The organism is Duganella sp. AC237 (genome assembly GCF_979254035.1).
On the sequence record NZ_CEEDEW010000003.1, the window covers coordinates 2115258 to 2170399 of the forward strand.

Genomic DNA, 55142 nt, shown 5'->3' on the forward strand with positions numbered 1-55142 from the left:
TTCATATCAATGCATTTCCTTCAGGTTGAAGACGGCTGTAAGTTCGCGTTCTACCGTACCATCTTTCTTCTTTGGCAGTGGTGACGACTTGTCAATCGCGTTCTCGATCGCTTGGTCGTAGGCCGGCGAACCGCTGCCTTTGATCTTGCGTTTGTTGATGATTTCACCGGACGGCAACTGGGTGATCAGGTAAGTGGCTGTCAGGCTGTCGTCTTCGCCGCCGTAAGCCAGATTGCTCTTGATCTTGGCGCGGACGGCCGCCGAATAACCGCCGTCGACCTTGCCGCCGGTCGATTGCGCGGCCGTGCCGGTCGAGCCCTTGGCCGCCGAGCCCGTGATGCGGCTCATTTCGGCGGCGAAGGCCTTGTCCTTGGCGGCCTTGTCGGCTTTCTCGGCTTTTTCCTTGGCCAGTTTGTCGGCGACGGCTTTTTTCTTGTCTTTTTCGGCCAGTTCCTTCTTCTCTTTCTCGGCTTGCTCTTTTTCCTCTTTCAGCTTTTCTTCCTTCAGCTTTTGCTCGGCGAGTTTCTTGTCAGCCAGCTTCTTCGCTTCCAGCTTGGCCTGCTTCTCTTCGGCTTCCTGTTTCAGCTTGGCTTCCTTGGCTTCGGCCAGCTTCTTCTCTTCGAGTTTTTTCTTGGCCTTCAGGCGTTCGAGGGCGATATCGGGTTCCTTCGGCGCGGGCGGCGCCTCCACCGGTGGCGGCGGCGGGGCCTTGACGACGGGCGCCGGCTCCGGTTCCGGCTCCGGTTCGGGCGCTGGTTTAGGCTCCGGCGTCGGCTCGGCCGGCGCGGCGTCCTGCACCTTCATGTCCCAGATCTCGGCCTGCACTTCGGTCGGTTCATTGTTCTGCCAGCTCACGCCGACCCACAGGAACAGCAGCAGCACCGCGTGCATCGCCACGGCCAGCACCACGGAGCGCCAGCCTTCGTTATGTCGCGGAACCTTGTACGGACCGCCTGCGGTTGCGGGTTTCATCGTCTGCACTAGTTATTTGGTGGACAAGCCGACCCGGTTAATGCCCATCTTTTTCGCTTCCGAGATCAGCTGGATCACGTCGTCGTACTTGCTTTCCTTGTCGCCGGCGATCAGCACCGGGTATTCCGGATGCGTTTCGTGCAGCGTGCGCAGTTTCTTGACCAGCGCGTCGCGGTTCGGCGCCGTTTCCGGCGCGTCCTCGTCTTTGCCCTTGACGCCGATCGACAGCGCGCCGTTCGGCTTGATGACGATTTGCACGTAGTCGCTTGGCGGCTTGGTCGATTTTTCAGCGTTCGGCAAGTCGACGATGCTCGGGTCGGTGGCCGACGGCATGACCATGAAGATGATCAGCAAAACCAGCATGACGTCGATGTACGGCACCACGTTGATTTCGGACTTGAACTTGCGGCCGCGACCGCCGCGCATGCTGCTGGAGAAAGAGGAAGCCATGGTCTCTCTGCCTTATTAACGCGATTGACGTTGCAGGATATTGGAGAACTCTTCGACGAAACTTTCGAAGCGGATCGCCAGACGATCGATGTCGTGCGAGAAGCGGTTGTAGGCGACAACCGCCGGAATCGCCGCGAACAGGCCGATGGCGGTGGCGATCAGCGCTTCGGCGATGCCGGGCGCGACGGCGGCCAGGGTGGCTTGCTGCACGTTGGCCAGGCCGCGGAAGGCGTTCATGATGCCCCAGACGGTGCCCAGCAGGCCGATGTACGGCGACACCGAGCCGACCGAGGCCAGGAAGGCCAGGTGCGATTCAAGCACGTCCATTTCGCGCTGGAAGGCGGCGCGCATGGCGCGGCGCGCGCCGTCGAGGATGGCGCCGTGGTCGACGGGATCGCGGCTGGCGGCGTAGGCGGCCTTGCTTTTGATGAACTCACCCATCCCGGCTTCGAAGATGCGCGCCAGCGGGCCGCTGTTGGCGCGGTCCTTGCCGGCGTTCTGGTGCAGCGCGTGCAGGTTGCCGCCGGCCCAGAAGGTTTTTTCGAAGTCGATCGTCAGGCGGCGCGCCGAGCGCACCGCGAACAATTTACTGAAGATGTAGGTCCAGCTGGTCAGCGAGATGATGAACAACAACGCCATGATCAGTTGCACGATCAGGTGGGCGTTGGAGATGAGGGACAGGAAAGAGAGGTCTTGGGTGACGTTCATTATTTATCAGTCTGATCAGTCTGTTTTCGTGATGTTGGTGGTGCTGCGCATTTTGTCCGCGACCGCTGGCGGCACCGCGCGCGGGCGCAGCGTCGAATCGACGCAGCCGACCCTGACCCGCGCCGTGTTCAGCAGTTGCTCGCCGCACCATGCCTCCTGGACAAAGGAGATCGAGGCGCGTCCTAATTTTTCGATACTTAATGTTAATTTTATTACGTCGTCAAGCTTAGCAGGCGCATGATACTCCGCGCTGACGCTTTTGACGACGAACATAGCGTCGTGTTCCTGCAATAAAGCGTGCTGGCTCACATTGATCTGCCGCAGCCATTCGGTGCGGGCGCGCTCGAAGAACTTCAGATAGTTCGCGTAATAGACGATACCGCCGGCGTCGGTGTCTTCGTAGTAGACCCGGACGTTCCAGATGAACTCTGCTGGCATGTTGTTAGGATTGCAAGTTGTGTTGAGCAACATTCTACGCGATTTTGTTCTTTTGGTTGAAGTTTGGACGGTTGAATGCACGTCCATCCCGCCACTTGTGCGGGATTTCAACTTGGGGCGCAAAGATTGCACTGGTGACAGTTAAGCGGTTTACAGGCAACTTGCCAAGGATTGTAACAACCGCTTACGAATTGCAGGGACGCATGCTTTCACCCGAACGGCGACGCACCGCCGGGGTCGTACCCCGTACGGGGTACGGCCCCTCCGTCCTCGGGTTTAAGGGTTGCGCTTGATCGCCAGCGGACCGTAACCCTGGCACGTCGGCATCATCTCGATGCGGTTGATGTTGATGTGCGGCGGCAAGGTCGCGATCCAGAACGCGGTGTTGGCGATGTCTTCGGCCGTCAGCGGCACGGTGCCTTCATACACCTTGGCGGCGGCTTCGTCGTTGCCCTTCATGCGCACGTTCGAGAATTCGGTGCCGCCGCACAAGCCCGGCGCCAGATTCGTGGCGCGCACGCCGGTGCCGATCAGGTCCGCCCGCAGGTTCAAGGTGAACTGTTCGACAAACGCCTTGGTGGCGCCATAGACGTTGCCGCCCGGGTAGGGCGTGGCGCCGGCGACGGAACCGAGGTTGATGACGGTGCCGCTGCCGCGCTTGACCATGTCCGGCAGGATCGCGCGGGTCATGGCGACCAGGCCGCTGCAGTTGGTGGCGATCATCGTGTCCCAGTCGTCCAGCGACGATTCGTGGGCCGGGGTGACGCCCAGCGCCAGGCCGGCATTGTTAATCAGTACGTCGATCTGCTTCCATTCGGCAGGCAGGCCGTCCAGCGCCGTTTTGATCGATGCCTTGTCGGTGACGTCCAGCACTACCGGCAGCACGGCGTCGCCCAGTTCGGCCGACAAGGTCTGCAGGCGGTCCTCGCGGCGTCCGCTGATCAGCACTTTGTGACCGTTTTGAACGAAAGTGCGGGCCATGGCGGCGCCGAAGCCGGCGGTGGCGCCAGTGATGAAGACGATCATGTTTTATCCTTGTCGATGAGGTAAGAGGGCGGAAGGCTGGACAAAATTGTAGCCGAAATGGCAGTATCCCTCGAGGCCCGCCGGTAAAACGCACAATCTTGCCAGTTATGCAAGCCGCTTCCTTGCTCAAATCTGGCGCATAAATTACAATCCGGGTTCCATTACGTCTCACGTAACTGGCGAAAAGCTGCGGTCGGCCCCAAAATGGTGCGTCGATCCGTCGGCGAAAGGTGGGCATCCACCGGGAAACGTGAGATTTCATTAGCCGTTCGCCTGGGCAGCCCATCGATGGAAAGCACGAAAGAGGCTGCCTGTCCGCTATCGGCGTCCCTCATTCGATCCAGCCTGCCAAGTACTACAGTTACTCATTCGATTGGAGTTTTTCATGTTCGCAAAAGATCACACCCTCGCCAGCGTTGACCCGGAATTGTTCGGCGCCATCCAAAAAGAAAATACCCGCCAGCACGACCACATCGAGCTGATCGCGTCGGAGAACTACACCTCGCCGGCCGTGATGGAAGCGCAAGGCTCGCAGCTGACCAATAAATATGCCGAAGGCTATCCAGGAAAGCGCTACTACGGTGGCTGCGAATACGTCGACGTCGTCGAGCAACTGGCGATCGATCGCGTCAAGCAACTGTTCGGCGCGGAAGCGGCCAACGTGCAGCCGAACTCCGGCTCGCAGGCGAACCAGGGCGTGTTCTTCGCCGTCCTCAAACCGGGCGACACCATCATGGGCATGTCGCTGGCCGAAGGCGGCCACCTGACCCACGGCATGCCGCTCAACATGTCCGGCAAGTGGTTCAACGTTGTGTCCTACGGCCTGACCCCGGAAGAGGACATCGACTACGCCGCCATGGAAGCGCTGGCGAAGGAACACAAGCCTAAGCTGATCATCGCCGGCGCGTCGGCCTTCTCCAAGAAAATCGATTTCGAGCGTTTCGCCGCCGTCGCCAAGGCCGTTGGCGCCTACTTCATGGTCGACATGGCGCACTACGCCGGCCTGATCGCCGCCGGCCTGTACCCGAACCCGGTGCCGCACGCCGACTTCGTCACCTCGACCACGCACAAATCGCTGCGCGGCCCGCGCGGCGGCATCATCCTGATGAAGGCCGAGCACGAGAAGATCATCAACTCGGCTATCTTCCCTGGCATCCAGGGCGGCCCGCTGATGCACGTGATCGCCGGCAAGGCCGTCGCCTTCAAGGAAGCGCTCACGCCAGAATTCAAGGCCTACCAGCAACAAGTCGTCATCAACGCCGACGTGCTGGCCAAGACCCTGATCAAGCGCGGCCTGCGCATCGTGTCCGGCGGCACCGAGTCGCACGTGATGCTGGTGGACCTGCGTCCGAAGAACCTGACCGGCAAGGAAGCCGAAGCGATCCTGGGCACCGCGCACATCACCACCAACAAAAACGGCATCCCGAACGATCCGCAGAAGCCATTCGTGACTTCCGGCATTCGCCTGGGCAGCCCGGCGATGACCACGCGCGGTTTCAAGGAAGCCGAAGCGGAAGAAGTCGGCAACCTGATCGCCGACGTGCTGGACAATCCGCACGACGCCGCCACCATCGAGCGCGTCAAAGCGGCGGTGAAGGTGCTGGCCGATAAATATCCGGTCTACGCCAAGTAATTTGCTTCAGTAGTAAGGCGGGGCGCCGGCCTGGCTGGCGTCCCGTTAAGTAGTTCAATGTAAGTTTGCCCATGGCTCATATGAAATGTCCGTTCTGCCAGCATGACGATACCCAGGTTCTCGATACGCGTGTATCCGAGGAAGGGGATTCCATCCGCCGGCGCCGGCGTTGCGGCAAATGCGATAAACGATTTACCACGTATGAGCGCATCGAGCTGGTCATGCCGTATGTGGTCAAGAAGAACGGCAGCCGCACCGAGTACTCGGCCGCCAAGTTGCGCGGCAGCCTGACCTTGGCCCTGCGCAAGCGTCCGGTCGCGGCGCCCGCCGTCGACGCGGCCGTGTTGTCGATCGAGGAAAAATTGCTCACCAGCGGCAAGCGCGAAGTCGACACCGGCTACATCGGCGAGCTGGTGATGCAGGAGTTGCAGCGCCTCGACAAGATTGCGTATATCCGCTTCGCATCGGTTTATAAAAACTTCGAAGACCTGGCCGAGTTCCAGGACGCCATCGCCGAAGTCGGACAGGACCGCAAGCCGCGCAAAAGCTAGCATCCTGCTAGCGCACAGTTGATCCACCTCATACCTCGGCCATTGGCCGCTGCTACCGTCTAGCTAGTCCCCGACAGTCGCTGACTGTCCCTGTCGACTTGCGGAGGTGTGCATGCTCACGGCCCGTGCTGTTGCCGGCTTTACCCTGGTCGAAGTCATGATCGCCGTGCTCGTGCTGGCCTTGGGCATCGTCGGCGGCGTTTCGATGCAACTGGCGGCGCTGCGAGCCCGTCACCAGTCGACCTTGCTGGCACAGGCGTCCTGGCTGGCCGTCGGCATGGCCGAACGCATGCGCGCCAATGCCGAACATATGCGGCTGGCCGATGGCGCCAACCTGTATCTCACCCTCGATTACGATGTGCTGGCCGAGCCCGACCCGCCGGCGCCGTCCGCGCTGTGCTATGGCGGCGATTGCGACGGCGTCCAGCTGGCCGCGTTCGATCTGTATGAAATGAAGACGCTGATGCGCGAGAACTTGCCGGCGGGCCGCGCCGTGGTCTGCCGCGACGCCGGCTTGTGGTCGGGCGGCAAGCTGCGCTGGGCGTGCAGCGGTGGGGCCGGCGCGCCTTTGGTGATCAAGGTCGGTTGGCGCGGCAAGAACCCCGACGGCACGCCGCGCAAGGACGAGGCCGGCGAGTACATGCCCGGCGTGGCGTTGACCGTGGGGGCGCCATGATGCGGGCGCGCCAGCAGGGCTGGACCATCATCGAGCTCGTCATTGCCACCGGTCTGGGCCTGGTGCTGACGTTGCTGGCCAGTGGATTGTTGCTGGCGACTAGCGGCAGCTACCGCAATCACAGCGAGAACATGTGGATCAACGACGGCGGGCGCTATGCGCTGGAGATTATGTCGCAGGCGATACGGCAGGGCGCGTATGTCAACTGGGACAGCAAGGAGGCGCCGGCCGAGCTTGCCGCGCACGAGCCGGCCGCCATCGCCGGTCTTGACGCCAGCAGCATCAGCAAGGCCAGCGACGGTATCTCCGGCGTGGCGCCGGACGCGGCCAACGGCAGCGACGTGCTGGCGTTGCGTTTCTCCGGTTATGGGGACGGCGCGAACGGCGACGGCTCCAGCCTTAACTGTGCCGGCTTCGGCGTGGGCGCGCCCTCGGCCGTGAACGAGCGCGGCTGGAGCATCTTTTATGTCGCCGCCGATGCCGGCGGCGAGCCGGAATTGCGCTGCAAATATCGCAGCGCGGCGGGCTGGGGCGCGGACGCCATCGTGCGCGGCGTCGATTCTTTTCAGGTGCTGTACGGCCTCGATAGCGACGAGCCGGCCGATGGCATTCCCAATACCTTCGTCAATGCGACCGCGATCAACGGCATGGACGCGGCGCTGGTGCTGGTCGGCGCCACGCCTGAGGAACTCCAGCGCGATCTGCACCGCAAGACCAACTGGAAGCGCGTCTGCAGCGTGAAGCTCGCGTTGCTTTTGCACGGCGATAACAACACGCGGGCCGATACCGTGGTGCGCCGGTTCGACCTGTTCGGGCCGGCTTATTCCGATGGCCACGGCGACGACCAGGGCGTGCGGATTACGGAGCGATTATTTCCCGAATCGCAGCGATGGCGAGCGCGGCGGGTGTTCGGAATGACGGTCGCGCTGCGCAACAGGAGCGGTTGATATGAGGGCGCGCTTAAGGGGTGGCGCCTCGCTGCGGCAAGAGCGCGGCGTGGCGTTGCTGGTGTGCCTGCTCATGCTGATATTGGTGATGCTGCTGGGCGTGTCGGCGGCGCAGCTGAGTTTGCAGGGCGAGAAGGCCGCGCGCGGCGAGCGCGATCGGGAAGTGGCGTTTCAGGCGGCGGAGGATGCGTTGGCGGATGCGGAACGTGACATCCAGGCGGGCGGCGGCGAGGTCGTCGATCCGGCCTGCGGCGAAGCGCCGGTGTGGCAGCGGGTCGACCTTTCGGGCAAGGTGGATGCCGGCTGCACGGTCGCGTATGGCGCGGCGACCGGGGCGGCGATGCAGACCGGGCAAGGCTTCCTGCCGTTTAAGAAGCCGCGTTACCTGATCGAACGTACCGAGTGCCATCATCCTGGAGAAGATGCGTCCGCCGTCGCCACACCCAGCTATTGCTATCGGGTGACGGCGATCGGTTTCGGGGCGAAACCGGCAACCGAGGTGGTGTTGCAAAGTGTGTTCCGCAAGCCGGAGTGAGGAGGAGGGCGTATGTCTGCAAAGAACGGTCGGCGCTGGTTAATGCGAATGCTGAAAAGGTCGGCGGTGCTGGCCATCACGATCACCTCTTGCGCGGTCGCTGCTCCGCCCGTGCTCGATATCGCCAGCGAGCCGTTGACGGCGGCATGCTGCGTCGCCACGCCGCCGGCCGGTGCTGCCGAATTCGACGGCGCCTCCCTGCTGCTCGTGGCGCCGCCGCCGGCAAGCGCCAGTGCCGGCGACCTGTTTCAGGCGAGTATGAATATGGCCGACTGGAGTGGACACTTTTCCCGTTACGCTTTGTCTCCCGGCGGCGCGGGATTTTCCTCGACGCCAACGGCGATGTGGGACGCCGGCGTGCTGCTGACGGGCGACGGCGCGCGTGCGCCATCGCCAGCCCCGGCCGCGCGTAAAATCTTCACCGCTATCGTGCAGTCTGGCGGCGCGCTGGAGATGGTCCCTTTTGAATGGAGCGCCTTGTCGGCAGAGCAGCGGCAGCAACTGAATCAGGCGCCGCCGCCCGCCACCGGCGCCGATGCCATGGGCGAGCAACGCCTGGCTTTCCTGCGCGGCGATCGCACGCAGGAAGGCATGCTCTTCCGCGCGCGCAGCAGCGTGCTGGGCGATTCCATTAACAGCACGCCGGTGTATGTCGGGCCAGCGTCCGGCGCGGCGTCCGCCACGCGGCCGAACGTCATCTACATCGGCGCCAACGACGGCATGCTGCACGCCTTCAACGCCGCCGACGGCAGCGAACTCTTCGCCTATGTGCCTAACGCGTTGATGGCCAAGTTGAACCACCTGTCCAGTCCCGACTATGTGCACCAAGCCTATGTGGACGGGCCGGCCAGCTTTGGCGAGGCGACGATCAATGGCAGCAGCAAGACCGTCCTGGTCTCCGGGATGGGCGCCGGGGCGCAAGGCGTTTTCGCGCTGGACGTTACCGACCCGCTGCGCTTCGCCGACGGCGGAGGTGTTCTGTGGGAATTTACCGACCGCGACGACGCGCTGATGGGCAATGTCACCACACGGCCGCAAATTGCCAAATTGCGCAGCCGGGATGTGGCGGGCGTGCCGATCTACAAACATTTTGCGGTTGTCGCGAGCGGCTTGAACAACTACGCTGCGGACGGCAACGCCAGCCCGACGGGCAAGGGCGCGTTGTTCCTGCTGGCGCTCGACAAGCCACGTGGCGCGGCATGGCGGCTCAACGTCAACTACTACCGACTCATCACGCCCATTTCCGACGCGGCGCTGGCCAACGGGCTCAACGCGCCGGTGCTGGTGGCCGACCGCATGGGTGCTGTTCGCTATGGCTACGCAGGCGACTTGCAGGGCAACCTGTGGCGTTTCGATTTCGACGGCGGCGCGCCTTGGGCGGGCGCGGTCGGTCCCGGCGCCGGAGGCACACCGCTGTTTGTCGCGCGCGACGACAGCGGCAGGCGTCAGCCTATCATCCAGCAGCCTTTGCTGGCGTATGCCGATGGCGGCGGCTATCTGGTTTTATTCGGGACCGGCAAGTTGATCGAAAAAGCCGACCGTACGTCGGCCAGTTTCGCGCCGCAGTCCTATTACGCGATTCGCGACAGTTTGCATGATCCCGCCGAGGTCGTAACCAGCCGCAGCCAGTTGACGCAGCGCGTACTGAGCGGCAATGCCGGCACGGCGCCGTTCAGCATCAGCGGCGCCAAAATGGCATTCGACAGCATGGGCTGGTATGTCGATTTCTTGCAGGCGCAGACGACGGGAGAACGCAGCATCGATAGCGGCGTGCTGGCCGGTGGCGAGGTCTTTTTCAATACTTTGCTACCGCGCAGCGATCCGTGTGATAAGGCCCGCAGTAGAACTTATGCGCTCAATGTGCTCACTGGCCTGACCAAGGATAGCGTTGCAACGCTGCCGACACCGCCGTCCACGGAGCAGCCGATTGTCGGGCAGGTATCGGACGCATACAGGGCGACGCCGTCGCTGTTGCCCGTCACGTCGAGCAAGACGCCGCGCGACCCGACCGGCAGCACGCGCCTGCTCAAAGAGTTGGCCGTTACCAACCTCACGCCGCAGGGAAACGTGGTCGTTGGCCGCGTCAAGGTGCAACTGCGCGCCGGGCGCCTGAGTTGGCGCGAGGTGGGCAATTGGCGTCAATTGCACGAGGCCTTCAAATGAGCCGCCGCGCACACGCCGGCTTCAGCATGATCGAAATGCTGATCGTCATGGTGATCCTGGCCGTGCTGGCCGCTGCCGCCATGCCCGCCTGGCAGCAGCATGTGATCAGTACCCGCCGCAACGAGGCGCAGGCGATGATGTTGAAGTTGATGTTGCAGCAGGAGCGTTATTTCACGCAGCACGGCACGTACATCGCATTCTCCTCCGGCTCGACAGATTTCGAGGCGCGCCAGTTTCAGTGGTGGAGCGGCAGCCGCGCGCCGGGCAGCGGCTACGAAATCGAAGGCAAGGCCTGCGACGACGAGCCGATCGAGCAATGCGTGCAACTGGTCGCCACCGCTGGCACCGCCGTGGTGGACGCCGACTACCACGACCACGAATGCCGCGAAATGACGCTCAGCAGCATCGGCGAGCGGCTGTCGAAAGGCACGCTCGCCAAGTGCTGGCGCTGAACGGGGCTGCCATGAAGCGTGATAACGCGGGAGTGTCGCTGGTGGAATTGCTGGTCGTGCTGGTGTTGGCAGGCATACTGCTTGGCGCCGCCGCGTCCGCCTACCATGACGTGATGCGGCGGCAGCAACTGCGGGCGGCCGTCAACGATCTGGTCGCGGCCATCGACCTGACCCGCTCGCATGCGATCGCGCGCGGCGGTCAGGTGATGCTGGGGCCGCTGGAGCCGAGCGGCAGGGATTGGGCCAAGGGCTGGGTGGTGTTCGTCGACGACAACGGCAACCGCCGGCCGGACGCCGGTGAACAGCGCCTCTTCCAGCACGGACCGCTGCCGGACGGGATGACGGTCGTCTCCGCATTCTCGTCCGGCGGAACGCCGCTCTACCTGGCCTACAATGGCGCGGGCCGCAGTTGCAATGCCAGTAACAGCTTATCAGCGCGCTGGGGCACGCTGTCGCTGGCGCGGGGCGACGACGCGCGCAACATCAAAATCAACATGCTGGGCAGGCTGCGCGTGTGCGACCCGGTCAAAGACACTGCCAATTGCGACGGGGCGGGCAATTAAACTCCTCAATGACTTACCGACGTCGTCTCGGATGTCGTTCTCTTCATGCTTGTTCAACTTGGATTGCGTCGTCTTCAGGTATCTCTATCTGCGATGTCCATTTCTCGTGATCCTCGGAGACTATGATTTTTGAATGCGAAATCCTATCGATGGCATTGAGCATCTCGACGACGGCTCCCACTTTCCCGTCACCACCCACCTTATCGGCATAAATGCGCCTAATTAGGAAATCCTCAGCTTTCGGAATGCGTCCGTGCTTTTCCCATTTAGCGACCGCTTGCTCTGAACAGCCGAGTAGCTTGCCAAGTGAGCGTTGAGACAACTCCATGGCGTTCCGAATATAACGAAATTCCGCGCTGTTCAGCTTCCCAGGCTTCTTTATAAGTGCATTGCAGATCGTCTTTGTTAAGCCTGGGAGATCGTGGAACGACACCGCCTTCCCGTATGGAGTGTTTTTTTCAACATAGCCATTTTTGAGCCACACATTGCGCAGTCCACCATCGGTAAAGTGGTACATAATATTTTCTCCTAAGTGTACATCGCTGTTACGAGAACCAAGTCTGGATCATCGTCGCTCACTGCAACTATCGCTGCTACGTTGCGTCCGATGCAGAAATATTCCATACGGCACTCTAGCGATCCCCTAGCCGGATTTGGCTCCGGGCGCCTTCTGATTCTTCCGTTCCGTAATGTCGAAAACACACACGCGTGCGTGATTTTGCGAGCCGCCATTTGTTTTTGAGCATGCAACGTGAAGCTAACCTTCGACGAGTCTAGGGACTCAGCTCTGATCAGCGCTTCAAGTTGCTGTTGCGATAGTCTTGTTCTTTTCGTGCTCATCGGAAGCCTATACAAAATATAGGTCATGGGACCGTTAAAAGCAATCGAGTTATCTATAGACAGTTGCCGCCTGCCGGGGGGCGAGCGAGGCGCACAACAATACATCTATACTGGCTAAATTTCGGACGAACACCCTGACTTTTCTCGACAAATTTAAACCTGCCGAGGATCGTTGGAGCTATTTGCTAGATCTCGGCAGTCTGTGGTCATTGAGGCACCAGGATTTCCGTTTGCTTATAATGGCGCAGCCGGCAATTGTCGCGGGCGGCGTCAACGACTAAGGACAATGTGAACATCAGCAACGATCTCGAAGGCATGACCCTGGCCCTGGAATGGGCCGCGAAGGGGCTGTACACGACGTCGCCCAATCCGCACATCGGCTGCGTGATCGTGCGCGACGGGCAAGTCATCGGCGCCGGGGTGACGCAGCAAGCCGGCGGCGACCATGCGGAAATCCAGGCGCTCAAGGATGCGCAGGCGCGCGGCCACGACGTGCGCGGCGCCACCGCCTATGTCACCCTGGAGCCGTGCAATCACTTCGGCCGCACGCCGCCATGCTCCGACGCATTGGTGCGCGCCGGCCTCGGCCGCGTGGTGGCGGCGATGGAAGACCCGAATCCACTGGTCGCGGGGCAGGGGCTTGCCAAGCTGCGCGCCGCCGGCATCGAGACCAGCACCGGCCTGCTGGCCGAGCAAGCGTATGAATTGAACATCGGCTTTTTCTCGCGCATGACGCGCGGCCTGCCGTGGGTGCGCATGAAGAGCGCCGCCAGCCTGGACGGCATGACGGCGCTGCACAACGGCGTGAGCCAGTGGATCACCGGGCCGGAGGCGCGGGCCGACGGCCACGCCTGGCGCGCCCGTGCCTGCGCCATCCTGACCGGTATCGGCACCGTCAAGGCCGACGATCCGCAGTTGACCGTGCGGGCGGTCGAGACGCCGCGCCAGCCGCGCCGCATCGTAATCGACAGCAAGCTCGATATCAACCTTTCCGCCAAGGTACTGGAGGGCGGCGGCACCTGGATCGTGGCGGCGGTCGCCAATCCGGAGAAGGAGGCGGCTTTGCGCGCCGTCGGCGCCGACGTCATCATGCTGCCCAACGCCGCCGGCAAGGTGGACTTGCCGGAACTGATGCGCGAGCTGGGCCGCCGGCAGATCAATGAATTGCACGTCGAGGCCGGTGGCAAGCTCAATGGTTCGCTGATCCGCGAGGGTTGCGTCGACGAGCTGCTGCTGTACCTGGCGCCGAGCCTGATCGGCGACGCGCAGGGCATGTTCGCGCTGCCGGCGCTGACCGACCTGTCGCTGCAGCAGCGCCTAAAATTTCACGAGGTTAAGCAGATCGGCGAAGATTTGCGTATCCTTGCACGATTCACCCATCTTTAAGATTGCACTCACATGTTTACTGGAATCGTCGCCGCTGTCGGCAAAATTGAATCGGTCCAACCTTTGGAAGGCGGCTCGTATGCGGGCGTGCGCCTGGACGTCAACGCCGGCGGCTTGCCGCTGGCCGATGTCGCGCTGGGCGATTCCATCGCCCTCAACGGCGCCTGCATGACCGTGATCGAAAAGACCGACACCAACTTCAGCGTCGACGTCTCGCGCGAAAGCCTCAATTGCACCGTCGGCCTCGATACCCTGACCGAAGTGAACCTGGAAAAGGCCGTGACCCTGAGCGAGCGCCTCGGCGGCCATCTGGTGACCGGTCACGTCGACGGCCTGGGCGTGGTGCGCAAGTTCGAGGCGGTGGGCGAGTCGTGGGAATTGGTTGTCGAAGCCCCGCACCATCTGGCCAAGTTTTTGGCATTCAAGGGTTCGATCGTGGTCAACGGCGTGTCGCTGACCGTCAACCGCGTGACCGACATCGGCACCGGCGCCGATCTGGTGTGCCAGTTCTCGATCAATCTGATTCCCCACACCATCGCTGTAACGACCCTGAAGCACCTGAGCGTCGGCAAGCAGGTCAACCTGGAAATCGACCTGATCGCCCGCTATGTCGAGCGCATGGTCTCGATCGGCGCGGCGACCATGCCTTAAGCGGCAGTCTTACCAGAACTTGGCCAATGGCAGCACGATCCCGCTGAACAGCGACCAGTCAGGCGAGGCCGAGGTGAGTCCCCGGGCGACACCCCAGTCGATGGTCAGGCGCTTGGTCGGGCTGTAGGTGGCGGCCACCAGCAGCTGGGCGGTATTGTCCTGCCCGCTGCGGTGCGTGCCCGACAGTTCCGTGGTCAGGCCCCATTTTTCCGACACGGGCGCGGAGAACGAGGCCGACCAGCCTTTTTGAACCCGTCCGCTGCCGGCCTCGTAGGCCCCCAGCCGTGTCGCGTTCAGATTGGCGTCCATGTGGACGATGCCCATGTCCTGGCTGTAGATGCCGTTGAGGACGACATCGCTGCGGCCGCTGCCGATGCTGTCTTTGGCGGTCGGCAATTTCACGCCCAGCTCCAGGCCGAACGCCGTGTGATCGTCGATGAGGAAGGCGCGCTTGAGCTCCAAGGTCGTATCCCCGACGCCGCGCTGGCGGGGCTCTCCGTCCGTGCGCGCCGAGACATAGGCTTCGCCGCCGACCACCACGCCCCATTGCTCGTTGAACCCCAGCTTGAAGGTGTACGGCAAACTCGCGCGCCGGTCGTCGTCCGTTTTAGTGCTCAGGCCGCCGAGCTCGAATTCCAGCTGGCCGGGCGCGGGCAATTGTGCCGGGCTCGAGACCGAGGGGCGATAGGGCGTGATGGGCGGCCCATCCTGCGCAATCGCCGGCACTGCCAGCGCTCCCATTGCCAGCGCAATCAGCAGTTTTGCGGCCGGCACCGAGGTTTGTCGCGTCATCCAAAGTTCTCCTGGTTGTCGTTTTGATTCCGGCCCCGATTGTACCCGCCGCTTCGCCCTTAAGCATGCCGCGCGCCTTACCAGTCGGTAATGTTTGCAATAAACAAAGAGCGCGGACCGGAAAGTCCGTCTTTTGCCGGATAAAAGCGGCTGTTTACGGTAGGGAAGGCGTAAATCCTTTAAAATAGCGGCCTGTTCTCGCATAGTTCCCAAGGATTAAAAATGTCAATTTCCAGCACCGAAGAAATCGTCGCCGAATTGCGCGCTGGCCGCATGGTGATCCTGGTCGATGAAGAAGACCGGGAAAACGAAGGTGACCTGGTGCTCGCGGCGGATTTCGTCACGCCGGAAGCCATCAATTTCATGGTCAAGCACGCGCGCGGCCTGGTCTGCCTGACCCTGACCGAAGAGCGCTGCGACCAGTTGAACCTGTCGATGATGTCGACCCGCAACGGCACCGCTTTCGGCACCAACTTCACCGTCTCGATCGAGGCGGCGGAGGGCGTGACCACCGGTATCTCGGCCGCCGACCGCGCCAAGACCATCCAGGTGGCCGTGGCCAAGGATACGCAGCCGACCGATATCGTCCAGCCGGGCCACATCTTCCCGCTGAAGGCGCAAAAGGGCGGCGTGCTGATGCGCGCCGGCCATACCGAAGCCGGTTGCGACCTGACCGCGATGGCGGGCCTGACCCCGGCCTCGGTGATCTGCGAGATCATGAAGGACGACGGCACGATGGCGCGTCTGCCGGACCTGATGGAATTTGCCAAGGAACACAACTTGAAGATCGGCACCATCGCCGACCTGATCCACTATCGCAGCCGCAACGAGTCGCTGGTCGAGCAGATCGGCGAGCGCCAGCTGAAGACGGCGCAGGGCGAGTTCCGCATGATCGCCTACCGCGACAAGCCGAGCGGCTCGGCCCACCTGGCGCTGATCCACGGCCAGATCGAAAAGAACAAGGAAACCCTGGTGCGCGTGCACCAGCCGGTCTCCATCCTCGACATCCTCGAGTCGGAGGCGACCACCCACTCGTGGAACCTGTCGTCGTCGCTGGCGGCGGTCCAGGCCGCCGATAGCGGCGTGATCGTGCTGCTCAATTGCGAGGAGACGGCCGAGCAGTTCTTCTCCCAGTTCCAGGCGCTCGACAAGCCCGAGACGAAACCGAAAGGCCGCGCGGCCAGCATGGACCTGCGCAGCTACGGCATCGGCGCGCAAATCTTGAAGGAAGTCGGCGTGTGCAAGATGCAGCTGCTGGCCAGCCCGCGCAAGATGCCGTCGATGACAGGCTTCGATCTGGAAGTGACCGGCTACCTGGCCAAACCACACTAACAACACACATATTAAAGAGGTCCATCATGACGGTAGGAAGCTACGAAACCAATTTGTCCGGCGACGGTTTGCGCGTCGGCATCGTTCAGGCGCGTTTTAACGAGGACGTCTGCCACGGCTTGCTGTCCGCCTGCCTGGCCGAACTGAAACGCCTGGGCGTGGCAGACGAGGACGTGCTGCACGTGGCCGTTCCCGGCGCGCTGGAAGTGCCGCTGGTGCTGCAGAAGATGGCCGAGTCGCAACAGTTCGACGCGCTGATCGCGCTGGGCGCGGTCATCCGCGGCGAAACGTATCACTTCGAGCTGGTCTCGAACGAGTCGGGCGCGGGCATCACCCGTATCGGCCTCGATTATGGTATTCCTATCGCCAACGCGATTCTGACCACCGAGAACGACGAGCAGGCGGAAGCACGCATGGCCGTCAAAGGCGCCGACGCCGCCCGCGTGGCCGTCGAGATGGCCAACCTGACCATCGCGCTCGAAGAGCTGAGCCAGGATCAGGGCGACGACGAGTAATCCCGGCCACGACGCGTGTAAACTACGGAATCACGTAGGGCGGATTAGCGCAGCGTAATCCGCCAAGCTCCGTCGGCGACCCGAACACCGCATTTTTGAAATAGCACCAAGTAATTAAAGTAAGTAATTAGAAACGGGTACAACCATGACAGATAAAATTTTGCACGCCAACCCTAGCAAGAGTCGCACGCCGCGTCACCGCGCACGCGAGTTCGCGTTGCAGGGTTTGTATCAGTGGCTGCTGAACAATGAAGACGCCGCCACCGTGGTGAACAATATCCGTGGCGCGCACGGCTTCGACAAGGCCGACGGCGACCATTTCACCGTGCTGCTGTACGGCGCGATCAAGGATTCGGTGGCGTTGCGCGAGACGTTCGCGCCGCTGGTCGACCGCGGCATCTCCGAACTGTCCCCGATCGAGCACGCGGTGCTGCTGATCGGCGCGTTCGAACTGAAGAACAACCTGGAAATCCCTTACCGCGTCGTCATCAACGAAGCGGTGGAGTTGACCAAGTCGTTCGGCGGTATCGACGGCCACAAATACGTCAACGGCGTGCTGGACAAGCTGGCTGCGCGCCTGCGTCCGGACGAAGTGGCGGCCGACAAGAAGCGTTAAGCCGCTGCCGGTATCGTCAGAAGCCACCCAAGGTATCTTGCGGTGGCTTTTTTTATATCCTTGTTGACCCTGCTCAGCTTGCACCGCAGAATCAATTGATATTCGACTAATTTTGAGGGCGCATTATCGAACTCTATCCTGCTCGAGGCCGACAAGCATGGCGCCGGCGCGGCTGGCTGGCGCTGATCGGCGGCGCCCACGTGCTGGGCTTCTTTGTGTGGCAGACGCCTGAGCGGCCTCTGGCGGCTTTCATGGCGCCCCACGCGGCCATTACTTATATCCTTGCACCGGTCAAACGGCTTCAGCCGGCTGCGCCAACGCCGCCCAAGGTCGCTACGCGGCAACCACCCCAGGCTCTCACTGCCCGTTCGGAGACCGAGGCTCCGGCCGAGCCCACTCCGGTGGCAGTGACACAGCCGCAAGCGATCACCCAGCCCACGCCGCCGCCGGACCCGTTTGCCGAGCAGCCCGCCAAGCCTGTTGACGACCTGCGCCAGCGTTCGCTGAAAAGCGCCGCCCTGGTCGACAAGCAGTTGCGCAAGGAGGCCTGGAATCCGCGCGACAAGCGGATCGCCAACGATACGACCTCGCTGGCGGCCAAGATCGGCGGCGCCTACGTCGGCAACGACAGCGGCACGACGACGGAGGAGGTGGTCACGCCCGACGGCCGCCTGATGACCAAGGTGCGCACTGCGGGCGGCGGCACCTACTGCGCGTACAAGGAAAACAATGCCCTGACCGGCGGCCGCGATCCTTTCCGCGACGGCGTCAAAACCAAAGTCACCAGTTGCCCGTGAGCGTAGCGCAACGAAAAAAGGCCGTTCAGTGCATGCACTGAACGGCCTTTTTTGCGACGCCCTCTATATATATCAGAGGCCGGCGATTTGCGTGTCGTGGTTCGCGCTTGGCGCGGCCGCGATCGGCGCGGTTTGCGGTTGCTGCTGCGGTTGTGGCTTGGCGGCTGCCAGCATCGGCGTGATCGTCGGTACTTTCTTGCCTGCCGAAACCTGCTTCAGGCGGTTGTACTCGGCCATGACTTTCGAGCCGTAGCCGTCGTCATGTTCGAACGCTGCCGCGCCGACGTAGATTTTCAGGCCGGCTTCGACCGAACCGCCACGCTGGACGTAATCCTTGAGGATCAGCGAGCCGACGCGGATGTTGGCGACCGGATTGAGCGCTGCTTGCAGGCCGCCCATTTCCTGGAACTTGTCGTGGTGGATCTTCGACATGACTTGCATCAGGCCTTGCGCGCCGACCGGGCTTTCCGCGAACGGATTGAGGCCGGATTCGATCGCCATCACCGCCAGGATCAGCAGCGGATCGAGTTTGATCTCACGGGCCGTCAGGTAGGCGGTGGAAACGAGCATGTTGGCGGCGTCGCCAGCCACGCGGTAACGCTTCGACAGCCACGAGGTGACCCATTGCTGCTGCTTCTGGGTACCCATCAGGGCTTTTTCGTCGGCGCTCAGCGGTGCGTCCTTGGCGTTGGCCGAGGCGGTTACCGGAGCGGAGGCTTGGGTTTGCATCAGAGCCGACAGCGGCGGCGCCACGACGGCGGCGACGGCTGGGACTTCTGGAGCCGGGTTCAGGCTGTCGCTCAGGGCTTTGGCCAGGTCCGGACGAACAAAAAATACTGCCATCACAACTAAAGCGGTCACACCAAGAATGGTCAGAGTGTGCTGGGCGGTGGTGAAAATGCCCTTTGCCGATACGCGGGCCGTCAAAAACGACGTCGCTGGCTGGCCGGCCAGGTAAGTGCGGGCCGCAGCCGACGCACTAGTGAAGCGATTAATCATAGAGTTCCCCTGAAATGCCGTAAAAGCGGGTCCCTGCCAGCGTTGAACGCAGCTAACGGGGTGCTAATGCCATGCATCAGAAATATCATCGTCCGTCGCCGCTATGGGTGCGCGCGTTGGACGCCGTCATTGCTTGCCTGAGCTGATCTTTCCCTGTGGTATTCGATCAGTCGCAATACAACTTCTTTCGGGGGTAAGGCAGACGCCTTTTGAAAACACTCCTTAAAATGTCATGTGGAGCCCCGACTCCGTGAATGAATGAGCAACATCAACATGTGCTTCCATGTGGTCCTGAGACCTTGTCCTCTTCAAGTAGGGCAAATTGTAGAAGCCGTTTTATATCAAGTCAATACTAACGCAATTGAAAGCTATTACTTTTAAGTCTGACATTTTTGCTTGTGTTCGCTGGAAAACCAATAAAATCAACTACTTGACCTGTATTTTTAAACAGTAGGCTTCACCGTAAGAAAAAATTAAAAAACGATGAAATATTCAGATTTGCGAGATTTTATTTCTCAGTTGCAACGAATGGACGAACTTAGGCCCATTTTATTGCCCGTTTCGCCGCATTTAGAGATGACCGAGGTATCCGACCGCACATTGCGGGCCGGTGGGCCAGCGTTGCTGTTCAAAAATCCGACCGGACACAGCATGCCGGTGCTGACCAATCTGTTCGGCACGCCGCGCCGCGTCGCGCTCGGCATGGGGGCGGAGGAGGTCGGCGAGTTGCGCAAAATCGGCCACGTGCTGGCGCGCCTGAAGGAGCCGGAGCCGCCAAAGGATTTCAAGGACCTGCTGGGCCTGGGTTCGCTGGTCAAGGCGGTCTGGGACATGGCGCCGAAGGAATTGCGCGGCGCGCCGTGCCACGAAATCGTATGGGAGGGCGCCGATGTCGATTTGGCCAAGCTGCCGATTCAACATTGCTGGCCGGGCGATATCGCGCCGCTGATCACCTGGGGCCTGGTGATCACCAAGGGGCCTAATAAGAAGCGCCAGAACCTGGGCATCTACCGCCAGCAAGTGCTGGGACCGAACAAGGTCATCATGCGCTGGCTGGCGCATCGCGGCGGCGCGCTCGATTTCCGCGAGCACGCCATACAGAACAAGGGTAAGCCTTATCCGATCTGCGTCGCGCTGGGCGCCGATCCCGCTACTATATTAGGCGCGGTCACGCCGGTGCCCGACAGCTTGTCGGAATACCAGTTCGCCGGCCTGCTGCGCGGCAGCCGTACCGAGCTGGTCAAGGCCATCGGCAGCGAGCTGCGCGTGCCGGCGTCGGCCGAGATCGTGCTCGAAGGCCATATCTATCCGGACGAGAACCATCCGTCCGGCTACGAGCACGCGCTGGAGGGGCCGTACGGCGACCACACCGGCTACTATAATGAGCAGGATTCCTTCCCGGTGTTTACGATCGACCGCATCACGATGCGCCGCGATCCGATCTACCACTCTACTTATACAGGCAAGCCGCCGGACGAGCCGGCCGTGCTGGGCCTGGCGCTGAACGAGGTGTTCATTCCGCTGCTGCAAAAGCAGTTCACCGAGATCACCGATTTCTATCTGCCGCCGGAAGGTTGCAGCTACCGCATGGCGGTGGTGCAGATTAAGAAACAGTACGCCGGCCACGCCAAGCGGGTGATGTTCGGCGTGTGGAGCTTCCTGCGCCAGTTTATGTATACCAAGTTCATCGTGGTGGTGGACGAGGATGTGAACGTGCGCGACTGGAAGGAAGTGATCTGGGCGATCACCACCCGCGTCGATCCGACCCGCGACACCACCCTGGTCGACAACACGCCGATCGATTACCTCGACTTCGCTTCGCCGGTGAGCGGCCTGGGCAGCAAGATGGGCATCGACGCGACCAACAAGTGGCCGGGGGAAACCACCCGCGAGTGGGGCACGACGATCACCATGACGCCCGAGGTGAAAACGCGTGTCGATCAGATTTGGCAGGAGTTGGGCCTGTAGGGTATAATTGATCCCGGCGGGCCCCTGCGCATTGTGGCACGGCTAACCTGGTCAGGTCGGGAACGAAGCAGCCACGGCTGTTAACCATAAGTGCCGCAGATCAGGCTCGCCTCCTTCGGGAATCCTTCGGGAATATTAAAAAGCTGCCATCAGGCAGCTTTTTTTATGTCTACCGAACTTACGGCCGGCTTAGTCGCCGCGCAGTTCCGCTTCGAACGGACGTTCCGAGGCGACGATCATCGGGTTGGACTTCATCAAGTCCGATTCCGGCTTGAGCGCGATCTCGTGTTTCGCGTTGGTGTTGTAGACCTTGGCGCCCACCTTCAGCTGCGCCGGCTTGTCGAACTTGAACAGCACCGCATCCACGCTCGGCGCGAACAGGCTCATCGCGCCAGCCATCTTCTTGATCGCCTTGTTCATTTGTCCGACGCTGCCCATCACGGTGGCGTACGACCATTGCAGGCCTTCCGGCAGCGGCGTCACCGCCTCGTAGTTGACGGCGGTCTTGTCTTCCTTCGGCAGGCTGGTCATGATCTTGACGTCGTCGCGCATCCATTTCGGATTGGGTGCGCCGATCGCCAGCCGGAAGTCCGGCGTGAGCGCGGGCAGCGGCGTGCGTTCGGCGCCGTCGACGACGGTCAGCACCACGTCCGATGGTTTGTAGGCTTTGTTGACCGGTTGTACCTTGAGGAACAGGTTGACCCGGTCGCGCTCGGCCGGCGGCAGCGCGTAGAACCGGTCCAGGCGCAGACCTTCGACCAGTTTTTTGTACGGTGTCCACTCACGTTCGGCGGCGTGCAGGTTCAGGGACAACATCAGCAGGGAGAGCAGGGCGATTTTTTTCATTTTTCACAGGTTGAAGCAAAAACAAATTGTAGGGCAGAATTGTTGCCGTACCTATTATCGCGCCGAGTTGTTACAATTGCCGCTTTGGCGCGCCCAACGCAGCCCCTTTGCTCCTGCTATCTACGGTAAAATCCAGCATGTCCTATCAAGTCCTCGCCCGTAAATACCGCCCCAAGAACTTCGAAACGCTCGTCGGCCAGGAGCACGTCGTGCGCGCGCTCACGCACGCGCTGCACAGCGGACGGCTGCACCACGCCTACCTGTTCACCGGTACGCGGGGCGTCGGCAAGACCACGTTGTCGCGCATCCTGGCCAAGTCGCTCAATTGCGTCGGCCCTGACGGCAACGGCGGCATCACGCCGACACCGTGCGGCGTGTGCGAGGCGTGCACCGCGATCGACGCGGGCCGCTTTGTCGACTATATAGAGATGGACGCGGCGTCGAACCGGGGCGTGGACGAGATGGCGCAGCTGCTCGAACAGGCGGTATATGCGCCGAGTAATGCGCGCTTCAAGGTCTATATGATCGATGAGGTGCACATGCTGACCAACCACGCCTTCAACTCGATGCTGAAGACGCTGGAGGAGCCGCCCGAGCACGTCAAGTTCATCCTGGCGACGACCGATCCGCAAAAGATTCCCGTGACGGTGCTGTCGCGCTGCCTGCAATTTAATTTGAAGCAGATGCCGCCTGGCCACATCATCGGCCACCTGGAAAATATCCTGGGGCAGGAGGGCATTGCCTTCGAACAGCCGGCCTTGCGCCTGCTGGCCGCCGGCGCCCACGGTTCGATGCGCGACGCGCTGTCGCTGACCGACCAGGCGATCGCCTATGCGGCCGGCGAGGTGACGCTCGACGCCGTGCAGGGCATGCTCGGCGCGCTCGACCAGTCCTATCTGATCCGCCTGCTCGACGCGTTGGCGGCGCAGGACGGCGCCGACTTGCTGGCCGTGGCCGACGAGATGGCCACGCGCAGCCTGTCGTACAACGGCGCGCTGCAGGATCTGGGCACGTTGCTGCACCGGATCGCGCTGGCGCAGACGGTGCCGGCCGCGCTGCCGGAGGATTTGCCCGAATACGCCGACGTCGTGCGTCTGGCCGACGCGTTCGACGCGGAAGAAGTGCAACTGTATTACCAGATTGCCGTGCATGGCCGCAATGAACTGGGCCTGGCGCCGGATGAATATGCCGGTTTCTCGATGACCTTGCTGCGCATGCTGGCCTTTCGGCCCGGCGTAGGCGGGGCCGAAGGACAACCGGCGGGCGCGCCGGCGATGTCGCGTCCGGCAGCTGTGGCGGCCGCCCGCGCCGCCGCCGCGCCGCCTGCGCGCGCGGCTTCGCATGTGCAGGCCAACCACGCCAGCATGACGCCGCCTGCGGTCGTTGCCGGCGCCGCCGCCGCGATGGCGCGTGGCGAGCTGCAGCCGCCTGCGGCCGCCTTCGCTTCCGCGCGTGCGCCCGTCCCAGCGCCAGCACCGACGATGGCTCCCGCAGCTGTCGCGCCGGCAAGTCCACCGGTGAATACGGCGCCGTCGCCGGCAATGGCGCCACCTGCGCCTGTGCCGGCCCCGGCTCCAGTGGCCGCGCCGATGGCGGCACCGGCACCGGCACCGGCACCACAGGCTGCCGCCGCAGCCGCCGCGCCTTCTGGCCCGATCAGTCCGGCCCGTGCGGCGTTGAACGCCGCGCTGGAAGCGGCGCGCGCCGGTTCCAAGCCCGGGTCGCGCGCCTATGGCGGCGGACCCGCCGCATCGGCGCCAGCGCCAGCCGCTGCCGAGCCGGCCCCGACGCCAACGATGGCCGCTCCACCGCCGCCATCGCAGCCGCAGGCGCCGAGCGCTGCCCATACGCCGCCGGGGGCATCCGCAAATTTTAATGCCGCGCAGGCCGCCGCACCGTCGCGTCCTGCGCCATGGGAAGATATGCCGCCAAACGCGGCCTCGGGTGGCGACGCCGCCGTGTTGGAAGCGCCGGTGCGTCAGGCCGTGCAGCCGGTTCAGCAAGCAGCGCCTGCCGCCGCCGCGCCGCAATACGCTGCGCCCGCCGCCCAGCCTGCACAACAGCAAGCCGACGACGAGGACGACCTGCCGCCATGGGTCACCGAATTTTCCGACGACAGCGCGATAGCGCAAGCGGCGCCAGCGCGAGCTGAGCACGCCACGGGCTACGCGCCGCCCGCGCAGAACCAGTCGTATGCACCGTCGCACAGCCCATCGGCCGCCCCGGCCCCGGCCGCCAACGCCATGGGCGATGGCGTGCAGGCGTTCGTCGCGCCGGCCCGCGCCGCGCCGGCGCCCGCCAAGGCGCCGTATGCCTACGTCATCACCCCGGTGCCGGAGCTGGGCTGGGACGGCAACTGGCCGGCCGTCGCCGCCGCGCTGCCATTGCGCGGCGTGGCCCAGCAACTGGCCATGCAGGCCGAGCTGATCGAGTGCGGCATCGACGGCAACGCCGTCGTCTTCAAGGTCCGCGTGCCGATCGAAACCTGGCGCACGCAGGGCAACGTGGAAAAGCTGACCGTGGCGCTGACCGAGCGTTTCGGCCGCGCCGTGCGCGTCGATACCGAACTGGGCGCCGTCTGGTACACCGCCAGCGCCGAGGCGCAGGCGCACCGCGCAGCCTGCCAGCGGGCCGCCGAAGAGACCATCGCCAACGATCCCTTTGTGAACAGCATGATTCGCGAGTTCGACGCCTGGGTGGTGCCGGGCTCCATCGTGCCGCCGGCGGCGGCCCTGGCCGCGTCGCCGAGCTGATCACATCGTCGATCACAACTTTACAATTTCAAACACGGAGAACTCCATCATGATGAAGAACCAACTGGCAGGCTTGATGAAGCAAGCGCAAGCAATGCAGGACAACATGAAGAAGGCGCAGGAAGCGCTGGCCCTGATCGAAGTCGAAGGCCAGTCCGGTGCCGGCCTGGTCAAGGTTGTCATGAGCTGCAAGAATGACGTCAAGCGCGTGTCGATCGATCCGTCGCTGCTGGCCGACGACAAGGACATGCTGGAAGACCTGGTCGCTGCCGCCTTCAACGACGCCGTGCGCAAGGCCGAGGCGACCGCCGCCGAAAAGATGGGCGGCTTGACCTCCGGCATGAATCTGCCGGCCGGTTTCAAGATGCCGTTCTAAGGAAGGCTACGGTCCGGGCATATGTCCAAGTCGCTGGAGTTTCTGACGGAAGCGTTGCGCCGTCTGCCCGGCGTCGGCCCCAAGTCGGCGCAACGGATGGCGTTCCACTTGCTGCAGCATGACCGCGAAGGCGCGGACATGCTGTCGCGCGCGTTGCACCAGGCCGTCAGCGCCGTGCACCACTGCGCGCTGTGCAATACCTTCACCGAGGAAGAGGTGTGCGACATGTGCACCGACGAGCAGCGCGACCGCCGCCTGCTGTGCGTGGTGGAGACGCCGGCCGATCAGCTGATGATCGAGCAGACGCTGACCTACAAGGGCTTGTACTTTGTCCTGATGGGACGGCTCTCGCCGCTCGACGGCATCGGCCCGAAAGATATCCACTTGGAAAAGCTGGTGGCGCGCGCCGCCGACGGGCTGGTCACCGAAGTGGTGCTGGCCACCAATTTCACCAACGAGGGCGAGGCCACCGCGCACTACATCAGCGAGCTGCTGAAGGCGCGCGGGCTGAACGTCAGCCGCCTGGCGCGTGGCGTGCCGGTCGGCGGTGAGCTCGAATACGTCGACGCCGGCACGATCGCCCGCGCGATGCTGGACCGCAGGTCGACATGACCGATCCCAAATCCTCCGGTCCGCTGGCGGGCATCAAGGTGCTGGAGCTGGGCACACTCATCGCCGGGCCGTTCTGCGCGCGCATGCTGGCCGAGTTCGGCGCCGAGGTGATCAAGATCGAATCGCCCGATGGCGGCGACCCGATCCGCAAATGGCGGGTGCTGAAGGATGGCACGTCGCTGTGGTGGTCGGTGCAGTCGCGCAACAAGAAATCGTTGACGCTCAACATGAAGAGCGAGCGTGGCCGCGCCATCGCCCGTCAACTGGCGCTGAAAGCCGATATCATCGTCGAAAACTACCGTCCCGGCGTGCTGGAAAAATGGGACATCGGCTACGAACAATTGAAGGCGCTCAACCCCGCCACGATCATGGTGCGACTGTCCGGCTTCGGACAGACCGGGCCGATGAAGGATTTGCCGGGTTTCGGTGCGATCGGCGAATCGATGGGCGGCTTGCGCTATGTGTCCGGCCACGCGGACCGGCCGCCGGTGCGCGTGGGCGTGTCGATCGGCGACTCGGTCGCGGCCCTGCACGGCGTGATCGGCGCGATGATGGCGTTGCGGCACCGCGACGCCACCGGCGGCAGGCTCGAAGGCGAGGGCCAGATGGTCGATGTGGCGCTGTATGAATCCGTCTTCAATCTGATGGAGTCGCTGGTGCCCGAGTTCGATCACGCGGGCGTGGTGCGCGAGCGTACCGGCGGGGCGTTGCCCGGGATCGTGCCTTCCAATACCTATACGACGAAAGATGGCGAGAACATCGTCATCGCCGGCAATGGCGACGCGATCTTCAAGCGCCTCATGCTGGCCATGGGGCGCTTCGATTTGGCCGGCGATGCGCAGCTGGAGCGCAACGACGGACGCGTGCAGCGCACGCAGGAAATCGACGACGCGATCCAGGCGTGGTGCGATACGCAGGATATCGACAGCGCGCTGACGGTGTTGAAGGCGGCCGATGTGCCGGCCGGTAAAATTTATTCGGTGCGGGACATGATGACCGATCCGCAGTTTTTGGCGCGCGAGATGTTCGAGCAGCATCAATTTGCCGATGGCACGCCGGTCAAGCTGCCGGCGATTTCACCGAAGCTGTCGGCCACGCCCGGCCGCACGCAATGGATAGGGCCGGCGCTGGGGCAGCACAACGGCGAGGTGTTGCGTTCGCTGGGCTATAGCGACGACGAGATCGCCGCGATGAAGAAGGACGGGGTCCTCTAAAAGCGAGGACCCGCGGAGAAACGTCTATAACGGCGTCGCCAGCGCGCACTGGTTGCTCAGCATGAGCGTGATCGATTCCGGCGGCGACGGGTGGCCCAGGTAATAGCCTTGCACCACGTCGCAACCGTATTCCTCCAGCAGCACCAGCTGCGCGTCGGTCTCCACGCCTTCGGCCACCACCGCCATTTTCAGCCCGTGCGCCATCGCGATGATCGCCCGCGTGATCGCCGCGTTCTCCGAATCCTGCGGCAACCCACAGATAAAACTCTTGTCGATCTTGAGCGCCCGCACATCGAAGCGCTTGAGATAGTTCATCGACGAATACCCGGTGCCGAAGTCGTCTATCGACAGGTACACGCCGATGGTGCGTAACTGCTCCAGTGTGACCATGGTCGCGCGGGCGTCGTCCATCAAGGTGCCCTCGGTCAGCTCCAGTTCCAGCAGCTCGGCCGGCAGGCCGGTGTCGTCCAGCGCCGACATGACGATCTGCGTCAAGTTCTCATCCTTGAACTGCTTGGCCGACAGATTGACCGCCACCCGCAGCGGCTGCTTGCCGACCGACTGCCAGGCCATGGCCTGCTGGCACGCGGTGCGCAGCACCCACTCGCCGATCGGAACAATCAGGCCGGTCTCCTCGGCCAGCGGGATGAACTCGGTGGGCGAGATCACGCCGCGCTCCGGATGGCGCCAGCGCACCAGCGCCTCGACGCCGACGATCTGCGCGCTGGCGACGTCGATCTGCGGCTGGTACAGCAAATACAGTTCGTCGTTCTGCAAGGCCTTGCGCAGGCCGACCTCGAGCTTGACGTGGCTCATGATTTGCATCGTCAGCGAGGAGCTGTACAGCTTGGCGTTGTTCTTGCCGCAATTCTTGGCGTGGTACATCGCCGTGTCCGCGTACTTGAGCAGGGAGTTGCAATCCTCGCCGTCCTCCGGATACAGGGAAATGCCGATGCTGGCCGTGACGAAGATTTCGTGCGCGTCGATCAGGAACGGGCGCCGCATCGCTTCCTTGACCCGGTGCGCGACGTTGAGCGCGTTTTCCACCCGCTCCAGGTCGGGGATCAGGATGGTGAATTCGTCGCCGCCGAGCCGCGCCAGGTTGTTGCCGCCCACCTCGGTGCGCGACACCAGGTCGCTCGGGCGCGTGGTCTCCCGCAGGCGTTCGGACACGGCCATCAGCAAATGGTCGCCGACGTCGTGGCCCAGGGTATCGTTGATGCGCTTGAAGGCGTCCAGGTCCATGAACAGCACGGCGAACTTCTTGTTGCCCTTGCGCGAGCGGGTCAGCTCGGCTTCCAGGGTTTCCAGGAAAGCTTGACGGTTCGGAATGCCGGTCAGGCTGTCGCAATAGGCCAGGCGGCGGATCTGTTCCTCGGTGCGCTTGCGCTCGCTGATATCGCGCACCAGGCCCAGCACCTCGTCGGGACCGGTAGCCACCAGCCGCGCCTCGAAATGCCGCACCGGCAGCGGCACCGCGTGCTCGCCGTGACGCACGCGCGGCGCCGGCCCGGGGATCGGCAGTTCGTAGTCGAGCGAGCGGATGTGCTGGGTGTCCAGCACCGTGCGCACCTCCTCGAGCATGTGCTGGGCGATCTCCACCGGCAGCACCTGGTTCAGGTGGCGGCCGACGCAATTGTCGCTGGAGAATACGCTGCTCGCTTCGTGGCCTTGCTCGTAGTCCAGATAGAAGCCGTCCTTGTTCATGCGGAAAAAGGTGTCCGGAATCGCCGCCAGCACGGCGCGGTGGTGGGCGTCGGCGATGCGCAGGCGGGTGATGGCGTCGCTGGCGCGCAGCACGTAGAGCACGCGGTGGCCGAGGATGGGCCAGTTGATCGGTTTGGAGACGAAATCGGTGGCGCCCGCCTCGTAGGCCTTGGTCACCGATTCGAGCTCGTCGCCGCCGGTGACCATGATGATCGGCACCACCGAATGCGTTTCCAGCCGGCGGATTTCGCGGCAGACGGCAAAGCCGTCCATGCCGGGCATTTCGACGTCGAGCAACACCAGGTCCGGCGCCATGCTCTGGTAGCTGGCCAGCGCTTGCACGCCGTCCTCGGCCTCGACGGCGTCGAGGCCGACCTGGGCCAGCATTTCCAGCATCAGCAGGCGCATCACGGGATCGTCGTCGGCGACCAGCACCAGACCGCGCTTGGGGGAGAAGGGCGTTGCCATGTTAAATTTCCTTTTCCAGGATAGCTCCCAATGCCTGCCGTACGGCCTGGAAAGATCGTTCCATATCATCGAGCAGGGCAGCGGCGCCTGCGGTGGTATCGTTGCGGCCCAGCTGTTCCATTTCCCGGCAGCGCTGCGCCAGCGCGTCGGCGCCAACGTTGGCGCTGCTGGATTTGAGGCTGTGCGCCGCCTTGCGTATTTGCACGGTGCTGCCGCTGTCGATGGCGGACTTGATGATGCGCAAATGGTTGGGCGTGTCTTCCAGATACGCCTGCAGCACCCGCTCGAGCAGCGCGTCGCCGTTGCTGGCGCTGAGCGCGCGGATGTTTTCCAGCGCTTGCCGGTTGATCAGCGATTCCTGCACCGGCGGGACCGTGGCCGCGACGGGCGCGGCCGCAGCTGTGGCGCTGGACGTTTCCGACTGCCGGGGCGGGCTTGACGCAAGGTCCGCCAGCGGCGCGTCGGCCGGGCCGTCCTGCGGCACCGGCGCCACCCGTGGCAGCGTGATCCAGCGGCCGATGGTTAGTCCCAGCGCCTGCTGCGTGAACGGCTTGCTCAGGTAGTCGTCCATGCCGGCGGCCAGGCACGATTCGCGGTCGCCCTGCAACGCGTTGGCGGTGATGGCGATGATCGGCAGGCTGCGCGAGCGGCCGCGCTGTTGCTCGTGGCGGCGGATCTCGGTGGTGGCGGCAAAGCCGTCCATCACCGGCATCTGGCAGTCCATCAGAATCAGGTCGAAGTCGCCGGCCTGCACCGAGCGCAACGCTTCCTGGCCGTTGCAGGCGCGGCTGACGTCCAGGCCCAGGCCTTCGAGCATGGCGCTGGCCACTTCGACATTGACCGGATTGTCTTCCGCCAGCAACACCTTGCGTCCCTTGCGCGCGCGCTGGGCCGGCAGCGCCGTGCTCGAGCTGAAGCTTGACAACGGCGGCGCCGCCGGCGAGGCCGCGCCCGTATGCGGCAGGCGGATCGGCCGCTCGTCGCCATTTGTCAACGATTGCAGCGATTGCAACGGCGGCAGGCGCGCCGGTTCGGCGCTGCGCATCTGCGTCTGCGTGACGACGCAGTCGTAGAGGTCGCACTCGCGCGGCGGCTTGATCAGTTGGAAGGCGACCCCGGCCTCGCGCTGCTGGACCCGGTCGGCGGCGTTGCGTTCCGTGCTCAGCAACAACAGCCGGGTCGCGGCCAGGCCGGCGTCGGCGTGGATCGCCGCGGCCAGCGCAAGGCCGCTGGTGCGTGGCAGCTCCATGTCGAGCAGCACGACGTCGAAGGGTTGCCCGGCCGACGCTGCGTGGCGCAGCTGTTGCAACGCCTGCGTGGCCGAGGCGCTGGTGCTGAGCACGCGCCAGGCCGTCAGCCGCCGTTCCAGCTCGGCGCGGCTGGTGGGGTTTTCGTCAACAATCAAAGCGCGTATTCCCAAGTTGGTGTTGGAAGGATCGTCAAAATCGACGCGTGGTTTATCGAAATTTACGGCAAACCAAAAGATCGACCCTTGAGTTAACGCATGATCGACGCCTATCGTGCCTCCCATGAGCTCCACCAGTTGTTTTGAGATCGCCAGTCCGAGGCCGGTGCCGCCGTGTTTGCGCGTGGTCGAGCCGTCCGCTTGCGAGAAGGAATCGAAAATCCGGGAGCGCGCCTCGCTCGACACGCCGATGCCGGTGTCGTGCACCTCGAAGCGCAGGCCGACGGTTTGCGGATCCTCCTGCACCACCGCGACCTTGACGGTGATCTTGCCGCTCTCGGTGAACTTGACGGCATTGCCCAGCAGATTGAAGATCACCTGACGCAAGCGGTTCGGGTCGCCGTGGATGGCCACCGGAATGTCGTTGGCGATGGCCAATTCGAGCCGTATGCCCTTGGCCTGCGCCTGCGGCGAAAAAACATTGTCTATATCGTCGAGCAAATCGCGGAAGTTGAAGTGGATATATTCGACCGTCAGCTTGCCGGCCTCGATCTTGGAGAAGTCGAGGATGTCGTTGATGATCACCAGTAAATGCTCGCCGGAACGCTTGACCATGCTGGTGTAGTGGCGTTGCTGCTCGCTCAGCCGCGTGGCCAGCAGCAACTCGGTCATGCCCAGCACGCCGTTCATCGGCGTGCGGATTTCATGGCTCATGGTGGCCAGGAACGCGCTCTTGGCCTGGCTGGCCGCCTCGGCCGCGTTCTTGGCCTTTTCCAGTTGCTCGGTGCGCACGCCGACCTGGCGTTCGAGCTGGTCGCGGTACTGCGCCAGCGCGCCGTCGCGCGCCTCGACCTGGGCCAGCATGTCGTTGAAGCTGTCGATCAACGCGCCAAGCTCGTCGCTGCGCTGGTGGCTGATGCGTTCGGTGGGCTGGCCGCGGCTGACCTGCTGGGCCGCCGCGATCAGCTTGCCGACCGGCTCGGCCACGCTGCCCTTGAAGCGCGCCGCCATCAGCAGCGCCGTCATGAACGACAGCACCGCCGCGACGGCCGCCGCGCCCAGGTTTTTCAGGATGTCGACCCACATGCGCGTCTGCGAGCGCTCGATCAGCACGGTGCCGGCCGGCGCGTCGCGGCCGGGCACGTCCCGTTGCAGCCGCATGGCCGGCGCCCACGGCGGACCGGTGCGCTCGCTGCGCACCTCCGGGCCGGCCGCGGGAACCTCGAGCAGGGGCGGCGCCTGCTGGTCGTCCGCCAGATCGGCGGACGCGTAGCGCGCCAGCAATTTGCCATCGTCGTCGTACAGCGCCGCCTGCAGGATGTCGTCCTCCGCCACCAGCGTCGCCAGCGTCTGCTCAGCTTGCTTGCGGTCGCCGCGCGATAGCGCGATCATGCTGTTGTTGCCGATCACGCCGGCCAGCGCCGACAGCTGCTTGCGCTCGTCGTCGGTGTGGCTGAGCACGGAGGTGACGGCGAAGGCAATGAATACCAGCATCAAGGCACTGCCCGTCGACAGCACGGAAATGATGGTCAGTTTCTGGCTCAGGCCGGAACGTTCGAAATTGAACATCGCTTAGCGGTTCCCAACGATACAGTGGGCGCCGAAGGCGTCGACGCGGGCGGTGCGCGGCACACGCTTGGTGCGTGGATTCGTGGGTGCCACTAGGAAAAATATATGCATGTGGCAAGGGCGATGTTGATCTAGGTCTAAGGCTGCACGTTTGCGCATTCTCAAGCGACGCCGGATACCACACTTCAAGCTGGCGATATGGAACGCAAAAAGATTTTGTTTATGGCCGAGGCCGTGACGTTGGCGCACGTGGGGCGCCCGCTGGCGCTGGCCGCGACGCTCGATCGCGGACGTTACGACGTCCACATCGCCTGCGCACCCGGCTACGAAATGTTCTTCAAGGGCAGCAACGTGCGCAGCTGGGGCCTCACCAGCATTTCCAGCGCGCGCTTCCTGGCCGCGCTGGTCGCCGGCAAGCCGGTCTACGACGCGGCCACCCTGCACCGCTATGTCGAGGACGACCTGCGCGTGTTCAAGCAAGTGCGGCCGGATCTTGTGATCGGCGACTTCCGCCTGTCGCTGTCGGTCAGCGCGCGGTTGGCCGGCGTGCCGTATGTGGGCTTGATCAACGCCTACTGGAGTCCCTGGGTGCGACAGCACTACCGCGTGCCGGCGATCGGCCTGTCGCGCGTGTTGCCGATCACCATCGCCGACCGGCTGTTCAAGCTGGCGCGCCCGCTGGCGTTCGCCTTGCACAGCGTGCCGCTCAACCAGGTGCGGCGCACCTACGGCTTGCCGCCGCTGGGCCACGATTTGCGCCGCGTCTACACCGACGCCGACCATGTGTTGTACGCCGACATCCCCGAGATGTTTCCGGCGACGAATTTGCCTTCCACACATTCTTATCTGGGGCCGGTCGCGTGGTCGCCGCCCACCGGCTTGCCGGACTGGTGGGACGCGTTGCCGGCGGACAGGCCGATCGTGTATGTGACCTTGGGCAGTTCGGGCCAGGGCGCGTTGCTGCCACGGGTGTTGCAGGCGCTGGCGCCGTTGCCGGTCGGCGTGATCGCCGCGACCGCCGGCAAGGTGGCCATGGGAGCGGTCCCACCGAACGCGCGCGTGGCCGCCTATCTGCCGGGCATCGAGGCGGCGCGGCGCGCCAGCCTGGTCGTCTGCAATGGCGGCAGTCCGACCAGCCAGCAGGCCCTGGGCGCCGGCGTGCCGGTGCTCGGCATCGCAGGCAACCTCGACCAGTATTTGAACATGCATGGGGTGGTGGCCAGCGGCGCCGGCGCCTTGCTGCGCTCGGACCGTTTGAGCGAGGACGCCTTGCGCCGCACCGCCGTCGATTTGCTCGAGCAACCGGGCGCCAGGGCGGCGGCGCGCAAGGTGGCCGGGCAGTTCGCGCTGTACGACGCCGGCGCGCGGCAGTCGGCTTTGCTGCGCGAGCTGTTGCCGTTGTGAGTCCAGTCCGGACGAAAAAAAACGGACCGAGGTACGCCGCCAGGGTCCGCCAAAGTTACACAGCCGAAGTGTCAGGATTTGCTTCCGGCGTTGCTTTTCCGGCGGCTGCCCATGGCCAGGCCGGCGAAGCCCAGGCCCATGATGGCCAGGGTGCCGGGTTCGGGCACCGCCACGGCGGCGAAGGACTGCGACGAATCGACCTTCAGGAACGGCACCGTGGTGGGCGTGGCGCCGTCCCACATCATCGTCGGCGAGAAGAACGAGGGCACGTTGGTGGTGCCGGTGATCTTGTCCTGGAAGATGGAACCGGTGACGATGTCCAGGTAGGCGGAATCGACATAATCGATCATGAAGCGCGAATCGAACGAGCCGGTGCCGACCGCGCCGCTGGCGGTGAAGCTGGCGTCGTTGAACACCAGGTGGCCCGACAGGATGATGATGCCGTCGCCGTCGGTGTCGCCGGGCGAGGTGCCGCAGCCGGTCGAGGTCGAACCGGTGCCGTAGCAGCGCACGGTGCCGTTACCGTTGCCCGGCACGGCGCGGCTGCTGCCGGCGCCGTTGGTGATCCGGTCGAAGTAGATGGCGATGTTTTGCACGCCGGCGCGCAGCGGGTCGACGTCCATCGCGGCCGACTGCGAGGGCGGCAGGGTGAAATGGGCGGTGGTCGGCGTCTGGACGTCGACCAGCTCCTGGAAGCGCACCACCTTGCTGATTTCGAAGGTGGTGTTCATGCCGGCCGGCGTGACGATGGCAGGGGTGTTGCTGTTGGACATGGTGCCGATGACCATCTGCGACCGCAGCTCGGTCAGGTAGGGCAGGCTGGCGCCGGGGCCGGTGCCGACGGTGCGCCCGGGGATGAAGCCGGTGGCCAGGCCGGTGTCGGTGACGTTGGTCCACAGATCCGCATAGGTGCTGTAGTTGCCGCTGCCGGTGACATCGAGGCCCACGGTGGGGCCGGCGCTGGCGCTGAGCGGCGCGGCCAGGGCGGTGGCGATTGCGGCGGCGGCCAGTGCGGGTTTGAGGATGTTCATATGTGTGCTCCCTGGAGTTGGCGGCACCCGGAAATCGGGGTCGTATGCCTATAGAGCAAAACCCTTGCCAAGCAATGTGAACTGAAAGAAATCAAGCACTTGCGCAACACCCATACTACGCTTTTGCAACTATTGTAAAAAAAGCCGTCACTAAAAAAACGGACCGCGGGCATGGCGCCGGGGTCCGTTGAAAAGCGCCGAAGAGGATGCCGTCTTTGCCACCGCCTACGGCAAACGGCCCATCAGCAAGCAGCGTTGGTTTTGCGGCGTTTGCTCAGGGCCAGTCCGGCCAGGCCCAGCCCGATGATGGCCACGGTGCCGGGTTCCGGCACGGCGGCGAAGGACTGCGAGGAGTCCACTTTCAGGAACGGCACGGTGGTTGGCGTGGCGCCGTCCCACATCGAGGTCGGTGTAAAGAATGTCGGCACATTGGTGGTGCCGGTGAAGCGGTCCCGGAACACCGAGCCGGTGACGACGTCGAGGTAGGCGGGATCGACATAATCGATCACGAAGCGGGTGTCGAACGAGCCGGTGCCGACGGCGCCGCTGGCGACGAAGCTGGCGGTGTTGAAGACCAGGTGGCCCGACAGGACCATGATGCCGTCGCCGTCCGGGTCGCCCGCGCCGCCGCCGCAACCGTTGGCGGCGCCGCCGGTGACGCCGGCGCCGTAGCAGCGCACCGTGTCGACGCCGTTGCCGGGCACGGCCTGGCTGGCGCCGCCCGGGGTGATGCGGTCGAAGAACACGGCGAAGTTCTGCACGCCGGCGCGGGTGGGATCGACGTCCATCGCCGCCGACTGGCTGGGCGCCAGCCCGAAGGTCGCGGTGGTCGCGTTTTGCGACGTGACCAGTTCCTCGAAGCGCACGATCTTGGTCATCTCGAAGCTGGTGTTGAGGCCGGCCGGGGTGACGATGGCGCCGGCATTGCTGTTGCTCATTGTGCCGATGACGGTCTGCGTGTGCAGCTCGGTCACGTACGGCGCGATGCCGCCGGGGCCGCCGACGGTGGCGCCGGGAACGAAGCCGGTGACCACGGCGGTGTCGGTGATGTTGGTCCACAGGTCGGCGTAGGTGGTGTAGGTGCCGGTGCCGGTGGGGTCGAGGCCGACCACGGGGGCGGCGAGCGCGCCGAACGGTGTTGCCAGCGCGGCGGCGAGGAGGCCGGCGGCGCCGGGTTTGTAATAGTTCATAGCTGTTCCCCAAGAAATAGAAGACCCTGGAAATCAAGGTCGCTCCACCTCTTCAGCAAAACCCCTGCCAGCCTGGACGAAGCCTGTGTATTCAAAGGCTTGCGTCGCGATGTGTGTTGCGCGTCGAAAAGGGCGTAAAAAATTCCGGCACTTGTCGACTGTAGTTCGTTGCTCTAGCCCAGCCCGCTTGCTTTGAGTGTCGAGGCCGTTTTGATTTTGCGCGCCGGAATGCCGCCCCAGATTTCGCCGGCGCCGATGTGGGTGTCCTTGGTCACCACCGCGCCGGCCGAGACGATGGCGTGGTCGCCGATGCGCACACCCGCCATCACCACCGCCTTGGCGCCGATGGTGACGGTGTCGCCGATGACGACCGCTTTCAGTTCCAGCTTGCTGCCTTCGATCACGTGCGCGAAGATCACCGCGTCGTGGCCGATGATGGTGTTGCTGCCGATGCGCGTGAGCGGCGGATCGAGCAGGGCGCCGGCGCTGTAGGTGTTGACGCCCAGCTTTGCGCCGAGCGCGAGGTAGATCAGCCGCACCACCGGCACCGGGATGAAGTGCGTGCGGATCAGCGAATTGAACAGCAAGAGGTAAAAAAGGATGTTGACGTTGGCGGCCAGTTCGTGGCGCGAGTTCTCGGCCACCTCGCCCTCGCGCAGCGGCATGAACAACAGGAAGCCGCGGTACACGGCAATGGCCGCCAGGTAGGTCAGCAGCACCGCCGCCAGCAGCAGCGCCACGCCGCGAAAGTCGCCCAGCGGCAGGCCGCCGAGCAACAGCGCGGTGGCGCCCACGCCCAGCGCCAGGATCACGGCCAGCAAGCCCAGGAAGACGGCGATCTGCAACGGTTTGATGGCGCGCATCAGCGGCTCCCCGCCGGCGGGCCGATTAGCAGTTCGCTCAGCGGCTTGCGGATCGAGCGCGCCGCGGCCGGCTCGCCGGCGCCGATGCGGCCCATGAACACGGCCGTCTCCCACGCCTGCCGGCCGACCAGCTGCTCGCCCTGTCGGGCCAGGTCGGCCGCGCGCTGCTGCATGCCCGGCGTGCCGGAAAACACCCGGCCCTCGCGCACGTAGCGGGAAAAGATCAGCGGCGTCAGCTCCGGCTGCAGTTGCAGGCCGAGCGCCGTGGCCGTCAGCCATAAGCGCTGCATGGCCCGGCCCGCCGCGACGTAATCGTCGACGCGCTGCGGGCGGCGCTGCGCCGTCAGCACGAAGTGTGCGGCGCAGGCCAGGCCGGGGATCAGGTCCATCTGCAGGCGCGGCGCCACCGTGCCGGCCAGCCAGGTGTTGAAAAATTCCACGCGGCGCCAGTCGTGCATGATCCAGCGCATCAGCCTGGCGGTCACCGCGTCCACGCCCAGCGCCTGGTCCGGCATGCGGTCCTCGCTGTAGCGGGCGTTCCATTCGATGACTGCCTGGTGCACCTGGTACGCCTCCGGCATCGTCAACCGCAGCTTGGCGTTGCGGTACATCAAACGCGCCGCCGCCGTGCGCTGGCGGCCTTCGAGCCAGCTCACGCCGAAGCCCGGCGGCAGGGCGGCGGCCAGCGCGGCCTTCTCGGCCGGCGTCAGCGGACGCCGGTTCAGCGGGCGGCGCTGCACGCTGCGCACCAGGATGACATCGGCCAGCGGGTCGGCTTCGCGCTGCGGCGCCGGCACGAAATCGACGATGAAGGTGGGGCGCGCCTCGGGCGCCTCCGGCCGGCGCGCCGCTTGCATCTCGAGGCCGAAGGTGCTGGCGGCAACGGCCATCGTTTCCAGCAGCGCGCCCAGCGATATCTGGCTGGGGTGGCCGTCCAGGTCGTAGACGCAGTGGTCGCGCGTGTCGCGCCCGTGCACGATCAGGCGGCGCGCGTCGAGGATCTCGAAGCGCCACGGCTGGGTGTTGTCGCCGCTGGGCGCCCAGCGCGCCAGCTCGAGTATCTGTTCCAGCGTGGAATCCAAGTGTTGTTCCATCTTGCTCATGATTGGTCTCCGGGACGGCGCCGTTTGGCCAGCAGCATCGCCAGCCGTTGCAGCGGGTGGCGGTGGCCGCCGGGACGCCAGGTGCGCACCAGCTTGTTGCGATAGCCGTCGTATTGATAGCCGCGCGGCGCGGCCAATATCTTGCCGCGGTTGAGCATGATCTTGAGCGCCTCGGTGGCGGCGGCGCCGGCGCACAACTCGCAGCCCATGATGGTGGAGGGACCGCGCTTCTCCTTCAAATTGATGCTGGACGGATCGACCAGGTAGCCCCGGTGCAGCCCGGCCGGCGCCAGCCCGACCAGGAAGCGCAGCGCTTTCTCGTCGTCCGGCAGGTCGCCCCAGCCGAAGTACTGCTCGAACGTCATCTCCCCCGGCATGAAATTGAGCACGGCCGTGCCCATGCCCAGCGGCGCGGCCGTGATCGCCGGAATGCCGAGCCGGTCGCAGGCGGCGAAGGTGGCCTGGCGCGCACCGAAGGCGAAGAAGTCCAGGCCGTCGACATACAGGTCGACGCCCTTGAAGAACCGGCGCATGTTGACGTCGTCCACGCCGGTGGGAAAGCTGGTGATCTGCAGTTCCGGATTGATATCGCGCGCCATCGCCTCCAGCACCTCGACCTTGGGCAAGCCCAGGGTCGACATGTTGGCGCCGATCTGGCGGTTGAAGTTGGCGATGTCGAAGGTGTCGAAATCGGCGATGTGGAACGCGCCCACGCCCAGCCGCGCCAAGGTCAGCAGATGAAAGCCACCCACGCCGCCCAGCCCGGCGATGGCGATGCGCTTGTCCTTGAGCAAGGACTGTTCGGCCGGCGTCACCCAGCCGAGATTGCGCGCGAAGGCGTGGTGGTAAGAGAAGGTCTGTGCCATGTGTTTCCCAGGGAACAGCCGCCATGCGGCTCAAGGGAAATTCGACAGATGAGCTAGATCAAAAGTTCCGCAAAAAGTGTAAAAAAGCGTGCGACCGGCGAAAAAAAGCCGGTTCGGGGGAACCGGCCATTGCCACTCAAGCCATCAACAACAACCGCCGCGCTTGCCGGCGCCGCCGTAGCGCGCCTCCTGGCGCTCGCGGAAGAATTCCTCGTACGTCATCATCGGCTCATCGGGATGGGTGGCTTCCCGATGGCTGACATAGGTGTCGTAGTCCGGCAGGCCCATCATCAGGCGCATGCTTTGCCCGAGATAGCGGCCCGCCTTGGCGATGTCGCCCAACATCATTGCACCTTGGGCGCCAGCACCATCGGGCTTTCCATGGCGGTCGGCTTGCTGTTGGCGCGCGCGACCATCACGGTGCGGATGCCGAACACCAGCACGCTGAGCACGACGATGACGAAGAAGCCGGCCAGCGACGCGTCCAGGTAATCGTTGAACACGATCTGGTGCATCTGCGCCACCGACTTGGCCGGCGCCAGCAGCTTGCCTTCGTCAAGTGCGGCCTGGTACTTGGCCGCGTGCGACAGGAAACCGATTTTCGGATTGGCGTCGAAGATCTTCTGCCAGCCGGCCGTCAGGGTGCACAGCAGCAGCCAGATGGTCGGCACGATGGTGACCCAGGCGAACTTGCCGCGCTTCATCTTGAACAGCACGCAGGTGCCCAGCATCAGCGCGATCGCCGCCAGCATCTGGTTGGCAATGCCGAACAGCGGCCACAAGGTGTTGATGCCGCCCAGCGGATCGACCACGCCCTGGTACAGGAAGTAGCCCCAGGCCGCCACGCACAGCGCGGTCGCGGTCAGGTTGGCGAACACGTTCTCGGTCTTTTTCATCGACGGCACGAAGGCGCCCAGCAAATCCTGCAGCATGAAGCGGCCGGCGCGGGTGCCGGCGTCGACGGCGGTGAGGATGAACAGCGCCTCGAACAGGATGGCGAAGTGGTACCAGAAGGCCATCATGGCCTGGCCGCCGATGACGTTCGACAGGATGTGGGCCATGCCCACCGCCAGGGTCGGGGCGCCGCCGGCGCGCGAGATGATGCTGTGCTCGCCGACATCCTTGGCGGTCTGGGTCAGCATTTCCGGCGTGACATAAAAGCCCCACTGCGAGATCGCCGCAGCGGCGGACTCGGCCGTGGTGCCGATCAGCGCGGCCGGAGAGTTCATGGCGAAGTAGATGCCCGGTTCGATAGTCGAGGCGGCCACCAGCGCCATGATGGCGACAAACGATTCCATCAGCATGGCGCCGTAGCCGATGAAGCGGGCGTGGCTTTCATTCTCGATCATCTTGGGCGTGGTGCCCGACGAGATCAGCGCGTGGAAGCCGGACACTGCGCCGCAGGCGATGGTGATGAACAGGAAGGGGAACATCGAACCCGACCACACCGGGCCGGTGCCGTCGATGAATTGGGTGAACGCCGGCATTTTCAGGTAGGGCGCGACAAACAGGATGCCCAGCGCCAGGCCGACGATGGTGCCGATCTTGAGGAAGGTCGACAGGTAGTCGCGCGGCGCCAGCAGCAGCCACACCGGCAGCACCGAGGCGACGAAGCCGTAGCCGATCAGCATCCAGGTCAGCTCGGTGCCGGTGAAGTTGAACATCGGCGCCAGCGCCGGATTTTCCTGCACGTACTGGCCGCCGAAGATGGCCGCCATCAGCAGTACGAAGCCGATGATCGACACCTCGCCGATGCGGCCGACGCGGATGTAGCGCGAATACACGCCCATGAACAGCGCGATCGGGATCGTCATCATGACGGTGAAGCTGCCCCAGGGCGAGCCGGTCAGCGCCTTCACGACGATCAGCGCCAGCACCGCCAGGATGATGACCATGATCATGAAGGTGCCCAACAGCGCGATCATGCCGGGGATCTGGCCCAGTTCGGATTTGATCAGGTCGCCCAGCGAGCGGCCGTCGCGCCGCATCGAGATGAACAGCACGATGAAGTCCTGCACGGCGCCGGCGAACACCACGCCGGCCAGGATCCACAGCATGCCGGGCAGGTAACCCATCTGCGCGGCCAGCACCGGCCCGACCAGCGGACCGGCGCCGGCGATGGCGGCGAAGTGGTGGCCGAACAGCACGTATTTATTGGTCGGCACGTAGTCGAGGCCGTCGTTCAGCTTGGCGGCCGGCGTCATGCGCTTGTCGTCCAGCCCCAGCACCTTGTCGGCGATGTACAGGCTGTAATAGCGGTAGGCGATCAGATAGACGCAGACGGCGGCGATGACGATCCAGATCGCGCTGACGGATTCGCCGCGCTTGAGCGCCACCACGCCCAGCGCGGCGGCGCCGCACAGGGCCAGCGCCGCCCAGCCGAGCTTGCTGGCCAGGGTCTGGGGTGTATGAGTGGGTAGTGATTTCATGCTTCCTCCAAGGTAATTCCGAACTTCGTCTGAGGCTGCCTTGGCCTTGTTAATCCGGCATCGTGGCAGCTTATGGCGAGTATTCACGAAGCTGATAATCGGCGCAAGCGCAGCACTACGCAGGCGCGTTAAGTATTACTACGTACGGCCGGGTGCGCGCGGGGGCGTAAAATCGCGAGGTTCGGATAATTGGATGGGCGGTCTCTCATGAAGTTGCGGCAAAAAGTCATATTCCTGGCCATCACGCCGCTGATCCTGGCGCTGTGCGCGATCGCGCTGGCGGTGCGGCATCAGTCGGTGTTGCTGGCGCAGCAGCAGCGCGACACCATCCAGCAAGCGTATCTCAGCAGCAAGGAGGCCGAGCTCAAGCATTATGTCGCGCTGGCGTCGCATTCGATCTCGCACCTGTATCATTCCGGCCGCAGCGATCCGGCGACCCTGGAGGAGGCCAAGCGCATCCTGTCGTCGCTGAGCTACGGCGACGACGGGTATTTCTTTCTGTACGATATGAACGGCAACACCCTGATGCATCCGCGCCAGCCCGAGCTGGTGGGCAAGAATTTGTTCGAGCTGCGCGACGCGCTGGGGAGGCCGACGATCCAGAACCTGCTGCAACGGGCCAGGGCCGGAGGCGGGCTGGAGCGCTACATGTGGATCAAGCCGTCGACCCGCAAGCCGGTCGCCAAGCTCGGCTACGTGATCGCGATGCCGAACTGGGGCTGGATGATGGGCACCGGCATCTATCTCGACGACGTCGACCGCGCGCTGGCCAAGATCGACATCCAGCAATCGGGCAACATCCACAACACCATGCTGTGGATCGCCGCCATCGCCATCGCCGCCTCGGTGACGGTGGCCAGCAGCGGGCTGGCGCTCAACATCAGCGAGTTCCGCGTCGCCGACGCCAAGCTCAAGGTGCTGGCGCAACGGGTGGTCGAATCGCAGGAGGAGGAGCGGGCGCGGCTCTCGCGCGACTTGCACGACGGTATCAGCCAGTGGCTGGTGTCGATCAAATTGCAGATCGAGGCGGGGATGATCCGGTTGTCGTCGGACAAGCCGGAGCAGCGGCAGGCCGCGCACGCGGTGTTCGAGCACGCGGCCGGGCAGCTGAGCAATGTGATGGGCGAGGTGCGCCGCATCTCGCACAACCTGCGCCCGGCCATCCTCGACGACTTGGGGCTGGCGGCCGCGCTGCACCACCTGGGGCAGGAATACACGCTCAGCAGCGGCACGCCGGTGCGCTTCGAGGCCAGCGGCATCACCGACGGGCTGGCCGACGTCGCCAACACGGTGCTGTTCCGCATCGCCCAGGAGGCGCTGACCAACATCGAGCGCCACGCCGGCGCCAGCGCCATCGAGATCGGCCTGACCGGCGACGGCAAGGGCGTGAACTTGCGCATCAGCGACGACGGCGTCGGCTTCGACGCCGAGGGCATCGCGCTGCATCCCAAGCACGGCATCGGTCTGCGCAACATGATGGAGCGGATGGACGCCATCGGCGGGCGTTTCGAGATCGTCTCCTCGTCGGACGGCACGGTGCTGAGCGCCTACGCCGCCAACAATAGCTGAACAAAGCCACGACAACGGCTAATATGAATCATCGCAGCATTAAAATAGTACCGGGAAGAAGCACGCCATGACCTCTACAATCAAAATCCTGCTGGTCGACGACCACCCCCTGGTGCGCGACGGCCTGCGCGCGCGGCTCGAGGCGATGCCGCAGTTCGAGGTGGTGGCCGAGGCCGGCGGCGCGGCCGAGGCGCTGGAGCAGGCGGCCCAGTGCACGGTCGACCTGGTGCTGATGGATATCAATATGCGCGGCACCAACGGCATCGAGGCGACCGCCCAGTTCAAGCAGGCGTTCCCGCGCATCGCCGTGCTGATCCTGTCGATGCACGACAAGCTGGAATATGTGTCGCAAGCGATCCAGGCGGGCGCGCGCGGCTACGTGCTCAAGGACGCCCCCGGCAAGGACATCGTCGTCGCCATCGAGACCGTCATGTCCGGCGGAATTTATTACAGCGCCGCGCTGGCGCGCCAGCTGGCGCAGCCGCAGAACCAGGACAACCAGCTGACCTCGCGCGAACACGAGGTGTTGCGCCACATCGCCAACGGCGAATCGAACAAGCAGATCGCCCGCGCGCTGGACCTCAGCGTGCGCACCGTCGAAACCCACCGGCTCAACATCAAGCGCAAGCTGGGGATAGAAGGGCAGGCGGAATTGATCCGTTTCGCCGTCCAGCACGCGCAATGACATCACTTTCACCATGATTCTTTGTTTGGATGCAACAAAATCGAGTCGGAGCTCTAATACTGTTGAGCAATTTCTAATATTCCGTGTTTGTCCGGCAATATCTGATATATTCTAAGTGCTTAGAAAATTGCAATTGTGTAAAAAGAAAAATGTTTTTGTGTGCAGTCAGTTGTTCCGATACTGGTCATATTGCAAATTACTCTACTGCCCCATGGTATTTGCTTGCCCCGTCATTGTTGAACGATCGCTGCGCGCACCACCTTCGATGAGAAATTGATGTCCGCGCCAGATACTAGTCCGTTCCCCCTGGTGGAATTCCAAGCGGTGTCCAACGCTCGCAACGAGTGGGTGGCGCTGAGTTTCGAATTGTCCGCCGACGCGGGCGACGCCTTCCAGTCCACGCTGACCTTGTTCAGAACCCCCGACGCCTTCGCCGCGCTGGCGCCGCTCGACTGCATCGTGCCGGTGCCCGATCCGGCATCGCTGGAACTGTCACAACTCTCGACCTTGCCGTCCAGCCGCGTGATCCTGCGCGTGCCGGCGGCGCCCTGCGCCGACGTGCCGGTGCAAAAGAAACTCGCCGCCATCGCCGACGCCGGCTACCGCATCATGATCGAAGGCGTCACCGCCGGCTCCGCCGCCACCTTGTGCGGCGCCACGGCGTTGATGGTGGACGCCTCGATCGCGTTGCCGCCGGTGATCGCGTTGATCGGCCAGCCCGGTCCGCACCTGGCCGCCAATATGCACAGCGAGCTGCGCATCGCCGAATGCGCGCACGCCGGCTTCCACTGGTTCAGCGGCGACTACGCTCTGCACCCGTCGCAAGAGAGCGCCGGCGACGGCACCTCGCGCAAGCGTCTGCTGGCGCTGCTCGGCATGCTGGCGCGCGACGCCGATTCGCGCGAGCTCGAAGTGCTGCTCAAGCAAGACCCGGCGCTGTCCTACCACCTGTTAAAACTGGTCAACTCGGCCGCCTTCGCGCTCAGTTCGCCGATCCACAGTTTCGGCCAGGCGATCAACGTGCTGGGGCGGCGCCAGCTGCAACGCTGGCTGCAATTGCTGCTCTACGCGCGGCAGCAGGACGACGGCCTGGCCAATCCGCTGCTGCCGCTGGCGGCGGTGCGCGCGGCCCACATGGAAGCGCTCAGCAAATCGCTCGGCTGGGACCGCGACCAGCAGGACATGGCCTTCGTCGCCGGCGTGTTCTCGCTGCTCGATGTGCTGCTGGGCATGTCGATGACGGAAATCGTCGCCGCGCTCAGCCTGGACCTGGATGTCGTCATGGCGCTGCTGGACCGGGGCGGCCCTCTGGGCGAACTGCTCAGCCTGGTCGAACGCCACGACCGCGCCGCGCTCGACAAGGCCGGCATCGGCGCCGACACCTACTGGCAAGCGCAGCTGCAGGCCTACCACTGGGCCATCCAGGTCAGCAGGAATCTGTAAGCCATGGCCCACCATCCCGTTTCCGACTTCCTCAACCACAGCGCCGCCGTCTGCGACGCCGTGCTGCGCCTGCGCGGCAGCGCCATGGCCGAGGAACTGGGGCGGATCGTGCGCAGCGTCACCAACAGCCCGCTGGGCGAATACCTGCCGGCCGACGCCGTCTCGCTGCTGGTCGCGCCGCCGGTGGAAGAAATCGTCGCCGCCAACGACGCCGCCGTCCCCAGCCTGACGCAGGACATCTGGTTCGAGGACCGGTATTTCGGCCGCTTCATCGTCTCCGGACGGCTCGGCTACAGCGACGCCGACCGCCAGCACCTGGCCAGCCTCGCCACCCTGGCCGGCAGCGTGCTGCAAGTGCACTCGCTGGCGCAGCGCAGCACCCACGCCTATGTGCAGGTCGAATCGCAACTGCAGCATCAGGCGCAGATCCTCGACCACATCCACGAATCGGTGGTGACGATGGACATGAACGGCTTCATCCTTAGCTGGAACAAGGGCGCGGAGCGGCTGTTCGGCTACACCTCGGTGGAAGCGGTGGGGCGCAACATCCTGTTCCTGTACGACGAGGAAGACATCGACGCCCACGATCCGTTCCTGGAGCAGGGCGGGCGGCTGATGGAAGTTCGGCGCAAGAAAAAATCGGGCGAGGTGTTCTGGGCCAGCCTCTCGCTGTCGCCGCTGTGCGACTTCAACAAGCGATCGATGGGCCTGATCGCTTACCTCACCGACATCACCGAGCGCAAGCTGGCCGAAGAGCGCATCCACCACCTCGCGTACTACGACGCGCTGACCAACCTGCCGAACCGCACCCTGCTGACCAAGCTGGTCGACCAGGCGCTGATGGTCGCGCAGCGCGGCAAGCTGCAAGGCTGCGTCCTGTTCATCGACCTCAATCGCTTCAAGATGATCAACGACACGCTCGGGCGCAAGGTCGGCGACGAGTTGCTGTGCGAAGTGGCGCGCCGCTTCCGCACGGTGCTGCGCGACCAGGACCTGGTGGCGCGGCTGGGCGGCGACGAATTCGCCATCGGCCTCTTCGATCTCGGGCAACACTTCGAAGCGAGCATGGTCGCGCAAAAGCTGCTGGCCACGCTCAACAGCCCGATCATGATCGACGGCCACGATTTACGGGTCGGCGGCAGCATCGGCATCAGTGTCTATCCGCAGGACGGCGACGACGCCGAAACGCTGCTGCGGCTGGCCGACATCGCCATGTACCGCGCCAAGCAGGAGGGCGGCGTCAACGGCGACCACGTCGCCTTCTACAGCCAGGACATGAACCAGGGCATGCAGGAGCGCATGCGCATCGAAACCGGGCTGCGCTACGCGCTCGGCAACGGCGAGCTGCTGCTGCACTACCAGCCCAAGTTCTCCATCGACACCGGCAAGATCATCGGCGCCGAAGCGCTGGTGCGCTGGCGCCATCCGCAGCGCGGCCTGGTGCCGCCGGCCGAATTCATCCCGCTGGCCGAGGCGACCGGGCTGGTGGTGCAGGTCGGCGAGTGGGTGCTGGAGGCGGCCTGTTCGCAGGCCAAGCTGTGGAAGGACGCCGGCTTGCCGCCGATCCGGCTGGCGGTCAACGTCTCGGCGCGCGAGTTCACCGCGTCGCTGCCGGGACGGGTGATGGACACGCTGAACCGCTACGGGCTGGAGCCGTCGTGGCTGGAACTGGAGATCACCGAGAGCACGCTGATGCACAACATCGACCGCGTGATCGGCATCATGGACCGGATCACCGCGCTGGGCGTGACGTTGTCGCTGGATGACTTCGGTACGGGGTATTCGAGCTTGTCGTATCTGAAGCGGTTCCCGATTGATACGTTGAAGATCGACCGGTCGTTTACCATCGGCATACCGAGCGACGCTAACGATTGCGCGATCGCGAATACTATTATCAGTATCGCGCAGCAGCTGAAGCACAAGGTCATCGCCGAGGGTGTGGAGACGGTGGAGCAGTTGGCGTTTTTGAAGAATTCCGGCTGTGACGAGGTGCAGGGGTATCTGTTCTCGCAGCCGCTGGAGGCGGCGGCATTCGAGCTGGCGCTGCGCGAGAACTGGACGCCGGGGCAGGCCAGCAGGGCTGCTTGATGCTTGTCCAGGTTGCGGCAAAGCGCGATTTGCCCATGGATGGGTTGAATTCTGTATAATGCTGCCCCATAGGAAGCGTGGCCGAGTGGTTGAAGGCAGCAGTCTTGAAAACTGCCGACGGTGTGAGCCGTTCGTGAGTTCGAATCTCACCGCTTCCGCCAAAAAATAAATCAAACCGGCCGAGGCCGGTTTTTTTTGTTGCTGTTTCTCGAAAAGTGATGCGGTCATTTCCCCGATTTATCGATTCGCGACTGGCGCTCGTGCGCTACATCAAAGCGGGGCCTGCGGCGCTTGACACGGGTGATGAACCGTTCGATCATGGTTGTATGGACGCCGTCAGCAAAGAAATACTGGACGCAAGACTTGAAACCGTCGACACCAAGATGGATGGTCGTATCGCGACCTTGGAAGTCAAGATTGATGGAAAGTTCTCAGGTGTTGACGCCCAGTTTGCTGAGGTGAATGTCCAGTTCTCCGGGGTTGATGTCAAGTTTGCCGAACTACGTGCAGAAGTACAAAAAGGCTTCGCGTATATGACCAAGTGGATTGTTGGCACGGTAGTCGGGGTTGCCGCAGTGACGATCACAATTATGACCTTCGTCCTCAACAACGCAGTCCCGAAGGTGCACGCAGCCGCATTGTCGCAAACAGCGCCGATCGTCGGCCCCGCAGTTCACTACAAGTGATTGATTTCGCCTATTATCGGGAGGTCTCTTAACCTTTTGGTAGAAATGACCGGCACAAATTCCAATCAGAGGACGATCTGGACGAAAGAAGTCGACACCCGATGAACCTCCACCGCCTCGACCTGGTCTCCTTGTCCTTGTTCTCCCACGTTGCGCGCACTGGCAGCATTAGCAAAGGTGGCGCGCTGGCTAACCTTGCCGTCGGCGCGGCAAGCAAACGCATGTCCGACCTGGAGGCGATGACCGGTACGGCCCTCCTTGAACGACATTCACGCGGCGTTATTCTGACCGCTGCCGGGCAGGCGCTCTATCGCCATGCGCAACTCATATTGCGAGATGTCGACTCGCTGGCGGCCGATCTGTCGGATTACGCCTCCGGCCTGGTCGGCGTCGTGCGCTTGTGGGCGAATACCTCCGCCGTGACGCAGTTTTTACCCAACGACCTTGCAGCCTTTACATCCGCCAATCCTGGAATCAGGATCGAATTCGAAGAGAAAGACAGCAGCGAAATCGTCATGGCGGTCATCGATGGCCGGGCAGACCTTGGTATTTTTGCGGACCGGACGCCAGCGTTTGGTCTGCACCTGGTCAATTACAAAAAGGATCGCCTGGTGCTGGTCGTGCCCGAGTGGCACGTCTTGGCCCACCAGCCCTCGCTTAGCTTCAACGAAGTACTGGAGTACGACTTCGTTAGCCTTTCCGAAGGCACTTCCCTCGCGCGGCGATTGCAAGAGGAAACCGAGGTACTTGGACGCAAACTCAAGCTGCGCATCCGGGTGCGCAGCTTTGATGCGATGTGCAAAATGGTGGCAGCCGGGATGGGCATCGCGGTGTTGCCGGCCGAAGCGGTCAAAGAACTGATCGGGTCGCTCAATCTGCGGCAAATTTCGTTGAACGATCCTTGGGCCGAGCGCAGTTTGTTGATTGGCCTGCGCAATCCCAAGGCGGTGTCACGTCACGTGCGGCTGCTGCTCGACCACCTCGCGCTGGCGACCATGCCCGCATAAACCCATCGGCCTGCGCTATCCCGGCCAGCTTTCGCGGTTCGCGAAAGCTGGCTTCTTTCCTTTTGGCTTCTGCGAACAAAAAAAGGGGAACAGAATGCCCCTATGCGCCATGAAGAGCGCATGTCACAACGTGGCGCCGACACCTGGACATACAGGTGCGGTCGCTAAGACACTCATCAGCAGGAGACACGCATGTCGAAGTCATCAACTATTCCCATTGAATCAGCGGTTTCCTCCTCGGCAATCGAGGAGGCGCGCATCGTGCGCAAGGTGGCCTGGCACATCATGCCGCTCATCATGGTTTGCTACCTGTTCGCTTTTTTCGATCGCATCAACGTCAGCTTTGCCAAGTTCGCACTGCAAACCGATCTCGGCCTGAGCGATACCGCTTACGGTTTCGGCGCCGGCCTGTTCGTGGTCGGCTATGTCTTGTTTGAGGTGCCCAGCAATCTGATGCTCTACAAGGTCGGGGCCAGGCGCTGGATTGCCCGGATCATGGTGTCGTGGGGGATCGCCACCGCACTGATGGCGTTTGTCGACGCCGAGTGGCAATTTTATGTATTGCGCTTCCTGATCGGCGCGATGGAGGCTGGCTTTGCGCCGGGCGTGTTGTACTACCTGACGCTCTGGTTTCCATCCGCCTACCGCGGCCGCATCACCTCGACGCTGTTCCTTGCATCGGCTTTCGCCGGCTTGCTTGGTGCGCCCGCCGCAGGGCTGGTGCTGTCGCATATGGATGGTTTGCTGGCGATGCGCGGCTGGCACTGGTTATTCCTTGTCGGCGGCATTCCGTGCGTGTTTCTCGGCTATCTGGTTTTCAGGGTGTTGAAGGACCGGATCGAGGATGCTGGCTGGCTTACCCGTGAAGAGCAGACAGTGCTGTCGGCGCGCATCGCCGAACAGAACCGCTCGATCGGCGGCCATGGCCATTCATTGCTCGGCGCGTTGAAAACCCCGGGGTTTTTGACTCTCGGCCTGGTGTACTTCCTGATTCAGATGAGTTCCTACGGACTCAATTTTTGGGCGCCGCATTTGATTCGCACCTCTGGCATTACCAACCCGACGACCATCGGCTTGCTGACGGCGATCCCGTATCTCTGCGGTGCGATCACCATGGTGGCGGTCGGTCGCATGTCGGACGGTTCCGGCGAACGGCGCAAATTTGTCATTGGCCTGATGCTGCTCGCGGCAGGCGGTTTTTTCAGTGCCGGCATCTTCGACAAGCACACCGGCTGGTTGATTGTCTCGCTGGCGGTCATGGGAGCGGGTGTGATTGCATCAATCCCGGCTTTCTGGGCGCTGCCGCCGAAAATCGTGACCGGCGTCGGCGCGGCGGGCGGTATCGCGTTGATCAATACCCTGGGCCAACTGGGCGGCATTGTCAGTCCGGTGCTTGTGGGCCGGATCAAGGACGTCACCGGCAGTACCACGCCCGCCTTGTACGTGATCGGCTGCCTGTGTCTTGCCTGCGTGGCCGTGTTGATGTTTGCATTGCCCGAAAAACTGCGCGAAAAGGAAGCGCCGCTGGACCGGCGCACTGCCTGAACCACTGCGGGCGCCGCGGCGCCTTTTCACAAATAGGATGAGAGGTCTGTCATGAATAAAGAACTAGCTATCCCTGCGGGTGCGTTGCGAGGGGTTCGCGTGATTGAAATGGGGCAGTTGATCGCCGGCCCGTTCGCCGGCAAGACGCTGGGCGAATTTGGCGCCGACGTGATCAAGATCGAGGCGCCCGGCGCTGGCGATCCACTGCGTAACTGGCGCATGATCAAGGAGGGCACGTCGGTATGGTGGCAGGTTCAATCGCGTAATAAACGTTCGGTTGCGCTCGACTTGCGCAGCGCCGAAGGCCAGGACATCGCGCGCAAGTTGATTGCCGAAGCCGATGTGCTGATTGAAAATTTCCGGCCCGGTACGCTGGAGGCCTGGGGCATGGGCTGGGAAGCGTTGTCCGCGCTCAATCCGGGCCTTGTCATGCTGCGCATTTCCGGCTACGGCCAGACCGGTCCTTACCGCGATTTGCCCGGCTTCGGCGCCATCGGGGAAGCCCTCGGCGGGCTGCGCCACCTGACCGGGGAACCGGATCGGGTTCCGGTACGCTGCGGCATCTCCATCGGTGACACGCTTGCGGCGCTCCACGGCACCATCGGCATACTGACCGCGCTGTACCATCGCAAGGTCAATGGCGGCATGGGGCAGGTGATCGACGTGGCCTTGCATGAGGCGGTGTTCAACGTGATGGAGAGCCTGATTCCGGAATACAGTGCCTTCGGCGTGACGCGTGAAGCGGCAGGTAGTGCCCTGCCTGGCATTGCACCGTCGAATGCCTATCGCTGCGGCGATGGCTTTGTGCTCATCGCCGGCAACGGCGACAGCATCTTCAGGCGTCTGATGCACGAAATAGGCCGCGCCGACCTGGCCGACGACCCGGCGCTGGCCAACAACGCCGGCCGTGTCGCCCGGGTCGCCGAACTCGATGCGGCCATTGGTGCGTGGACGGCAACGCGCTTGGTCGCCGACGTGCTCGCCGTGCTCGGGCAGGCTGGCGTGCCGGCGGGTAAAGTCTACGACGCCAGGGATATTGCCGAGGATCCGCACTACCGCGCCCGCGACATGATCCTTTCCCAGACGACTCGAGACGGTTATGAGCTTGAGGTGCCGGGCATCGTCCCCAAGTTGCTTGGCACGCCGGGAAGCGTGCGCTCGGCGGCGCCGCGGCTCGGCGAGGACACCGACGCCGTACTCCAGGAACTTGGATTGACCGAGCAGGATGTCGCCGTCTTGCGCGGCAAAGGAGTGGTGGCATGAGCGCCTGGAACGGCGCAGGGCGCCGCATCTACCTGCAGGAAGTGGGCACACGCGACGGTTTGCAAGCGGAAGCGGTGTTCGTACCCACGGACGAGAAAATCGCGCTGGTCAACAGCCTTTCCCGCACCGGGGTGGCCAAAATCGAAGTCACCGCGTTCGTGTCACCGAAGGCCATTCCCGCACTGGGCGACGCGCAGCAGGTGATGCTGGGAATCGAGCGGGTCCATGGCGTGATTTACAGCGCGCTGGTGCCGAACGTGCGCGGCGCGGAGCGCGCCATCGAAAGTAGTGTCGATGAACTCAATCTCGTCATGTCGGCCAGTGAAAGCCACAACCTGTCGAATCTTAGGATGACGCGGGAACAGTCGTTTGCGGCCTTGAGCGAAGTTGCAGGCCTCGCCAGGACAGCTTCATTGGCCGTCAATATCTCGCTGTCCTGTGCTTTTGGTTGCCCGATCGAGGGCGAGGTGGCCGAGGACGTCGTGATGGACTGGTGCGCGCGCTTTGTGGGCGAGGCCGGCGCTACGGGTATCACGTTGTGCGACACGACCGGCATGGCTTACCCAAGCCAGGTGGCATCGCTCACGCGGCGCTTTCGCGCGACATGGCCTCGCATTGCACTCAGCCTTCATTTTCACAATACCCGCGGCATGGGGTTGGCAAATGTGCTCGCCGGGATTGACGCTGGGGCGGACCGTTTCGACGCCTCACTGGGCGGTATTGGTGGCTGTCCCTACGCGCCTGGCGCCTCGGGTAATGTGTGTACGGAAGATATCGTCCACGCTTTGCAGCTGATGAAATATGACACCGGTATCGATCTTCAGGCGCTGATCGCCGCCTCGAAACGCCTGCCCGGGCTGATCGGTCACGATATCCCAAGCCAGGTCGTCAAGGCAGGACGCCGGCTCGATTTGCACCAACCGCCAAAGGATTTCGAGATGATAAAAGTACGCGCGCATGAAAGGGGACGCGGGAGCATTTAGCTCAAATACCAGGCTGCGGACTTGTACATCAAGCGGCTCCGCGGATCCGCCCTACCTGCCCCAGCCTTCCAACCAGCCGTTAGCCGCCAGCGACACGACAGCGTCGGAAATTCGCTTCGGCCCAGACGCCTGTAGTTGCTCCGTCGACTCGCCCAACATGGCTCGCATCACCGCAGGCATCACCGCGATGTCGATGAAATATTCGGCCGCGCCGATGGCGTCGTCGACCCGGTCAGGCTGCCCCAAAGCGATCGCTGTCGCCACCCGCCTCACGCCCGCCCGCCAGACAAGTTGGTCAGCGTGCAACCCGCCATTGGCGAATCGCGGCAGCTCCGCCATGACTAGCCGCAGCAACGCCACCGCATCCGGGTGCAGCGCATCGGTCAACACGCGCAGGCCCACTGCCGCCAAGCGGTCGCGCAATGGCATCTCCATGGCGACATCATCCTGCGCGAACGAGCGCGCCAGCATGTTGTCAACGACCGCCGAGAACAGCGCCTGCTTGTTGGCGAAGCGGGAGTAAATACTGGCCTTGCCCGCCCGCGCGTCAAGGGCAACCTGGTCACAACTAGTGCCTTCGTAGCCCCGTTCCAGGAACAATTTCGTCGCAGCAGCCAGTAACCGTTGCTCAACATCGCCCTCACGACCGGCCGGCGGCCGGCCGCCGCGCCCGCGTTTTTCTTGTACTTCCTCTTCCACGCCCGTCCTTTTCAATACAACTAATTGTACAAATGCGAAAACAAGCTGTTAAACTAGACTTGTCAGTTCAGTTTAATCCGTCCACCCCGCTTGCGCTGATCGGCAGCGTAGCACAACGAGGAATCATCATGTCCGCAGCCATCCATCCTTTTCACCTGGCGATCCCCGACGTCGAGCTCGACGACCTTCGCCGACGTCTCGCCGCCACCCGCTGGCCAGACGCTGAAACCGTCGCCGACAACAGCCAGGGGCCGCGCCTTGCCAAGCTCCAGGCCTTGGTCACGCGCTGGCGGGACGGCTACGACTGGCGCCGCTGCGAGGCGTTGCTGAACGACTTCGGCCAGTATCGCACCGAGATCGACGGCTTGAACATCCACTTTCTCCATGTGCGGTCGCCGGAACCGAGCGCCATGCCGCTGTTGCTGACGCACGGCTGGCCCGGTTCGGTGCTGGAGTTCCGCGATGTGATCGGCCCGTTGACCGATCCGGTGGCGCACGGCGGCCAAGCGGGCGACGCTTTCCACGTCATCATCCCGTCGCTGCCGGGCTTCGGTTTTTCCGACAAGCCGACGAGCACGGGCTGGGACATCAACCGCACCGCCGACGCGTGGATCGAATTGATGCGCCGCCTCGGCTACGACCGCTGGGCCGCGCAGGGTGGCGACTGGGGCGCAGCCGTCACGACCACGTTGGGCTACAAGGCGCCGCCGGGTTTGGTCGGCATTCATTTGAACATGGTGATGTTCCAGCCCACCGAAACGGAACGGGCGGAGGCGACGCCGGACGAGCAGAAGATGCTCGCCGACGCCTCGCGTTACGAGCAACAATTCTCGGGCTATTACAAGCTGCAGAGCACAAGGCCGCAGTCGGTCGGCTTCGCCTTGGCCGATTCGCCGGTGGGACTGGCGGCGTGGATTTACGCGCTGTTCCAGGACGTCTCCGACAGCGATGGCAACGCCGAGAGCGTCTTCGAGCTGGATGAGATGATCGATGACATCATGCTGTACTGGCTGCCGAACACCGGCGCCAGCGCGGCTCGCCTGTACTGGGAAGGCATGCAGTCCATGCAGCGCGGCGGAATGCCGAACGTTCCGATGCAAACGCCTGCCGGCATCAGCATGTTCCCCGGCGAGCAATTGCGGTTATCGCGGCGCTGGGCCGAACGCCGGTTTGCCAACCTGGTTCATTTTAATGAGCTGGAGCAGGGCGGACATTTCGCGGCGATGGAACAGCCGACCGCATTTGTAGCGGAGGTGCGCGCGACGTTCAGATCGCTCGCCGCTCGGGCTGGGTGAACTGGAGTCTGACGCTCGGGCGTATCGGCTGCACCGGCAACCACTGGATCACGCCCCAAAGCAGCTCGGGCACAATGAACAGCCAAAGCAGCGGTTGACCTGTCGCACGCAGCGCCCATAGCATCCAGATGGTAAATAGAAAACGGCCACGCCGTCGTAGCGCCCGAAGCGTTGCTGCGGATCGCTGATGCGCAGCACCGACCAGATCAACACCACGCTGCCGAGCAGACAGGCGAACAGCACATGAAGCGGTGCGAACGCGGGCAGGGCGGCGCCGCCCAGCGCCTGATTGACCGCGTCGAGCTGCGCATACGCCAGCGCGAATGTCCACGGCGTGGCGAACGGTGCCGTCACGACCAGGTCGTAGACGGCGCTGGCGCGCACGACGCGGCGGAAAGTGTTTGTCGAGAAATGCATGGAGTCCCTCCCTATTTGTCCATTAGCGATGTGACATGCTAAAGCCTGGAGTACACTCCATGGTCAAGCGATAATGAGGGAAGTTGATGCAGATCGGAGAGATAGCAGCCGCCACAGGCCTGAGCCGCGACACCCCGCGCTTTTACGAAAAGCGCGGCCTGCTGCGCGCGCGGCGCAGCGCCAACGGCTACCGCGACTATTCACCCGAGGCGGTGGACTGGTTACGCTATCTTCGACTGGCGCAGTCGCTGGGATTTACGCTGGGCGAGATCGAGGCCGATCTGCCGCTGCTGGCCGCGCCCGATGTGTCCGCCGGACAATTGCGCGTCGCATTGGAACGCAAGCTGGCCGATATCGACCAGCGCATCGACGGCTTGCAGTGCAGGTCTGCGCACTCAGGAGTTGCCCTGTGACGTCGTTCTGCTTTGCTGATAGCGCGGCAAATCATCGGGCCAATGCAATGCATCGGCCACGAAGATCTCAGCCTGTGGCAGCGCCTTTTCTGGCGCATCCAGGCTGCTTGTGGTGACATCGATTTCGTCGGGACTATTGTCGTCGGCGAACGTGAGCTGGGTGCCGCAGTGCGGGCAGAACGTGCGCGTGGCGTGCGACGACG

At 63.5% G+C, this 55142-nt stretch carries 54 protein-coding genes, 1 tRNA gene, 1 other RNA gene and 1 riboswitch (2 of these 57 cut by a window edge); of the genes, 33 read left to right on the plus strand and 23 right to left on the minus strand.

From position 1 onward, the window contains the following. The 6 genes from tolB to AC0IYS_RS09745 all read right to left on the minus strand — a co-directional run. On the minus strand, positions 1-5 hold the 5' end (the start) of the coding sequence (gene tolB, locus AC0IYS_RS09720; RefSeq protein WP_471704954.1) for a Tol-Pal system beta propeller repeat protein TolB. The gene continues 1261 nt to the left of window position 1, outside the view; the window shows 5 of its 1266 coding nt (coding positions 1-5); its start codon is at positions 3-5; the stop codon falls past the left edge of the window. 1 nt (position 6) lies between these two features. After that, complete coding sequence (gene tolA / locus AC0IYS_RS09725; RefSeq protein WP_471704955.1) at positions 7-972, minus strand: cell envelope integrity protein TolA; 966 nt, start codon at positions 970-972, stop codon at positions 7-9. A 12-nt stretch (positions 973-984) separates the two neighbouring features. Further along, complete coding sequence (locus AC0IYS_RS09730) at positions 985-1422, minus strand: ExbD/TolR family protein (protein WP_471704956.1); 438 nt, start codon at positions 1420-1422, stop codon at positions 985-987. Positions 1423-1437: 15 nt separating this feature from the next. After that, positions 1438-2130: a protein TolQ gene (gene tolQ, locus AC0IYS_RS09735; RefSeq protein ID WP_471704957.1), complete on the minus strand. Its 693-nt coding sequence runs from the start codon at positions 2128-2130 to the stop codon at positions 1438-1440. A 15-nt stretch (positions 2131-2145) separates the two neighbouring features. Beyond that, positions 2146-2568: a tol-pal system-associated acyl-CoA thioesterase gene (gene ybgC, locus AC0IYS_RS09740; protein WP_471704958.1), complete on the minus strand. Its 423-nt coding sequence runs from the start codon at positions 2566-2568 to the stop codon at positions 2146-2148. A gap of 276 nt (positions 2569-2844) precedes the next feature. Beyond that, positions 2845-3594, minus strand: a complete 750-nt coding sequence (locus AC0IYS_RS09745; protein ID WP_471704959.1) for an SDR family oxidoreductase — start codon at positions 3592-3594, stop codon at positions 2845-2847. 162 nt (positions 3595-3756) lie between these two features. Continuing rightward, positions 3757-3880, plus strand: a riboswitch (ZMP/ZTP riboswitch). A gap of 99 nt (positions 3881-3979) precedes the next feature. On the opposite strand from AC0IYS_RS09745, the gene glyA reads away from it, so the two are divergent. The 8 genes from glyA (at position 3980) to AC0IYS_RS09785 (ending at position 11114) form a co-directional block, all read left to right on the plus strand. Beyond that, positions 3980-5227, plus strand: a complete 1248-nt coding sequence (glyA, locus tag AC0IYS_RS09750; RefSeq protein ID WP_471704960.1) for a serine hydroxymethyltransferase — start codon at positions 3980-3982, stop codon at positions 5225-5227. Positions 5228-5307: 80 nt separating this feature from the next. After that, positions 5308-5778: a transcriptional regulator NrdR gene (gene nrdR, locus AC0IYS_RS09755; protein ID WP_209720521.1), complete on the plus strand. Its 471-nt coding sequence runs from the start codon at positions 5308-5310 to the stop codon at positions 5776-5778. Between the two features lie 112 nt (positions 5779-5890). After that, positions 5891-6454, plus strand: coding sequence for a type IV pilus modification protein PilV (gene pilV, locus AC0IYS_RS09760; RefSeq protein WP_471704961.1), 564 nt, complete (start codon positions 5891-5893; stop codon positions 6452-6454). Next, positions 6451-7401 (plus strand): PilW family protein, encoded by a 951-nt coding sequence (locus AC0IYS_RS09765; protein WP_471704962.1) that lies wholly within the window; start codon positions 6451-6453, stop codon positions 7399-7401. Before pilV ends, AC0IYS_RS09765 begins: the two co-directional genes overlap by 4 nt. A gap of 1 nt (position 7402) precedes the next feature. After that, positions 7403-7936: a pilus assembly PilX family protein gene (locus AC0IYS_RS09770; RefSeq protein WP_471704963.1), complete on the plus strand. Its 534-nt coding sequence runs from the start codon at positions 7403-7405 to the stop codon at positions 7934-7936. Between the two features lie 42 nt (positions 7937-7978). Beyond that, positions 7979-10099 (plus strand): pilus assembly protein, encoded by a 2121-nt coding sequence (locus tag AC0IYS_RS09775; protein ID WP_471704964.1) that lies wholly within the window; start codon positions 7979-7981, stop codon positions 10097-10099. Next, positions 10096-10551, plus strand: coding sequence for a type IV pilin protein (locus AC0IYS_RS09780; protein ID WP_471704965.1), 456 nt, complete (start codon positions 10096-10098; stop codon positions 10549-10551). Before AC0IYS_RS09775 ends, AC0IYS_RS09780 begins: the two co-directional genes overlap by 4 nt. Positions 10552-10562: 11 nt before the next feature. Then, positions 10563-11114, plus strand: coding sequence for a GspH/FimT family protein (locus AC0IYS_RS09785; protein WP_471704966.1), 552 nt, complete (start codon positions 10563-10565; stop codon positions 11112-11114). A gap of 43 nt (positions 11115-11157) precedes the next feature. Here the strand turns inward: AC0IYS_RS09785 and AC0IYS_RS09790 are convergent, their stop codons facing one another. Together AC0IYS_RS09790 and AC0IYS_RS09795 are read right to left on the minus strand one after the other, a co-directional pair. Beyond that, positions 11158-11631 carry a helix-turn-helix domain-containing protein gene (locus tag AC0IYS_RS09790; protein WP_471704967.1) on the minus strand — a complete coding sequence of 158 codons (474 nt, stop codon included), beginning with the start codon at positions 11629-11631 and terminating at the stop codon, positions 11158-11160. Positions 11632-11642: 11 nt separating this feature from the next. Further along, positions 11643-12059 (minus strand): DUF4258 domain-containing protein, encoded by a 417-nt coding sequence (locus tag AC0IYS_RS09795; protein ID WP_471704968.1) that lies wholly within the window; start codon positions 12057-12059, stop codon positions 11643-11645. A gap of 183 nt (positions 12060-12242) precedes the next feature. Here AC0IYS_RS09795 and ribD point away from each other — a divergent pair, with 183 nt between their 5' ends. Both ribD and AC0IYS_RS09805 read left to right on the plus strand, forming a co-directional pair. Then, complete coding sequence (ribD, locus tag AC0IYS_RS09800; protein ID WP_471704969.1) at positions 12243-13340, plus strand: bifunctional diaminohydroxyphosphoribosylaminopyrimidine deaminase/5-amino-6-(5-phosphoribosylamino)uracil reductase RibD; 1098 nt, start codon at positions 12243-12245, stop codon at positions 13338-13340. 12 nt (positions 13341-13352) lie between these two features. Continuing rightward, a complete protein-coding gene (locus AC0IYS_RS09805) occupies positions 13353-13991 on the plus strand; it encodes a riboflavin synthase (RefSeq protein WP_471704970.1) in 639 nt (212 codons plus the stop codon). A 9-nt stretch (positions 13992-14000) separates the two neighbouring features. On the opposite strand, the gene AC0IYS_RS09810 is transcribed toward AC0IYS_RS09805, so the two are convergent. Next, on the minus strand, positions 14001-14783 hold the full coding sequence (locus AC0IYS_RS09810) for a transporter (RefSeq protein ID WP_471704971.1): 783 nt from the start codon (positions 14781-14783) through the stop codon (positions 14001-14003). A gap of 222 nt (positions 14784-15005) precedes the next feature. Between AC0IYS_RS09810 and ribBA the strand changes: the two genes are divergently transcribed. The 4 genes from ribBA (at position 15006) to AC0IYS_RS09830 (ending at position 18043) form a co-directional block, all read left to right on the plus strand. Next, complete coding sequence (gene ribBA, locus AC0IYS_RS09815) at positions 15006-16115, plus strand: bifunctional 3,4-dihydroxy-2-butanone-4-phosphate synthase/GTP cyclohydrolase II (RefSeq protein WP_471704972.1); 1110 nt, start codon at positions 15006-15008, stop codon at positions 16113-16115. 26 nt (positions 16116-16141) lie between these two features. Continuing rightward, complete coding sequence (gene ribH, locus AC0IYS_RS09820) at positions 16142-16630, plus strand: 6,7-dimethyl-8-ribityllumazine synthase (RefSeq protein WP_315221061.1); 489 nt, start codon at positions 16142-16144, stop codon at positions 16628-16630. Between the two features lie 145 nt (positions 16631-16775). Further along, entirely contained in the window at positions 16776-17246 is a 471-nt protein-coding gene (gene nusB / locus AC0IYS_RS09825) for a transcription antitermination factor NusB (protein WP_090327247.1), read from the plus strand. A gap of 401 nt (positions 17247-17647) precedes the next feature. Then, complete coding sequence (locus AC0IYS_RS09830) at positions 17648-18043, plus strand: hypothetical protein (protein ID WP_471704973.1); 396 nt, start codon at positions 17648-17650, stop codon at positions 18041-18043. A 72-nt stretch (positions 18044-18115) separates the two neighbouring features. On the opposite strand, the gene AC0IYS_RS09835 is transcribed toward AC0IYS_RS09830, so the two are convergent. Beyond that, complete coding sequence (locus tag AC0IYS_RS09835) at positions 18116-19042, minus strand: transglycosylase SLT domain-containing protein (protein ID WP_471704974.1); 927 nt, start codon at positions 19040-19042, stop codon at positions 18116-18118. Positions 19043-19525: 483 nt separating this feature from the next. Here AC0IYS_RS09835 and ubiD point away from each other — a divergent pair, with 483 nt between their 5' ends. Both ubiD and ffs read left to right on the plus strand, forming a co-directional pair. Beyond that, positions 19526-21010: a 4-hydroxy-3-polyprenylbenzoate decarboxylase gene (gene ubiD, locus AC0IYS_RS09840; RefSeq protein ID WP_471704975.1), complete on the plus strand. Its 1485-nt coding sequence runs from the start codon at positions 19526-19528 to the stop codon at positions 21008-21010. A gap of 15 nt (positions 21011-21025) precedes the next feature. Then, positions 21026-21124: signal recognition particle sRNA small type (gene ffs, locus AC0IYS_RS09845), an RNA gene on the plus strand. Positions 21125-21199: 75 nt separating this feature from the next. Here ffs and AC0IYS_RS09850 read toward each other — a convergent pair. Beyond that, positions 21200-21856, minus strand: a complete 657-nt coding sequence (locus tag AC0IYS_RS09850) for a hypothetical protein (protein ID WP_471704976.1) — start codon at positions 21854-21856, stop codon at positions 21200-21202. Positions 21857-21993: 137 nt separating this feature from the next. On the opposite strand from AC0IYS_RS09850, the gene dnaX reads away from it, so the two are divergent. Genes dnaX through AC0IYS_RS09870 form a run of 4 tightly spaced genes read left to right on the plus strand, consistent with a single transcriptional unit; the run spans position 21994 to position 26811 of the window. Continuing rightward, a complete protein-coding gene (dnaX, locus tag AC0IYS_RS09855; protein WP_471704977.1) occupies positions 21994-24609 on the plus strand; it encodes a DNA polymerase III subunit gamma/tau in 2616 nt (871 codons plus the stop codon). Positions 24610-24658: 49 nt separating this feature from the next. Beyond that, on the plus strand, positions 24659-24985 hold the full coding sequence (locus AC0IYS_RS09860; protein WP_090327219.1) for a YbaB/EbfC family nucleoid-associated protein: 327 nt from the start codon (positions 24659-24661) through the stop codon (positions 24983-24985). Between the two features lie 21 nt (positions 24986-25006). Further along, on the plus strand, positions 25007-25597 hold the full coding sequence (gene recR / locus AC0IYS_RS09865; RefSeq protein WP_315221076.1) for a recombination mediator RecR: 591 nt from the start codon (positions 25007-25009) through the stop codon (positions 25595-25597). Further along, on the plus strand, positions 25594-26811 hold the full coding sequence (locus AC0IYS_RS09870) for a CaiB/BaiF CoA transferase family protein (protein WP_471704978.1): 1218 nt from the start codon (positions 25594-25596) through the stop codon (positions 26809-26811). The genes recR and AC0IYS_RS09870 overlap by 4 nt, the downstream gene beginning before the upstream one ends. A 24-nt stretch (positions 26812-26835) precedes the next feature. On the opposite strand, the gene AC0IYS_RS09875 is transcribed toward AC0IYS_RS09870, so the two are convergent. Then, positions 26836-28986, minus strand: coding sequence for a putative bifunctional diguanylate cyclase/phosphodiesterase (locus tag AC0IYS_RS09875; protein ID WP_471704979.1), 2151 nt, complete (start codon positions 28984-28986; stop codon positions 26836-26838). Position 28987: 1 nt separating this feature from the next. Further along, the gene (locus AC0IYS_RS09880) at positions 28988-31960 is read right to left on the minus strand and encodes a hybrid sensor histidine kinase/response regulator (RefSeq protein WP_471704980.1); all 2973 of its coding nucleotides are present in this window, start codon (positions 31958-31960) and stop codon (positions 28988-28990) included. A gap of 198 nt (positions 31961-32158) precedes the next feature. Here AC0IYS_RS09880 and AC0IYS_RS09885 point away from each other — a divergent pair, with 198 nt between their 5' ends. Further along, on the plus strand, positions 32159-33364 hold the full coding sequence (locus AC0IYS_RS09885) for a glycosyltransferase (RefSeq protein WP_471704981.1): 1206 nt from the start codon (positions 32159-32161) through the stop codon (positions 33362-33364). Positions 33365-33435: 71 nt separating this feature from the next. Here AC0IYS_RS09885 and AC0IYS_RS09890 read toward each other — a convergent pair whose 3' ends face one another. The 7 genes from AC0IYS_RS09890 to AC0IYS_RS09920 form a co-directional block, all read right to left on the minus strand. After that, on the minus strand, positions 33436-34395 hold the full coding sequence (locus AC0IYS_RS09890; RefSeq protein ID WP_471704982.1) for a PEP-CTERM sorting domain-containing protein: 960 nt from the start codon (positions 34393-34395) through the stop codon (positions 33436-33438). Positions 34396-34637: 242 nt separating this feature from the next. Continuing rightward, positions 34638-35585, minus strand: a complete 948-nt coding sequence (locus tag AC0IYS_RS09895) for a PEP-CTERM sorting domain-containing protein (protein WP_471704983.1) — start codon at positions 35583-35585, stop codon at positions 34638-34640. Positions 35586-35758: 173 nt separating this feature from the next. Next, on the minus strand, positions 35759-36448 hold the full coding sequence (locus AC0IYS_RS09900) for an acyltransferase (protein ID WP_471704984.1): 690 nt from the start codon (positions 36446-36448) through the stop codon (positions 35759-35761). Further along, the gene (locus AC0IYS_RS09905; RefSeq protein ID WP_471704985.1) at positions 36448-37551 is read right to left on the minus strand and encodes a nitroreductase family protein; all 1104 of its coding nucleotides are present in this window, start codon (positions 37549-37551) and stop codon (positions 36448-36450) included. Before AC0IYS_RS09905 ends, AC0IYS_RS09900 begins: the two co-directional genes overlap by 1 nt. After that, the gene (locus AC0IYS_RS09910) at positions 37548-38417 is read right to left on the minus strand and encodes a ThiF family adenylyltransferase (protein WP_471704986.1); all 870 of its coding nucleotides are present in this window, start codon (positions 38415-38417) and stop codon (positions 37548-37550) included. Before AC0IYS_RS09910 ends, AC0IYS_RS09905 begins: the two co-directional genes overlap by 4 nt. A 144-nt stretch (positions 38418-38561) precedes the next feature. After that, the gene (locus AC0IYS_RS09915) at positions 38562-38762 is read right to left on the minus strand and encodes a YbdD/YjiX family protein (RefSeq protein ID WP_209720512.1); all 201 of its coding nucleotides are present in this window, start codon (positions 38760-38762) and stop codon (positions 38562-38564) included. Then, a complete protein-coding gene (locus AC0IYS_RS09920) occupies positions 38762-40846 on the minus strand; it encodes a carbon starvation CstA family protein (protein ID WP_471704987.1) in 2085 nt (694 codons plus the stop codon). Before AC0IYS_RS09920 ends, AC0IYS_RS09915 begins: the two co-directional genes overlap by 1 nt. 207 nt (positions 40847-41053) lie before the next feature. Between AC0IYS_RS09920 and AC0IYS_RS09925 the strand changes: the two genes are divergently transcribed. From AC0IYS_RS09925 to AC0IYS_RS09970, 10 genes are all read left to right on the plus strand, one after another. Then, on the plus strand, positions 41054-42415 hold the full coding sequence (locus AC0IYS_RS09925; RefSeq protein WP_471704988.1) for a cache domain-containing protein: 1362 nt from the start codon (positions 41054-41056) through the stop codon (positions 42413-42415). A 67-nt stretch (positions 42416-42482) separates the two neighbouring features. Then, positions 42483-43100, plus strand: a complete 618-nt coding sequence (locus AC0IYS_RS09930; protein ID WP_363507679.1) for a response regulator — start codon at positions 42483-42485, stop codon at positions 43098-43100. Positions 43101-43376: 276 nt separating this feature from the next. After that, entirely contained in the window at positions 43377-44543 is a 1167-nt protein-coding gene (locus tag AC0IYS_RS09935; RefSeq protein WP_471704989.1) for an EAL and HDOD domain-containing protein, read from the plus strand. Positions 44544-44546: 3 nt separating this feature from the next. Beyond that, positions 44547-46631 carry a putative bifunctional diguanylate cyclase/phosphodiesterase gene (locus AC0IYS_RS09940; RefSeq protein WP_471704990.1) on the plus strand — a complete coding sequence of 695 codons (2085 nt, stop codon included), beginning with the start codon at positions 44547-44549 and terminating at the stop codon, positions 46629-46631. Positions 46632-46702: 71 nt separating this feature from the next. After that, positions 46703-46792 (plus strand) — tRNA-Ser (locus tag AC0IYS_RS09945). 57 nt (positions 46793-46849) lie between these two features. Next, positions 46850-47317: a hypothetical protein gene (locus AC0IYS_RS09950; RefSeq protein WP_471704991.1), complete on the plus strand. Its 468-nt coding sequence runs from the start codon at positions 46850-46852 to the stop codon at positions 47315-47317. A 101-nt stretch (positions 47318-47418) separates the two neighbouring features. Then, positions 47419-48324 carry a LysR substrate-binding domain-containing protein gene (locus AC0IYS_RS09955; protein WP_471704992.1) on the plus strand — a complete coding sequence of 302 codons (906 nt, stop codon included), beginning with the start codon at positions 47419-47421 and terminating at the stop codon, positions 48322-48324. A gap of 192 nt (positions 48325-48516) precedes the next feature. Next, positions 48517-49869, plus strand: a complete 1353-nt coding sequence (locus tag AC0IYS_RS09960) for an MFS transporter (RefSeq protein WP_471704993.1) — start codon at positions 48517-48519, stop codon at positions 49867-49869. A gap of 51 nt (positions 49870-49920) precedes the next feature. Beyond that, entirely contained in the window at positions 49921-51132 is a 1212-nt protein-coding gene (locus AC0IYS_RS09965; protein ID WP_471704994.1) for a CaiB/BaiF CoA transferase family protein, read from the plus strand. Then, positions 51129-52115, plus strand: coding sequence for a hydroxymethylglutaryl-CoA lyase (locus AC0IYS_RS09970; protein ID WP_471704995.1), 987 nt, complete (start codon positions 51129-51131; stop codon positions 52113-52115). Before AC0IYS_RS09965 ends, AC0IYS_RS09970 begins: the two co-directional genes overlap by 4 nt. A 51-nt stretch (positions 52116-52166) precedes the next feature. On the opposite strand, the gene AC0IYS_RS09975 is transcribed toward AC0IYS_RS09970, so the two are convergent. After that, positions 52167-52814 (minus strand): TetR/AcrR family transcriptional regulator, encoded by a 648-nt coding sequence (locus tag AC0IYS_RS09975; protein WP_471704996.1) that lies wholly within the window; start codon positions 52812-52814, stop codon positions 52167-52169. A 128-nt stretch (positions 52815-52942) separates the two neighbouring features. Between AC0IYS_RS09975 and AC0IYS_RS09980 the strand changes: the two genes are divergently transcribed. Beyond that, positions 52943-54109: an epoxide hydrolase family protein gene (locus AC0IYS_RS09980; RefSeq protein WP_471704997.1), complete on the plus strand. Its 1167-nt coding sequence runs from the start codon at positions 52943-52945 to the stop codon at positions 54107-54109. Between the two features lie 48 nt (positions 54110-54157). Here the strand turns inward: AC0IYS_RS09980 and AC0IYS_RS09985 are convergent, their stop codons facing one another. Next, positions 54158-54526: a hypothetical protein gene (locus tag AC0IYS_RS09985; protein ID WP_471704998.1), complete on the minus strand. Its 369-nt coding sequence runs from the start codon at positions 54524-54526 to the stop codon at positions 54158-54160. A gap of 86 nt (positions 54527-54612) precedes the next feature. Between AC0IYS_RS09985 and AC0IYS_RS09990 the strand changes: the two genes are divergently transcribed. Continuing rightward, positions 54613-54939, plus strand: a complete 327-nt coding sequence (locus AC0IYS_RS09990; RefSeq protein WP_471704999.1) for a MerR family transcriptional regulator — start codon at positions 54613-54615, stop codon at positions 54937-54939. On the opposite strand, the gene AC0IYS_RS09995 is transcribed toward AC0IYS_RS09990, so the two are convergent. Next, on the minus strand, positions 54922-55142 hold the 3' portion of the coding sequence (locus tag AC0IYS_RS09995) for a GFA family protein (RefSeq protein WP_471705000.1). 181 nt of this gene lie beyond the right edge of the window; 221 of the gene's 402 nt are visible here — the last part of the coding sequence; its start codon lies beyond the right edge, outside the window; its stop codon occupies positions 54922-54924. The two genes, AC0IYS_RS09990 and AC0IYS_RS09995, sit on opposite strands and share 18 nt — an antisense overlap.

What these genes read in the sequence shown, in the direction of transcription:
- AC0IYS_RS09810 (WP_471704971.1), bottom strand. Translation starts at nt 14,783, where the DNA reads ATGACGCGACAAACCTCGGTGCCGGCCGCAAAACTGCTGATTGCGCTG.
- AC0IYS_RS09990 (WP_471704999.1), top strand. Translation starts at nt 54,613, where the DNA reads ATGCAGATCGGAGAGATAGCAGCCGCCACAGGCCTGAGCCGCGACACC.
- AC0IYS_RS09985 (WP_471704998.1), bottom strand. Translation starts at nt 54,526, where the DNA reads ATGCATTTCTCGACAAACACTTTCCGCCGCGTCGTGCGCGCCAGCGCC.
- AC0IYS_RS09970 (WP_471704995.1), top strand. Translation starts at nt 51,129, where the DNA reads ATGAGCGCCTGGAACGGCGCAGGGCGCCGCATCTACCTGCAGGAAGTG.
- AC0IYS_RS09965 (WP_471704994.1), top strand. Translation starts at nt 49,921, where the DNA reads ATGAATAAAGAACTAGCTATCCCTGCGGGTGCGTTGCGAGGGGTTCGC.
- nrdR (WP_209720521.1), top strand. Translation starts at nt 5,308, where the DNA reads ATGAAATGTCCGTTCTGCCAGCATGACGATACCCAGGTTCTCGATACG.
- dnaX (WP_471704977.1), top strand. Translation starts at nt 21,994, where the DNA reads ATGTCCTATCAAGTCCTCGCCCGTAAATACCGCCCCAAGAACTTCGAA.
- AC0IYS_RS09980 (WP_471704997.1), top strand. Translation starts at nt 52,943, where the DNA reads ATGTCCGCAGCCATCCATCCTTTTCACCTGGCGATCCCCGACGTCGAG.
- AC0IYS_RS09780 (WP_471704965.1), top strand. Translation starts at nt 10,096, where the DNA reads ATGAGCCGCCGCGCACACGCCGGCTTCAGCATGATCGAAATGCTGATC.
- ubiD (WP_471704975.1), top strand. Translation starts at nt 19,526, where the DNA reads ATGAAATATTCAGATTTGCGAGATTTTATTTCTCAGTTGCAACGAATG.
- AC0IYS_RS09925 (WP_471704988.1), top strand. Translation starts at nt 41,054, where the DNA reads ATGAAGTTGCGGCAAAAAGTCATATTCCTGGCCATCACGCCGCTGATC.
- AC0IYS_RS09935 (WP_471704989.1), top strand. Translation starts at nt 43,377, where the DNA reads ATGTCCGCGCCAGATACTAGTCCGTTCCCCCTGGTGGAATTCCAAGCG.
- AC0IYS_RS09730 (WP_471704956.1), bottom strand. Translation starts at nt 1,422, where the DNA reads ATGGCTTCCTCTTTCTCCAGCAGCATGCGCGGCGGTCGCGGCCGCAAG.
- AC0IYS_RS09765 (WP_471704962.1), top strand. Translation starts at nt 6,451, where the DNA reads ATGATGCGGGCGCGCCAGCAGGGCTGGACCATCATCGAGCTCGTCATT.
- pilV (WP_471704961.1), top strand. Translation starts at nt 5,891, where the DNA reads ATGCTCACGGCCCGTGCTGTTGCCGGCTTTACCCTGGTCGAAGTCATG.
- AC0IYS_RS09875 (WP_471704979.1), bottom strand. Translation starts at nt 28,986, where the DNA reads ATGGCAACGCCCTTCTCCCCCAAGCGCGGTCTGGTGCTGGTCGCCGAC.
- ribBA (WP_471704972.1), top strand. Translation starts at nt 15,006, where the DNA reads ATGTCAATTTCCAGCACCGAAGAAATCGTCGCCGAATTGCGCGCTGGC.
- AC0IYS_RS09920 (WP_471704987.1), bottom strand. Translation starts at nt 40,846, where the DNA reads ATGAAATCACTACCCACTCATACACCCCAGACCCTGGCCAGCAAGCTC.
- AC0IYS_RS09910 (WP_471704986.1), bottom strand. Translation starts at nt 38,417, where the DNA reads ATGGCACAGACCTTCTCTTACCACCACGCCTTCGCGCGCAATCTCGGC.
- AC0IYS_RS09915 (WP_209720512.1), bottom strand. Translation starts at nt 38,762, where the DNA reads ATGTTGGGCGACATCGCCAAGGCGGGCCGCTATCTCGGGCAAAGCATG.
- AC0IYS_RS09870 (WP_471704978.1), top strand. Translation starts at nt 25,594, where the DNA reads ATGACCGATCCCAAATCCTCCGGTCCGCTGGCGGGCATCAAGGTGCTG.
- AC0IYS_RS09905 (WP_471704985.1), bottom strand. Translation starts at nt 37,551, where the DNA reads ATGAGCAAGATGGAACAACACTTGGATTCCACGCTGGAACAGATACTC.
- ribH (WP_315221061.1), top strand. Translation starts at nt 16,142, where the DNA reads ATGACGGTAGGAAGCTACGAAACCAATTTGTCCGGCGACGGTTTGCGC.
- AC0IYS_RS09950 (WP_471704991.1), top strand. Translation starts at nt 46,850, where the DNA reads ATGCGGTCATTTCCCCGATTTATCGATTCGCGACTGGCGCTCGTGCGC.
- AC0IYS_RS09940 (WP_471704990.1), top strand. Translation starts at nt 44,547, where the DNA reads ATGGCCCACCATCCCGTTTCCGACTTCCTCAACCACAGCGCCGCCGTC.
- ybgC (WP_471704958.1), bottom strand. Translation starts at nt 2,568, where the DNA reads ATGCCAGCAGAGTTCATCTGGAACGTCCGGGTCTACTACGAAGACACC.
- nusB (WP_090327247.1), top strand. Translation starts at nt 16,776, where the DNA reads ATGACAGATAAAATTTTGCACGCCAACCCTAGCAAGAGTCGCACGCCG.
- AC0IYS_RS09805 (WP_471704970.1), top strand. Translation starts at nt 13,353, where the DNA reads ATGTTTACTGGAATCGTCGCCGCTGTCGGCAAAATTGAATCGGTCCAA.
- AC0IYS_RS09960 (WP_471704993.1), top strand. Translation starts at nt 48,517, where the DNA reads ATGTCGAAGTCATCAACTATTCCCATTGAATCAGCGGTTTCCTCCTCG.
- AC0IYS_RS09955 (WP_471704992.1), top strand. Translation starts at nt 47,419, where the DNA reads ATGAACCTCCACCGCCTCGACCTGGTCTCCTTGTCCTTGTTCTCCCAC.
- AC0IYS_RS09775 (WP_471704964.1), top strand. Translation starts at nt 7,979, where the DNA reads ATGCGAATGCTGAAAAGGTCGGCGGTGCTGGCCATCACGATCACCTCT.
- glyA (WP_471704960.1), top strand. Translation starts at nt 3,980, where the DNA reads ATGTTCGCAAAAGATCACACCCTCGCCAGCGTTGACCCGGAATTGTTC.
- AC0IYS_RS09745 (WP_471704959.1), bottom strand. Translation starts at nt 3,594, where the DNA reads ATGATCGTCTTCATCACTGGCGCCACCGCCGGCTTCGGCGCCGCCATG.
- tolQ (WP_471704957.1), bottom strand. Translation starts at nt 2,130, where the DNA reads ATGAACGTCACCCAAGACCTCTCTTTCCTGTCCCTCATCTCCAACGCC.
- AC0IYS_RS09770 (WP_471704963.1), top strand. Translation starts at nt 7,403, where the DNA reads ATGAGGGCGCGCTTAAGGGGTGGCGCCTCGCTGCGGCAAGAGCGCGGC.
- AC0IYS_RS09885 (WP_471704981.1), top strand. Translation starts at nt 32,159, where the DNA reads ATGGAACGCAAAAAGATTTTGTTTATGGCCGAGGCCGTGACGTTGGCG.
- AC0IYS_RS09860 (WP_090327219.1), top strand. Translation starts at nt 24,659, where the DNA reads ATGATGAAGAACCAACTGGCAGGCTTGATGAAGCAAGCGCAAGCAATG.
- AC0IYS_RS09930 (WP_363507679.1), top strand. Translation starts at nt 42,483, where the DNA reads ATGACCTCTACAATCAAAATCCTGCTGGTCGACGACCACCCCCTGGTG.
- AC0IYS_RS09900 (WP_471704984.1), bottom strand. Translation starts at nt 36,448, where the DNA reads ATGCGCGCCATCAAACCGTTGCAGATCGCCGTCTTCCTGGGCTTGCTG.
- AC0IYS_RS09890 (WP_471704982.1), bottom strand. Translation starts at nt 34,395, where the DNA reads ATGAACATCCTCAAACCCGCACTGGCCGCCGCCGCAATCGCCACCGCC.
- tolA (WP_471704955.1), bottom strand. Translation starts at nt 972, where the DNA reads ATGAAACCCGCAACCGCAGGCGGTCCGTACAAGGTTCCGCGACATAAC.
- AC0IYS_RS09880 (WP_471704980.1), bottom strand. Translation starts at nt 31,960, where the DNA reads ATGTTCAATTTCGAACGTTCCGGCCTGAGCCAGAAACTGACCATCATT.
- AC0IYS_RS09895 (WP_471704983.1), bottom strand. Translation starts at nt 35,585, where the DNA reads ATGAACTATTACAAACCCGGCGCCGCCGGCCTCCTCGCCGCCGCGCTG.
- AC0IYS_RS09785 (WP_471704966.1), top strand. Translation starts at nt 10,563, where the DNA reads ATGAAGCGTGATAACGCGGGAGTGTCGCTGGTGGAATTGCTGGTCGTG.
- AC0IYS_RS09795 (WP_471704968.1), bottom strand. Translation starts at nt 12,059, where the DNA reads ATGTATTGTTGTGCGCCTCGCTCGCCCCCCGGCAGGCGGCAACTGTCT.
- AC0IYS_RS09850 (WP_471704976.1), bottom strand. Translation starts at nt 21,856, where the DNA reads ATGAAAAAAATCGCCCTGCTCTCCCTGCTGATGTTGTCCCTGAACCTG.
- recR (WP_315221076.1), top strand. Translation starts at nt 25,007, where the DNA reads ATGTCCAAGTCGCTGGAGTTTCTGACGGAAGCGTTGCGCCGTCTGCCC.
- AC0IYS_RS09835 (WP_471704974.1), bottom strand. Translation starts at nt 19,042, where the DNA reads ATGATTAATCGCTTCACTAGTGCGTCGGCTGCGGCCCGCACTTACCTG.
- AC0IYS_RS09790 (WP_471704967.1), bottom strand. Translation starts at nt 11,631, where the DNA reads ATGTACCACTTTACCGATGGTGGACTGCGCAATGTGTGGCTCAAAAAT.